We start from the raw sequence: 54107 nt of genomic DNA, 5'->3' as shown, positions 1-54107 counted from the left end.
TGGCTCGTCCACGAACATCTGCGTTTCCATCCAGGCGTAGGCCGCCTCGGCGCCGGGCTGGTTGAACAGCACCATCAGCACCACCCATTTCAGGTCGTCCAGGTCCAGTTCGTCCTGGTCCAGGGCCATTGCCCGGTCCAGCACCAGCTCGCGCTGGCCGGCATCGAGGATGCCGTGCTGTTCCAGGTACAGCAGGAAACCACGGCATTCCACATCAAGCTTGTCCAGCTCCGGGCCGTGATAGATGCGCACCGGGCCATCGACCCGGGCCTGGGCCGCGCTTGGGCGCTGCGCCGCCAGGGCATCGAGCCATTCGAATGCCTTGTTGATCTCAGTGGGGCTGAAACCGGCCTGGATCAGGCCATTCTGCAGTGAGTCGCGGTCACGGATCAGGTCCGCATCTTCGCTGAAATAGTGTTCAAACAGGTACAACAGTACATCCAGGATGCTCTCTTTCATTGCCCCTCGGCCTGCGTCGCGCGACGCTGTGGAGGTGAAGAAACTAGGGACGTCGACAGTAGCGGCCGTGTACGCACACCACGATCCCCGCAAGTTCCATGGCCAGCAGCATGGAGGACACCTCCGACGCCGTCAATCCACAGTGCGTGATCAGTGAATCCATACTGATTGGGTCGTGCCCCAGCGCCTGCCACAAGCGCTGGTAGTCAGCGTCGTTCGCCCAGCAAGCCGGCAGGTCCGCCGGCGCTGCCTGTTCAGTGGGGGTGGCAAGCCGGGTTTGCAAGCCCGGAAGCTGGTGACGCAATGCCGGGGCCAGCAGTTCCAGCACTTCCTCGGGACGTTCGACCAGGGCAACCCCTTCACGGATGAGCCGGTGGCAGCCGGCGGCGCGTGGATTGAGCACCGAACCGGGTATCGCGCAGACCTCGCGGCCGGCTTCGGCTGCCAGCCGGGCGGTGATCAGGGCGCCCGAACGTTGCGCGGCCTCGACCACCACAGTGGCCAGGGTCAGCCCGGCCACCAGCCGGTTGCGCGCGGGGAAGTGGCCCGGCCGTGCGGGCGTGCCTGGCAGGTACTCGCTGAGCACTGCGCCTTCGGTAGCGATTGTTGCCTGCAGGCGGGCATGGCTGGTGGGATAGGCGCGGTCCGGGCCGGTGCCGATCACCGCGAGGGTGCAGCCGCCTGCGTCCAGCGCCGCCTGGTGGGCGGCCGCATCGATGCCCGCCGCCAATCCACTGGTCACCGCCAGCCCGGCCTCGACGAAACAGGTGGCAAACCGGGCGGCGAGGGCGCGACCGGCAGGAGTGGGTGAACGACTGCCGACCAGGGCCACCGCGGGGCGCCAGGCGATGGCTGGATCCCCGGCAACGAACAGGGCCAAGGGCGGGTTGGGTGCATCAAGAAGGAGGGGCGGGAAGGCCGGATCGTTGCAGGCCAGCAGATGATGATCTGGCTGCTGCAGCCAGCGCTGCGCAAGTGCGAGGGCGCGGGTATCGGGACGCTGCAGCGCAGCGCATTGTTCCGGCGTGCAACCGTGGGCTCGCCAGCCTGCAACGCCCAGCGCCAGCGCTGCATCCGCATTGCCGGCGGTCTGCAACAGGGCGCGCCTGGGTGCCAGGCCTCCCCCCGCGATCAACAGGCGCAGCAGCGCCTCATGTACATGTTCAGTCATCCCCCGACTATCGGCTTCACGCAATAAAGGCGCCCTAGGGCGCCTTCGCGTATCGCTGTCAGAGTATCCCGGAGGTTGCCGGCCGATGCGGCCGGCACTCCCTGCCGAGGCCGGGCGGGGCCCGGCGCTGGCTCATTTCGCGTCCGGATGCAGCGCGCTGTAGCCCACACGCACCGGCTTCACACCTTGCATCACCAACGCATAGCTGACGTTGTCGAAGGTGCGGAAGACCATGGCATGCGCGGCGTACTCATCCGGCAGGCTGACCCGGCCGGCGCCAGTGCTGACCGAATCGTCCATGCGCGAGGACCCCGGGAACTTCATCCGGTGCGCCACGTGGCTGCCATGGCGCCACAGCGAGAACACGGTGCCGTTGTCCACGCCCTGGGCGCGGCCAGCCGAAATCGCGATCACATCGCGCGGGCCGCCGGTGCTGAACATGTCGGTGACTGCCAGTACGCGCACATCCACGCCTTCCACGCCGGCTGCGGGCACATGCGGGAAGAACTGCAGGTCGTACGGCGTGGCCTCGACCGGCACCAGACGGTCGCCGGCACGCACTTCACGGCCGCCACTGGCGTTGTCCAGGACCAGGGTCGACGCTTCGGTCTTGCCGCCAGCCACCTTGGTGATGGTGCCGGTGCCGACCTGTGCCAGCTCGTAACCCAGTACGCCACGGCGGTGGTTGGGCGCGCTGAAGGCCTTCCAGAGGTTGCCGCTGCCCGGGGTGACATCGCCATTGGCGGTCAGGTCCTCGGTGGGCTTGGGCTGGGCGTAGCGCACGGTCGGGCGGACCACGGCCCAGCGCTGCCCGGTCTGGGCGTCGGCCAGGCGCACATAGGCGGTCTGCCCACCGGTGGCGCGCAGGCGGTTGTCTTCCAGCGCGACCACGTACGGCAGCTGCTCGATGCTGTCGACCACGCTGAGCTGTTTCAGGAACGGTTCCACCTGTGCCAGCGGCACGCCGGTGACCGGGGCTTCCTGGCGCGGACCGGGCTGGGCCGTTACACGGTCCAGGTAGGCCAGGCTGAGGACGTCACCGGGATAGATCAGGTGTGGATTGGCGACCTGCGGATTGGCCTGCCAGATCTCCGGCCACAGCCATGGTTTCTGCAGGAAACGTCCTGCGATATCCCACAGGGTGTCCCCTTTGCGGACCACATAGGTGTCCGGGTGCCCGCCATTCACTTCCACGGCGGTAGCATAGGCAGCCACGGTCAGCATCGCCGCGGCGACGACCGTACGAAAACGAAGCAACATAGGTGTGAAGCCCTGATTCCCCAACAGGTTCGCGCACTATAGTCCAGAAACCGGGGCGCAAGGCAAGCGTTGGAGCTAGAATCTGCGACGTATGCCGGCGTAACCCGGCCCCAACCCCGGAAACTGCCATGGCTTTACTCCCCATCCTTGAGTTCCCCGATCCGCGCCTGCGTACCAAGGCTGCGTTGATCGATGCCGCCGAAGTGACCACGCCGGCGTTCCAGGAGCTGCTCGACAACATGTTCGAGACCATGTACGACGCCCCGGGCATCGGCCTGGCTGCCAGCCAGGTGGACGTGCACCAGCGCTTCATGGTCATCGACGTAAGCGAAGAAAAGAACGAGCCGCGCGTCTTCATCAACCCGGAAATCGTCGCCAAGGACGGGGGCCAGGTGTACCAGGAAGGCTGCCTGTCGGTGCCTGGCATCTTCGCTGACGTGACCCGTGCCGACACCATCACCGTCAAGTTCCTGGACCGCCAGGGGCAGCCGCAGGAGTTGAGCACCGACGGCCTGCTGGCGGTCTGCGTGCAGCACGAGATGGACCATCTGGACGGCAAGCTGTTCATCGACTACCTGTCGCCGCTGAAGCGCGAGATGGTCCGCAAGAAGCTGGCCAAACAGCGCAAGCACGTGGCGTGATGGCTGTTGTGGGCCGCCCTTCGGGGTGGCCCGCGCCTGCGCGTGACGCGCGGGCTGCATGGCGCCGGCCGACGGCGCCGTTTTTTTTCCTGCACGATTTCATCCTGCAAGTGGGGTTGCCATGAGGATTGTCTTTGCCGGTACGCCGGAATTCGCGGTGTCGTCGCTGCGCGCGGCCGCGCGTCATCACGAGGTGGTGGCTGTCTATACGCAGCCTGATCGCCCGGCCGGTCGCGGCCGTGGGTTGGCGCCTTCGCCGGTCAAGCTGGAAGCGGTCGCCCGCGGCATCCCCGTGTACCAGCCGGAAACGCTGAAGGACGAGGTGGCCCAGCAGCAGCTGCGTGCCCTGCAGCCGGACCTGATGGTGGTGGTGGCCTATGGCTTGATCCTGCCCAAGGCGGTACTGACCATTCCGAGCCATGGTTGCTGGAACGTGCATGGTTCGCTGTTGCCGCGCTGGCGCGGTGCTGCACCGATCCAGCGTGCCATCCAGGCCGGTGACGACAAGACCGGCATCTGCCTGATGCAGATGGAAGCTGGCCTGGATACGGGCCCGGTGCTCCTGCACCAGGAACTACCCATCGCCGCCACCGATACCGGTGGCCAGCTGCACGACAAGCTGGCCGAGCTCGGCGCACAGGTGCTGTCCGACGGACTGGGCCTGCTGCGCGCCGGCATCAAGCCGATCGCGCGGCCGCAGCCGGAGCAGGGTGTGACTTACGCGCACAAGCTGGACAAGGCCGAGGCAAAACTGGACTGGGCGCAGGACGCCGAAGCGCTGGCGCGCACGGTGCGTGCGTTCAATCCCTGGCCGATTGCCGAGGCACTGCTGGCCGGTGAGCGCGTGCGCATCCACGGCGCGGTGGCGCTGGATGTGGCCCATGGCCAAGCGCCGGGCACGGTGCTGGCCGCTGGCCGCGAGGGCATCGATATCGCCTGCGGGCAGGGCGCGCTGCGCCTGCGTGTACTGCAGCGGGAGGGCGGCAAGGCGATTACCGCCGCCGACTACCTCAATGCCCGCCGTGACCTGCGCGTGGGGGTCTGACGGGTGAGCAAGGCAAACGATTTCTCCATCGCCAAGGCGGCGCCGGGCGCGGCCACCCGCATGCTGGCGGCGCGCGTGCTGGCCCAGGTGTTCACCCGCGGTCGTTCGCTCAAGGCCGAGCTGGCCTGGGCGCTGCCCAAGCTGGCCGACACCCGCGACCGCGCACTGCTTGAAGCGTTGTGCTTTGCGGTGCTGCGCCGTCGCAGCACCTATGACGCTGCCCTGCAGGCGTGGATGCAGAAGCCGCTGTCCGCACGCGATGCCGACCTGCGCACGCTGCTGATGGTGGGCTTCGCCCAGCTGGATGTGCTGGAACTGCCCGCCCATGCGGCGCTGTCGGCGACGGTCGATGCTGCCCGCGCACTTGGCCGTGAACGCCAGGCGGGTCTGGTCAATGCGATCCTGCGACGGGCCCAGCGCGAGGGCTTCCCCGAACAACCGGCACGCGACGCATTTCCGGTCTGGCTGGCCGAGGCCATCGAGCGCGACTGGCCGACACAGGCCGAGGCGATCTTCGCTGCCAGCCTGCAGCCGGCGCCGCTTTGGCTGCGTGCCAACCGCCAGCAGGGCGGGCGCGAGAAGATGATGGCGGCCTTGGCCGAGGCGGGCATTGCCGCCGAAGCCAGCCCACTGAGCGCCGATGCGCTGCGGCTGGCCGTGCCGGTTCCGGTGAACCAGCTGCCCGGTTTCGGCGAAGGCCTGCTGTCGGTGCAGGATCTGTCGGCGCAGTGTGCTGCTGACGCGCTGGCGCCGCCGACTGGCAGCCGCGTGCTCGACGCATGTGCCGCCCCGGGCGGCAAGTCGGCGCACCTGCTCGAGCGTGACCCCAGCCTGCAATTGCTGGCGCTGGATATCGATGCGCGTCGTCTGGCGCGCGCCAAGGATACGTTCGCCCGTACCGGTGTGGGCGAAGGCGCGCAGGTGCAGGTGGCCGATGCCAGCGATCCGGGGGCATGGTGGGACGGCGTTCCGTTCGACGCGATCCTGCTGGACGCACCGTGCTCGGCCACCGGCGTCATCCGCCGGCAGCCGGACGTGATGTTCCATCGGCGGGCGGAAGACATTGACGCGCTGGTCGGCATCCAGGCCCGGTTGCTGGAAGCCTGCTGGTCGATGCTGCGCCCAGGTGGCGTGCTGCTTTATGCCACCTGCTCGATCCTGCGCGCGGAGAACGTCGATCAGGTGAAGGGCTTCCTGAAATGGCACGCGGATGCGGAAGCGGTCGCGCTGGATGACGCATTTGGTCTGGACTGTGACGGTATCGCGCGCCAGCGTCTGCCCGGTGAAAACGATGCTGACGGATTTTTCTACGCGCGTCTGCTAAAAAAGGGCTGACCCAACCGCAGTCCGAGCCCCCATGCTGAAAACCCGTGCATCACGCCAGACGTGGCTGTTCGTTGTGATGGCCCTGTTGGTGTTGGGTGCCGGCCTGGGACTACGCGATCCTTGGCCCTCGGACGAACCGCGCTTCGCCCTGGTCGCCAAGCAGATGGTGGACAGCGGCGACTGGCTGTTCCCGCACCGTGGGCTGGAGCTGTACTCGGACAAGCCGCCGATGCTGATGTGGTGGCAGGCCACGCTGTACAGCGTGGTCGGCAACTGGCGGGTGGCGTTCCTGCTGCCCTCGCTGATCGCTGCACTCGGCACGCTGTGGTGCGTGGTCGATCTGGGCCGGCGTCTGTGGACGCGCCAGGTCGGGCTGTATGCGGGCTGGGCGCTGCTGTTCGCCCTGCAGTTCACCTTCCAGTCGAAGAAGGCGCAGATCGACCCGCTGGTGGTGTTGTTCATCACCCTGGCCAATTACGGTCTGCTGCGCCACCTGCTGCTGGGGCCCGCCTGGCGCTGGTGGTGGTTGGGCTGGTTCTTTGCCGGCATCGGGGTGATCACCAAGGGCGTGGGCGTGATCGCGCTGCTGATGATCGTGCCAGCGGTGATCGGTTCGGCGCTGCACTGGCCGCGGGTGCGGCTGCATGCACGCGACCTGCGCTTCTGGTTGGCGCCGTTGGCGTTCGTGCTGGCCGTCGCGCTGTGGCTGGTGCCGATGGTGATGACCGCGTTGGCGACCCGCTCCGGCGAGTACCTGGCGTACATGAACGACATCCTGTTCCGGCAGACCGCCAAGCGCTATGCGCAATCTTGGGACCACCACCAGCCCTGGTGGTACTTCCTGGGCACCATGCCGTCGATGTGGATTCCCGCCTTCCTGGCGGTGCCGTGGGCGATCCCCGCCTGGCGGCGCCGGCTGCAGCGTCGGGACGCGCGCTATCTGTTGCTGCTGGGCTGGTGGGCGCTGATCGTGCTGTTCTTCTCGATCCCCAATGGCAAGCGCGACGTCTACATCCTGCCGGCGCTGCCGATGTTCTGCCTGGCGCTGGCGCCGTTGCTGCCGGGGCTGCTGCGCCGGCGCGATGTGCAATGGCTGCTGGGCGCGTTCACCCTGCTGCTGTCGCTGGGGACGTTGGCCGCCGGATTGTCTGCCCTGCTGGGCAAGCCCGGCTTCGAAGTGCGGCTGATGCAGACGCGGGGCATCGGCAATGGCGAGATGAACGCCCTGGCCTGGGCGGCCATGGCAATGGGCGGCTGGGGTGTGGCCAGCCTGCTGTTGTTCGGGCGTGATCGCCGTCAGCTGGCGCTGGTTTCGACCCTCACTGCCGTGTGGGTGCTGTACAGCCTGATCGGCTATCCGCTGCTGAATGATTCAAGTTCCGCCCGCGGCCTGATGCGGCACACCGGCCAGCGTATCGGCGCCGATGCGGAGCTGGGGCTGGTGGCCTGGAAAGAGCAGAATCTGCTGATGGCAGACCGCCCGGCAGCCACCTTCGGTTTCAACGAGCCCTGGGATGCACAGCTGGCTGCGGCGGTGGAATGGCAACAGCTGGCGCCCCGGCGCCGCTGGTTGCTGGTCCACCAAGACGCGCTGCTGCCCTGCATCGACCGCGACCGTGCCGAGCTGGCCGGGATCGCCAACCGCCGCCGTTGGTGGCTGGTACCGGCCACTGCGGTGCAGGGCCGGTGCGTGGCCAGCGCGGAGGAGCGCGAACGTGAACGGCGATTGCAGCGTGAGGAATAACCACCCTGGCCCGCGCTTGTCCAGACTGCCCAAGCGGCAGCAAAGGCAGTAAAACGTCAGCGTGGGATCGGCCGTATCGGCGATCCCGTTCATTCCGCCGGATTGCAGCGAACTTTTTCGACGTGGCAGCTTCAAAGCACAACCTGGAATCCACGATCGGCGATCCGCTGGGCGTCCCCGCAGGGAGGCGTCCGCGTGCGGCGCACTGGCTGGCGCAGATCGGCCTGTTCTGCATGCCGGCGCTGGTGCTGACGATTCCGATCAATCTGTTGCCCTACGCGCTGCTGCTGCTGGTCAGCACGGCGATGGTGCCCGGCCTGCTGTGGCAGGCCCGGCGTATGGACATGCAGCCGATCAAGGTCCTCAGCTGGCTGATGCTGGCGGTGGTGGTGATGGCCCTCGTGTCGGTCGTGCTGTTCGAACAGGGCCTGCGCGATGTCGACAATCGATCCCGCTTCCTGGTCATCCCGTGGATCGCACTGTGGGTGTGTGCGCTGCGCCCGGACATGCGCTGGCTGTGGCGCGGTGCATTGGCCGGGCTGGTGGGCACCTTCGTGCTTTCGGCGCTGCAGGTGGCCCAGGGCGCGCCACGCGCCGAACTGTTCACCAACGCGATCGTGCTCGCCGACATCGTGATGATGCTGATGGTGTTGCTGGTGTTCTGCCGGCCGTCGCGGCGCTGGTCGCTGGTAATCGTCGGCATGGCCGCCGGGTGCGGAACCATCATCCTGACCGGAAGCCGGGGCGTGTTCGCGGCTCTGCTGGCGCTGCTGGTGGTGCTGGCACTGAGCCTGCGCTGGCGCACCGGCGTGGCGCGTCTTTCAGTGCTTGCCGGCATGCTGGCCATCGGCGCGACCCTGCTGCTGTCGGTGCCCGAACTGCGCCACCAGGTGCGGTTGTCCGAACTGCACAGCGATGTGCAGCGCATGGAGCAGGGTGACAGTGACTCTTCGGCCGGGGCGCGCGTCGAGCGCCTGCAGGTGGCGTGGGAGACCTTCCTCGATCATCCGTTGACCGGGGTAGGCATCGGCCACTTCGACACGGCCATGAAGCGGGTGCCGGTCTGCCGCGAGAACCCGCAGGAAATCCGCTGCCACCTGCGCCATGCGCACAACGATCTGGCCGAGTGGGGAGCTACCCAGGGCCTGCCGGGCGTGTTGCTGCTTCTGGCCGTGTATGGCGTGCCCCTCTGGGTATTCGTACGCCTGCACCGGCGCAGCGGGCACATCACCTTCCGTGGCCCCGCCGCCGCCGGCGTGATGGTGGTGGTGTCCTACATCCTGTGCGGGTTGACCCAGTCGATGTTCGCGCACCAGATGACCGCAAGCTTCTACGTCACCATCGTCGGCCTGCTGACCGGCCTGTCGATCGTGGAAGGTGCCCGGCACAGGGCAAAGATCGCGCCGTAGCGTCCAGCCCTGGCCGACTTCCCGTTCAGGGGTTGGGAGGGTCGGACACGGCCTGACCGTTGCCCAGCATCCACAGCATGATGGTCTTCTGCCGCACATAGTTGGCGCGCACATAGGCATACACCAGGCCATGCCAGCCATCGCGGAAGCCGCCACGGAACAGGAAGCCGCGCCAGAACCGCCAGGCTGGCGCCAGTACCAGCTTGCCGAGGGTGGCCCGCTTGCCGCGCGCGAACTCGTGCTCGGCCATCATCCGTGCGTACTTCTCGGTCTTGGCCAGCTGCTGCTGCAGCGAGCGGTAGGGGAAGTGGATGAGGTCCCCGCGCAGGGTGCCGACGGTGCCATCGACGCTGGCCGCCTCATGGATCTCGCGCTTGCCGCGCCAGCCGCCCTGGCGGCGGTCGAACAGGCGCAGCACCCGGTCCGGATAGGCATTGCCGTGGCGCAGGAACCTGCCGAAGTACTCCGACAGGCGCGCGAAGCGGTAACCCGCATGACCTGCAAAGCCGCCGTCGCGGGCCTGCTCGATGGCCGTGCGCAGTTCCGGGCTGATGCGCTCGTCGGCGTCCAGGCACAGTACCCACTCGTGGGTGGCCTGCTCGACGCAGAACGCCTTCTGGCTGCGAAAGCCATCGAACGGACGCTGCAGCACGCGGGCGCCGGCAGCCTCGGCGATGGCCACCGTGGCGTCGGTGGACAGGGAGTCCACCACCACGATCTCATCGCAGAAGGCCAGCGAGGCCAGGCAGTCGCCGATGCGCCCGGCCTCGTTGAACGCGATAATGCAGGCCGAGATGCGAGGCCGTTCGATGGGAGCGGTCGTGGAGGACATGATGGCCGGGTACCTGTTGTTTGCGACGGAGCGCTATGCGCTGCCTATTCTCGCCCCGTTGGTGCAGGCCTTGCACGCTTCCGGCCAGGAAGTGGCGGCCTGGTTCGAAGATGGCGCGGCCGGCAGCCAGTTGCCCGGCGTGCCCAACATCGGCCTGAAGCAGGCCCTGGCGATGCGGCCGCGGGCGGTGTTCAGCGCGGCCAACTGGGTGCCGACCTTCCTGTCGGGGGCCAAGGTGCAGCTGTTCCATGGCTTCAACGTGGAAAAACGCGACAGTGCGCGTGGCCACTTCCGGGTGCGCGGCATGTTCGACCTGTACTGCACGCAGGGCCCTGCCACCACCGCGCCGTTCCGCGAGATCGCGGCAGTGCAGGGCCATTTCGCCGTAGCGGAAACCGGCTGGCCGAAGCTGGACCCGCTGTTCCGCGACGACGGCGGCGACAGTGCCGCGTTGCGCAATGCAGCCGGTGGACGCCCGGTGATCCTGTTCGGTTCAACCTTCACCGAGCGCTTGAGCGCCGCTCCGCACCTGCATGCGCAGATCGCGGCCGACATCGCCGCCGGGCAGCACTACTGGCTGCTGACCCTGCATCCGAAGTGCCCGCCGGAACTGTTCGAACGCTACCGCGCGCTGGCCGGCGCCAATGCGCGGTTCATCGAACCGGAGCAGGTGATGGCCGCCCAGCGCGCCGCCGACGTGCTGGTATCGGACACCTCATCGATCGTTTCCGAGTTCATCGTCCAGCACAAGCCGGTGGTGACCTTCCGCAACCGCGTGCCGAAGCCGCATATGATCGATTTCGACGATCCGCAGCAGTTGCCGGCAATGCTGGCGCGCGCGCTGCATCCCGATGCTGCGTTGCAGGCGGAGATCGTGCGCTACGCCGATGCCATCCACCCCTACCGCGATGGCCTGTCCAGCGAGCGGGTGATCGCCGCCACCGAGGATTTCCTGTCCGGCGAGATGGGCACGCTGCGTCGCAAGCCGTTTGGCAGTTGGGTCCGGGACCTGCAGATCCGCAAGGACCTAGGCTACTGGGGGCCGTCGCAGCGTTGATGTGGGTAGTGCCGGCCGCTGGCCGGCAACCACCGGAATGCCTGCGTTTGCCGGCCAGCGGCCGGCACTACCGTTGATCCACGCCATGCGTGGGGGGGCAGTAGATCCACGCCATGCGTGGATGGTGCAGTAGATCCACGCCATGCGTGGATGGCGGTTCAACGATCGGCCGCGCTACCAGCGCAGCTTGCGCCGCGCCAGCGCCGTGGCCAGTTCTTCCATCAACGCATGCGCGCGCGCCTGCGGCAGATAGCGCAGTGCCAGTGCCACATCGCCATGCGCACCGGCGGTGTCCAGCTGCAGGCTGGCCGTACCCAGCAGCTTGTCCAGCGGCGAACGCTGCAGGCGCAGGCCCTGCACCTTGTCCAGCTCGGCCCAGCGCCACCAGCGCTTCCACCAGCCACCGCGCACCGCCACGAACTGGCCATCCAGGTGCCAGCCCATCCGTGCCATCTGCCGGTGCGCGATCAACAGGCTGACCGGCAGCCAGGCCAGCAGTGCCAAGGCCGGCAGGCCCCAGCGCCAGTACAGCGCGGCGGTCAGCAACGGCACCACCAGCAAGGTGGACAGCGACAATCGCCACCAACCGCGTTGCGGTATCGGCTGCCACTGCTGTGGTGGCCATTGCAGCTGTGGTAGCAGATGGCGCACCAGGTCGTCGCAGGTGCCCGCGCCAGCCAGAGGAGCAAGTTCGCGCAGCGCGCGGTCGTCGTCGCGCGCGGGGCCACCGGCGGCGCTGTCGATACGCAGCTGGCGCAACCCGAACCAGCGCTGCAGGGTGCTCTCGCCCAGCGTCCATGCCTGGATGCGGCGGCGCGCGACGCTGCTGCGGGTGCGGCTGAGCAGGCCGGTGGAGACGGTCAGGCGCCGCTCGCGCTCACTGAGGGTGAAGCCGTGATAGCGCAGCAGCGTCAACACCACCGACAGCACCCGCAACAACAGCCAGCCCAGCAGCAACGCGGCCGCCAACAGCACCAGCCCACCGGTCACCCCGGCATGCAGATGGCTGGCGTAGCCGAAGGCCTCGCGCCCGCCGCGCTGGATGGCATCGTCCATCGTCTGGCGCGGTACGGTCTGGAACAGGACGCCGAAGGCGGCGATCGCCAGCGCCCAGCCACGGTTGGACAGCAAGCCCATGCGCAGCACATCCCAGCTCGACAGGCGCAGCAGTACCTGCTCGTCGTCGGATGGCACGACACCGGCAGCCGGCGCGTCGCCCGGCGTTGGCTCGGGCACTTGCCCACGCTGGCGCACCAGCTGTTCCAGGGCCAACGCCTGGTCCAGCCGCAGCACGCGCATCTCCGCTTCCGGGCGCACGCCACCGGCCGATTCCAGGCGCAGTTCGGCAACCCCGAACAACCGGTGCAACGGGTTCTGCCGCACTTCCACGTTGTGGATGCGGGCGAAGGGAATCTCGCGCCGGTTGCGCGCCAGCAGGCCGCTGCGCACGGTGATCGCATCGTTGCCGATGCGATAGCGGTAGCTGAGGTACTGCAGCACCGACACCAGCACCAGCGCGGCGATGGCGGTCAACGGGATCAACTGTGCCCACATCGGATCGCGGTCGCCGCGTTGGCCGAACACCAGCAACGCGACCAGTGGCAGGAAATAGTGGCGCAGCTGCATAAGCAGTACGAACAGCCACGACCACGGGTGCAGTCGATGCTCTTCGCCACCGCTGGGCAGCGACGGCGGCAGGGGCGGCGGCAGGCTCACAGGGCGTCGGCGTCCTGGTCGAGCTGATGGGCCAGGGTGTCACGCAGGCGCTCGGCATCGGCTTCGTCCAGGCCGCTGACGGTGACCGCACTCAGGCGGGTGCCGGCGGTGTGCACGATCAACGTGGCCAAGCCTGCACGCCGCTCCAGGGGCCCGCGACGCAGGTCCAGGTGCTGCACGCGCGAAATGGGGATGCGGGTCTCCAGCTGCCACATCAGGTCGCGGCGCAGGCCCAGACCCTGCGCGTCCAGCCGCCAGCGGGTGCGGGTCATACGGCGATGACCGATCCAGCCACCGAAGGCGAGGCCGACCAGCAGGCCCAGCATCGCCGCCCACAGACCACCCGGAAGATCGAAGAACCACCAGAGGGCGACCAGCGGTGCGCCGGGGATGAACAGACCGCCGAAGGCGCCCTCCAGTGCCGCCAACCGCGCAGCGCGCCGCGGCAGGGGGTGCCAGTGGTCGAGGGGCATTTCGGTGGCAGCAACAGGCAAAGGAAGTTCGGTCACACGGGCGTCCGTCGGGCAGCAGGGCGGGCAGGCGCGGTGATGGCCGCACCGCGCAGACGTTAGCAGGTCGCCCGCGTTACTGGGCGGCCTGGATCAGCGCGTCGACATCCAGCAGATGGCCGGCGCGGTCGGCCTTGGTGCGCAGGTAGTGCTCGTTCTCGGCGGTGATCTCGCCGGTGACCGGAATGCAGTCCAGCACTTCGATGCCGGCATTGCGCAGGCGCTGTGCCTTGGTCGGGTTGTTGCTGAGCAGGGCAACACGGGATACACCCAGCCCGCGCAGCATCGCCACCGCGCTGCCATAGCGGCGCTCGTCGGCGCCGAAGCCCAGCTGCGCATCGGCGTCGATGGTATCCAGGCCGTCATGCTGGTAACCGTAGGCGCGCATCTTCGCGGCGATGCCGGTACCGCGGCCTTCCTGGTCCAGGTACAGCAGCACGCCGCCGCCCAGTTCTTTCAGTTTGCGCAGGCCGCGCCGCAGCTGGTCGCCGCAATCGCACTTGAGCGAACCGAACAGGTCGCCGGTGAGGCAGGACGAATGCACGCGCACCGGCACCACCGCGGACAGGTCCGGTTCGCCGACGATGATCGCCACCTGGTCGCGCTGGGCGACGCCACCGCGGAACACCGCGAAGGTGGTCATGCCGACGTCGCGCAGCGGCACCGGCGAACGTGCCACCAGTTCGTAATCATGTGCGGCGTGCGCAGCGCCTTCGGCCAGATCGCACAGGGCAACCTCGGCCGCGCCATCGAACGTGGCGTCGTCTGCATCCAGGCGCACGGCCACCATCGCCGGCAACAGCAGGCCCAGCCGGGCCAGTTCCACCGCGCCGGCATCGAACGCATCGCCTGCACTCCAGGCTGCGGGCATCGGTCCGGGTTCGCGCAGGTAGCCCAGCGAGGGCAAGGCATCGAACGCAACGCCAGCCAGTGGCAGGCGCGCGCCCTCGGGCGCCTCCACGCCGAGCACGCGGGCGCGGGTGGCGGTCAGATACAGGTAATGGCGCTCGCGCGCGGCGCTGGCGAAGGCGGCAAAGCTGCTGGCAGTGGCACTGTCCAGCGCGATCACCGCCAGGCGCTGGCCCTGGCCATCGTGGAGCAGGACCGGGCGACCGGCGCGCAGTTCGGCGACCGCGCGCTCGCAGCGGATCGCTGCCGGATCACCGAACAGGGAGGAAGCAGACATGGCAGGACCGGGGGAGGCGGACATCGGTGTCTCTATGGGGGCGCCAGCGTCGTATTCAACGTGCTGCGGCGGTGTGTCGCAGGCCGGTGCAGCGGCTCTCAGTGCGGATGTTCGTCGGTCGCGTACGGGTCTTCCTCGCCGCTGCCCGGTGGCCGCAGCGTATAGCGCTTGTAGGTCCACTGGTACTGCGCCGGGTCGCGGCGGGCGATGCGTTCGATGCCCGCGTTGAGCGCGGTGGCCGCCACGTGCGGGTCCGGATCGGCCACGGCCGGGTCGGTCGGCTCGATGTGCAGGGCAAATTCCATGTCCGGGCCGATGCGCTCGCACCAGCCATACAGCACGGTCGCGCCGGTGCGCTCGGCCAGGCGGTTGACAAGGGTCATGGTCAACGCCTGCACGCCGAAGAACGGCACGAACACCCCGTCGCCGGCCTTGGGCTGCTGGTCGGGCAGGATGCCGGTGGCACCGCCGTCCTTGAGCACCTTGAACAGCTGGCGCACGGCCGGGCCTTCGGCACGCACCTGCTGCACGTTATCGCCGCCGCGCACGATCTGCAGGAAGGCATCGCTGGCCTCGTCCTCCGGCGGCTTGTAGACGATGGCGATCTGGCCGCGCGAGGCCAGCCACTGGTTCAGCAGCTCCCAGTTGCCGTAGTGCGGGGCCGCCACGATCACGCCCTTGCCGCTGGCCAGGGCCGCGTCGTACAGGGCCTGGCCGTGGCGCTCCTTCAGGTGCAGGCGCAGGTTGTCGGCGGGCTTCCGGCTCCACAGGCGCAGGGTCTCGATGGCCTGCAGGGCAGTGGAGCGCAGCAGTTCACGCTGCAGGCGGTCGCGCGCCGGCGCGTCCAGCTCGGGGTAGGCCAGTTCCAGGTTGCGGCGGGTGACGCGGCTCTCGCGGGCATCAAGGCGCACCCACGTCCAGGCCAGGGCGCGCGCGAACCCGCGCAGCAGTGGCCAGGGCAGGCGGGCGAACAGGGTGGTGGCGCGGTAGACCAGCCGGGCTTTGCGGTGTGGATTCATCGGCCCCAGTTTAGCCAAGGGCGCTGCTATCGTGGCCGGCCCTTGCCTGGAAGCCCGCCGATGCTCGTTCTGATTCAACGTGTCAGCCAGGCTGCCGTGCATGTGGAAGGTGAAGCGGTAGGGCAGATCGGCCCCGGCCTGCTGGCCCTGGTCGGCATGGAGCCGGGCGATACCGAGGCCCGGCTGCAACGGATGGCCGAACGCGTGCTCGGCTACCGTGTGTTTGCAGATGAGGCCGGCAAAATGAACCGCTCGCTGCGTGACACCGGCGGCGGCCTGCTGCTGGTCAGCCAGTTCACCCTGGCCGCGGATACCCGTTCCGGCATGCGGCCGAGCTTCACCAGCGCGGCACCGCCGCAGGAGGCTGAACGCGGGTTCAATCGATTTGTCGACATCTGTCGTGAAAATCACGCGCCGGGGGTGGAAACGGGCCGCTTCGGTGCCCATATGGTCGTCAGCCTGGTCAACGACGGTCCCGTGACCTTCCTCCTCAGGCCCTAGGCCGCCGGGACCACCGCCCGGCAGGCCGGGCCCCGGGCTGGTATAATGCTACGTTCCCTATTTCCCCCTAGCCGGTGGCGCGAGCACTACATGGCCAACGAACGTCCTGCCCAATCCGAAATCAAGCAACTGATCAGCAAGGGCCTGGAACAGGGCTACCTGACCTATGCCGAAGTCAATGACCATCTGCCGGACGACATGGTCGACCCGGAACAGATCGAAGACATCATCGGCATGATCAACGGCATGGGCATTGATGTCCATGAAGTTGCTCCGGATGTGGAAACCCTGCTTCTCAACGACGGCAACACGGGCAACCGTGAGGTCGACGACACCGCAGCCGAAGAAGCTGCCGCCGCGCTGAGCGCGCTCGACACCGAAGGTGGCCGTACCACCGACCCGGTGCGCATGTACATGCGCGAAATGGGTACCGTCGAGCTGCTGACCCGCGAAGGCGAAATCGCCATTGCCAAGCGCATCGAAGAAGGCCTGTCCCAGGTCCAGGCCGCTCTCGGCCAGTTCCCGGTGTCGGTCGAGTCGCTGCTGACCGATTACGAAGCGCACAAGGAAGGCCGCAAGCGCCTTGCCGAAGTGATCGTCGGCTTCAATGACCTGTCCGAGGAAGTGCCGGCCCCGGCTGCTGCCGTGGCCGATGACGCGGACGACGCCGATGCCGACGCCGACGAGGAAGAGGACGATGTCGACGGCGGCGATGAAGAAGCCGCGCCGACCGGTCCGGATCCGGAGGAAGTCGCCGCGCGCATGCAGGCGCTGGGCGATGCCCTCAACGCCTTCAAGAAGGCCGTTGCCAAGGGCGACAAGAAGAACCTGCTGAAGCTCCGCGAGGAGATGTCGGCGGTGTTCGTCACCCTGAAGCTGCCGCTTCCGCTGACGGACGTGCTGACCAAGCAGCTGCGCGACACCATGGGCAGCGTCAAGGCCCACGAGCGCCGCGTGCTGAACCTGGCCACCGTCACTGCCCGCATGCCGCGCAAGGACTTCATCCGTTCCTGGGAAGGCAACCAGACCAACCTGGAATGGGTGGAAGACGCACTGAAGCGCAAGCAGAAGTGGTCTTCGGCGCTGCGTGAAGTGAAGGACCAGATCGTGTCCGAGCAGCAGGCCACCATCGACATCGAGAAGGTCACCCTGCTGGACCTGGACGAGCTGAAGGAACTCAGCCGTGCCATGGCCTATGGCGAAGCCAAGGCGCGCAAGGCCAAGAAGGAAATGGTCGAGGCCAACCTGCGCCTGGTGATCTCCATCGCCAAGAAGTACACCAACCGCGGCCTGCAGTTCCTCGACCTGATCCAGGAAGGCAACATCGGCCTGATGAAGGCCGTGGACAAGTTCGAGTACCGCCGCGGCTACAAGTTCTCCACGTATGCGACCTGGTGGATCCGCCAGGCCATCACCCGTTCGATCGCCGACCAGGCGCGCACCATCCGTATTCCGGTGCACATGATCGAAACGATCAACAAGTTGAACCGCATTTCCCGCCAGATGCTCCAGCAGTACGGCCGCGAGGCTACGCCGGAGGAGCTGGCCAAGGAAATGGACATGCCGGAAGACAAGATCCGCAAGGTGATGAAGATCGCCAAGGAGCCGATCTCGATGGAAACCCCGATCGGCGACGACGAGGATTCCCATCTGGGCGACTTCATCGAGGACACCAACGTGGAGTCCCCGATCGAGAACACCACCAACATCAACCTGTCTGAAACCGTGCGCGACGTGCTGGCCGGCCTCACCCCGAGGGAAGCCAAGGTGCTGCGCATGCGCTTCGGCATCGACATGAACACCGACCACACCCTCGAGGAAGTCGGCAAGCAGTTCGACGTCACCCGCGAGCGCATCCGCCAGATCGAAGCGAAGGCCCTGCGCAAGCTGCGTCACCCGAGCCGTTCGGAGCAGCTGCGCAGCTTCCTGGATATCGATTGATCTCCAGCGAATGCTGACGTGTTGAGAGAAACCCCGCTTCGGCGGGGTTTTTCTTTGGGGGATCCGGTGTGGAGTTGCGGCCATGCTCGGCTCCCGTTGGCGTTGACGCATCCGCCCTTTGACGTTCCGGGGCGACAAACGCACTCTGGCGTCGCAGGTGCTCAACACACCTCGTGGGCGGGCCGGATCACCGGCACCGAGGCGGACGCGCTGCGGGGACACGTGCAATGCGTGTATCTGCGGCATCAACCCTGTTGAGCATCTGGAGCTTGGCCATGAAGGCTGTTGAACACGATGTGCCTGTTGTTGCTGCCCTGGATTTCCCGCCGTTGATGACGTGGGAGGACGTCATGCAGGACGAGCTGGAGGATCGGCTGGGCTTCGCCCGACGGGCCACGCTGGCGCTGCTGACGCAATCGGGAAAACAGTTGGTTGCGGGGTTTGCCAGTGGCAACCCGAAGGGACTGGAGGGCGCAATGAAGGCGGTGGCGCTGTTCCAGGCGCATCTGCAGGAGATGGAGCGGTTGGCGGGGATGGCGGAGAGACGGTTGCAGCGTGTTGGCGAGGCGCTTGCTGCTGCCGACTGAGTAGCCGACTCCGGCCGTGCTCCACTACACTGTGACGCTGCGCAGGGCCTATAGCTCAACGGTTAGAGCAGGGGACTCATAATCCCTTGGTTCCAGGTTCGAATCCTGGTGGGCCCACCACATTGATCGCGCAATGACCCTCCGTTGCGTCACACCCTAGGCCAGCGCCAGGCCAGTACGCAGATCGCCAGCGAAACCACGATTTCAATAGCCCCCAGCGTGATGTAGAACCACCAGGCGCCGGGCATGGTCAGCACCATGATCGCGGTGTAGAACAGCCCAAACAGGATGTTCAACCATCGGGTCAGTCGGGCGGGCGCAAGCAGGGATACCGCCACCATCAGGCCGGGGATGGCCAGCATCAATGCCGTGGCAACCAGCGTGCCCTCATTGACCGGACCGACCGGGCCCGCGCCGTTGATCATGCCCTGCAATTTGCCTGGCACGTAAAGGCCGAAATAGTCGCCGTAGATGTAGCAGAACATCAGAGCCGCCCACAGCGCGGACAGCCTGAAACGGACATGGATGCGGATGTCGTGCAGTGCGCCGGATGCCATCGAGAAATCCTCGGATAGGAGCGTCAGATTGTCGCGCGCACGCGTGCACGCACACCGACCACAAGCAGCCACAGACAGATGCCGATCTCGCCCAGCGATGCGGGCGCGGTCGCGTAGTTGGAGAAGGCCATTACGGCATAGCCGGGTACCAGTAGTTCGCCGAACACGTTGGCCGCATACCCCAGGCAGCCCAGCATCAACAGCACGCCAAAGACCTTCGGCAGCACGCCGGATTTGAAGACCAGCCAGCCGAACGGCAGCAGCCACAGTCCCCAGAACAATGAAGCGATGTGGACGCCGTTGCTCCAGGACTGCAGTGACTGCAGGGCCATCGCATTGCGCACCTCAGGGGCAACCAGTGCGCTGAAGCGCGTATCGGTCAGCACCGCCAGTGCATCCAGCCGATGGCTTGCAGCAACAAGCGCGATGGGCACCGCAGTGACGGCAAGCGCAACCATCGCCACCGCTGTGGCGCGATGCACGTGCTGCAGCAGACGGAACAGGATCAGGGGCAGCAGCAGGAAGGCGACCTGCTCGATCAGGAAGGCGGCAACGCCCCACTGGAACAGCTGCTGGTGGGCCACCAGGTTGCCCAACATCGCCTGCGGGTCTCCCGCCACGCGCAGCTGCCCTGGTACATAGCCCAGACTGAAGATGCCGGTGACCACCACCAGCAGGTACACCGCACCCGCGCCGCGGCTGATTGCACGTTCCGTTGCCATGTCCGGTACCCGCACAGGCCCAGAAGGTGGGCAGCCCGCACGCTACGAGAAGCATCGGCCGGCGGTGACTGCCAGAAGTCAGGGGGACAGCTGGCATCGCAGGTGCCGCGCCCCCGCCCGTGATCCCGGCTTCACGCCCCGCACGCTATCCACGGCGGTCATGGACCTCATACGACTGCTGCGATCGCTGGAAGAATTCCTCTACGAGCTGGTCGGCTGGCTGGTGTTCTATCCGCGGATGTTCTGGCGGGTACTGATTCACCCCGGCGAGGTCGCCCTCTACACCCGCCGCGAGCTCGGCAAGGATCTGGAGCACAGGTTTTCCGATGCGATCAGCCCGGTGCTGATGCTGATCCTGTCGGTGGCCATCGCCCATGCGCTGGAGATGGCGCTGCGCATGTCCTCGCCCCGACTCAGTACGCCGATGGGGCAGCTGCTTTTCAGCAGCGAGCAGGGGCTGCTGCTCACCCGCTCTGCGGTGTTCTGCGTGTACGCGCTCGGCGCGGCCCTGGGCACGCTTCGGCGCCAGCGGCTGCCCGTGAACCGCGAGACGCTGCGCGAGCCCTTCTCCATCCAGGCGTTCATCGCATGCCCCTTCGTGGTGGCACTCGCGCTGGCGCAGGCGGCAGCCGCGTCCCCGGCGCAGGCCGGTCCGTTCACCGCGCCAGCCATCGGCGCGCTGGCGGTGGCGTGGTACCTGTGGGCGCGCATGCGGGCCTTCGTGGCCTTGAATGGAGGGTCGGCGCTGCGTGCGCTCGGCTCGGTAATGGTCTCGTTCCTGCTGACGACGATCGGGGTTGTCGGCCTGTTTGCTGCCGTCATCCTCTGATCTTCAACCGGGCGGCGATCACTCGAGAGCGTGATCGGACTTGCGCGGTGGCACTGCCGTGGCCTCACCGCGCTGCAGGAGGTCGAAGAAATCCACTGCCTCCGCCGCCAGCGCATCGTGGGCGTCGAAATCCCAGTTCTGCTTGTACTCTCGGGCAAGCAGATCACAGACGGCCTTGGCCTGCTGGTAGGTCTGCGACTTCTCCCCGCGATCGGCCAACTGGTCGCGGTGGATCTGGCACAGCATGAGCTGGTGGGCATCTTCGGCCCGCTCGCGCTCCCAGCCGATGTCGGGCAGGGCGGACAGTGCTGAGGCAAGCGCGATGGCAATCAAGGGCATGATCCGGTTCCGGGCGGGGGCGGAACCTGAGCGTAGGTGATGGTGCAGTGCGCGTGACGGCACGCGCGATGGCCGTTTTACGGGGTGTTCACCATTCGCAGCAGCATGGTGGCTGCGCTGAAGTTGGTCATGCCGATGGCGCGCCTGCCGCTGGTTTCTGCTCCTGCCACAGCAGCAGCGCGTCCAGTGCCGGGCACACTGCCTGTCCCCACGCACTCAGTCGATACTCCACTTTCGGTGGCACCTGCGGATACACCGTGCGCAGCACGATGCCGTCGGCTTCCAGCGCGCGCAGCTGCTGCGCCAGCATCTTCTGCGAGATGCCGGGGATGAGCCGCTCCAGGTCGGAATAGCGCTGCACCTTGCTGTCGAACAGGTGGAAAAGGATCAACAGCTTCCAGCGGCCTTCCAGCAGTGCGAGTGCACTGGCCACGTCCGCGGCGGCGGTCTCAGGGGTGTAGGCCTTTCTCATGGGGTGGGTCACTTACCTTCAGGTGCGTTCTTGTGGCGGCCAGGGTGCGGTTCGAGAATAGCGCCTGTCCCGCCTGGAGTGCCTGCGATGTCTATTGATCTTCCCGCGCCGTTGTCCCGCTATTTCCTGCTGGCCAATGGCGAGCCCGGAACGCACGTGGAGCAGTGCTTTGCCGCAGACGCGACGGTGCGCGATGAGCGCCAGCAGCACCAGGGACACACGGCGATTGCCGCCTGGGTGGCGCAGACGCGTGCGGCCTACCAGCATCACGTGGTGCCCCTGCAGCTGCATGTGCAGGACGGTCGCCACATCGTATCTGCACAGGTCAGCGGCGCGTTCCCGGGCAGCCCGGTGGTGCTGAAACACGCGTTCACCCTGCAAGGGGATGGCATCGTCGCGCTGGACATCCACTGATCCAGTGGCGGTTGCTTCCGGAGATCGGGTGGCACGCGGATGGCTGCCGATTGACGCGTAGCAATACCAATGGATGGCGATCTCCACGCATGGCGTGGAGCTACTGAGCGCGGGGTGAAGCTACGGGTTCTGGAACACCGCCAGCTGCGCGGCGAAGGCGCGCTGGTAGGCCGGCCGCGCGGTCGCGCGGTCAACGTAGGCAGCAAGGGTTGGATACTCGCCAACGATGCCGCTGCTCTGCAGCCGCAGCAGCACCGACACCATCAGCAGATCGCCGGCGCTGAAGTCTCCGTCCAGCCACGGTGCATCGCCCAGCCGGGCGGACAGCTGGCTCAGCCGCCTGCGCACGCGCTCGTCCAGCATCACCAGCCGTTGCGCGTACCAGGGCTGTTCGCGTTCCAGCACCCACGCCATGGAGCGTTCGACGATCGGCGGCTCCACAGTGTTCAGCGCGGCGAACATCCAGGTGATCGCGCGCATGCGCGCACCCGCGTCGGCGGGCAGCAACCCGGGGTGCTGTTCGGCCAGGTGCAGCAGGATCGCGCCTGATTCAAACAGCACTACGTTGCCACCCTCATAGGTGGGAATCTGACCGAACGGATGCCGCTCCAGGTGTGCGGGTTGCTTCATCTCCTCGAAGGAGAGCAGATGAACGTCGTAGGCAAGGCCCAGCTCTTCCAGCGCCCAGCGCACGCGCATGTCGCGGGCCAGCCCCTGGCCACGGTCCGGGGAATGCTTGAATGCGGTCAGGATCGGCGTCATCAGGATGTCCATCGGCGTTGGCTGCCACGTTGGCCGGCCTTTCTTCTCTCGACGCCCGGACAGCTCGGGAATCGACACGCCTCCGCTGACCGAGGGCCCGGCATCGCCGGCCCGGATGAACCGTTCACGTCGGACGGTTCGCACGGGGGGCGTGGTGACGCGATACTGCCCATCTGCACACCCTTGGGGAAGTACGTGAGCACGTCCAGACTGCCGCGGATCGTTGGGTTCGACGTGCCGCGGCTTCACCAGCAGGTCGATGCGGCTGCCGATGAAGCGATCACTGCGCTGCTCGATCAGGCACCCGATGAACAGTGGACCGGCCGCTTCCTGCAGCACTGCGCGACGTTGGCGTCGCAGCTTTCATTGGCGGAAGTGAGGGTGGAGGGCACCCGCATTGCCTTCCATGGCTCCATCGCCGATGCGCGTGCGTTGGCCGATGCGGTCATCGCGCTGGTGAACCGGTTGAATGATCAGCTGATGCAGGAAGGCAACCAGCTCGCGGGCGAGGAGTGACCTGCCCGCAGCCGGTGTCAGCCCGCCTGCGGGGCCAATGCCGGCCCGGACAGGCGCGCCCAGCAGCCCATCGCCATTTCCGCCGACCCCGGGTGGCCACGCAGGCTGGTGCGCAGCGCAAGCCGTGACTGCAGATCGGTGAGCCACGCCGTGCGCGTGCCATGTGGGTTGCGGACATAGATGTCGCACGCCAGGCGGATGACCGGTGCGACCTCGTGGCGGAAGTTGATGGCGGGCAGATCGCCCGTCTGGAACGCGGCCTGCCAATGCTGCAGCTCGCGCTCGACGTCAACGAAGTCCTTGTTGGTGATGCGTTCCATGAGACTTCTCCTGTTGGAACGCCAACGTACACCTGTGCATGTCAGGAGCCTGTGTGCGCGCAGCGCCGTTCATGGTGCCCGTTCATTAATCTCCGGCTTTCATGCAGTTGCGTAACCGGCCCACGCCCACAGTGGCGCTGCAGCAGATCGCTGCGGTGGAGCACGACATGAACAACAATACGCCGCAAGGCCAGACCGACCGCACCAACGCACCGACCGGAATCAAGCAGGCCGCCCAGCACGGCCAGGCTGATGACAACGCAATGGGCGGCGACCGCAAGCAGGACGGCAAGCAGCGCCAGCAGGAGCAGCAGGTCCAGCAGGATGCAAAGCCGGTCGGCCCGCAGAAGTCCGGGCAGGAACAGAAGAGCGAGCCGGGCCGTGACAGCCGTCGCTGAGCAGTAAGCGAAGAAGAGGCCGCGCGTTGCGCGGCTTTCGTCTGTCCAACGTTCGGGAAGAGCGCTGATGCCATCCCATGCCCGTGCGGTAAGCCTGATGACGAAGATCATGTACCAGTGCCGTCCGGCAGGAACGACGACGATGGCGCGCTGCCGCGCCTGCCAGGCCCCCAGTCCGGGTGGCATGGAGTGCGCGCGTTGCCTTACCGAAGAACTCGGGGGCGTGATCGGCAACCGCGGTGCTGCGGCACGCTGGCTGGATTCGTTCCTGAAGGTGCAACAGGACGAGGCGTTCGTTTTCGTGTGCGCCAAGCGGGTCGAGGAAACCGCGTCGGCGGGTCGCAGTCTGGAGTGACATCGCGCAGGCGTATGCTCGAACTCCAATGGGAGCGAGCGTCATGTCTTTTCAGATCAACCTCTATGACAGGGATGGACGCGGGCTTCGCCTTCCCGATGGATGGTGGATCGACCTGCACACCGATCCCCCCGCGCTGGTCAACGGCGCTGTCCGCATCGATCTGCCGGCGTCCGCGCGCAACGAGCATCCTGATCTGCAACCTGACGTCCTGAACCATCTCCGCCGCCGTATTGAAGGTGCGCAATGGCTAGCCTGACCTACCATCCCCCGCTGGGCGTGCGCTGGCTGACGTTCCGCCTGCGCAACGGTCAATCCATCGGCCCGGAGAAGCTGCGGGCCGTGTGGTCCGATGCCGCAGAAACCAACAACTGTTCGGTCCGCCGCGAGCACGTGGAAGGCGCCGGCTTCGTCTATGCGCTGTACGCACCGAGCGGGCTGTGCGTTCCGCGCCGGGCGGAACTGCGCATGCGGCTGTTGCTGGAAGAAGCGGGCTACGCGTTCTCGATGGGCGTGCTTACCGGCAGCCATCCTGCCTACGGTTGAGCGCAGGGTGATCTGACCGGCCCGGAGATTGCTAGACTGCGCGCCCCGCGCGTTGCCGCAATCACGGAAGATTCCCCATGCAGAAGCTTTCTGCTCTTGCTGTTTTCCTGACGCTCGCTGTCTGCGCGCCAACCGCACAGGCCGAGGAACAGGACAGCGCCTCGACCATCGCGTTCAAGTCGATCAGCCCGGTGCTGAATGCCCTGATCAATGCCGACGATGCGCAGGACCTGATGGAGCGGGCCGAGGAAGACGACGCCACGCTGCTGCAGTCGCTGGCGCTCTATCTGGCCGCAACCCGCGAAGACCCCACGTTGGCGCAGGCGCCGTACCACGCAGCGGCATTGTTCGCACGCCGCGGTGACGATGCGCTGGCCGAGCGCTATCTGCGCCAAGCCGATGAGCGTGGCATGTGGTTCGCGCCCGCGCTGGCCGACAACGATGACTTCGAGCACCTGCGCGGAACGCCGTTCTTCAAGCAGGTGCTGGCCAATACGCAGGCACGCTACGCGAAGGTATCGGTCGGCAAGGTGGGCGCCATCTCGGTGCTGGCCCCTTCGAAGGGTGTTGCGATGCCGGCCTGTGCGCCAGTGCTGGTGTGGCTGCACGGCTACGGCATCAACGGCCACCTGGATAGCAGCGAGCAGCCGCTGGCCGATGCTGGTGTGGTGTTGCTGGGCATCAACGGTACGGAGATGCGCGAGTCGTTCGACAGCTTCAGCTGGACCGGCCCGTATGAGGGCACGCACAAGGTGGTGCAGGCGGGGCTGGAGCAACTGGCCGCGCGCCAGTGCATCGACCGCAAGCAGGTGTACCTGATGGGCTTCTCGCAGGGCTCGCAGCATGCCGGCGCGCTGCTGGCGCAGCATCCGGATGACTATGCCGGCGCATTGCTGGTGTCGCCGGGCGGCTGGCGCCAGCCGGTGCCCACACAGAGCAGCGCGCACGGCAAGCGGGTGTTCGTCATCAACGGCGAGCAGGAAGGGCCGGCGAACCAGAAGATGAGCGCGGATTTCCGCGCCCTTTTCAGCGATGGCAACGAGCTCCGGTCGCGTACCCATGAGGGTGGCCATTTCTATCCGGACGACTGGAAGACCTCGTTCCCACAGGCCATCCGCTGGCTGATGGGCAAGGGCGGCTGAGCGAAGCTCACCGGGTGGCAGGCGGTGGGCGGGAACCACGTCGCCCACTGCTTCCCAAAAGGCAACGCCGCGAGCCCGCCTGCGGGTCTACTGCGCACTGCCTGCGTTGCCTACGCTGATCCCACACGGCCCTTGCCGTGCTCCGGGGCCACGACAGCTCGTGGATCCCGTCTTCAATCGAACCAGCGGCGCTGTGCTGCAGGGCATTGCTGCCCGGCAACGCCATGCCCTGCGCCGTGCGAAGGCGTACCCCGGAACCGTCCGCCGGCCCTGCTTCACTGCCTGCCAGCCAACCTTCGTGGAGATCGCCTCATGTTCAGCCTGGAAAACACCATTGCTCCTGCCGCGCCCGCGCTCGACGAGCTTGTTCCCTCGCGTTACGCCCTGAAAGTCGGTGATATCGATGTGCTGGTGGTCAGCGACGGCGTGCTGCCGCTGCCGACGCAGATGCTCGGCCACAACGTGCAGGCGTCCGAGCGCGCCGAATGGTTCGACGAGATGTACCTGCCACAGGATGCGTTCGACTGGGCGTTGAACGTGATGGTGGTGCACAGCGGTGAGCGCACCATCCTGATCGACGCCGGCCTGGGCATGGACCCGGACCTGCAGCTGCCGCGCGCCGGCCAGCTGATCCGTCGCCTCGGCGCTGCCGGTATCGACCTGCGCGAGATCACCGATGTGGTGATCACCCACATGCACATGGACCACATCGGTGGCCTGCTGGTGGACGGAGTGAAAGCACAGCTGCGGCCGGATCTGAAGATCCATGTCGCGGCGTCGGAAGTGGCGTTCTGGAAGTCGCCCGACTTCACCCGCACCAACATGCCACAGGGGTTCCCGGACGCGCTTCGCGCAACGGCCACGCATTTCTGGGCCGAGTACGGCAGTTTCGTGCACACCTTCGAGGATGAGCATGAGATCGCACCGGGCGTAGTCGCGCGCCGCACCGGCGGCCACACGCCGGGCCACTGCGTGGTGCGCGTTGCCTCGGGGGGCCAGGCGCTGACGTTTGCTGGCGATGCCGTGTTCGCCGTCGGTTTCGATCAACCGAACTGGCATAACGGCTTCGAGCACGACCCGGAGGAAGCGGCGCGGGTGCGCATCGAACTGCTCAATGCGCTGGCCGGCACCGGCGAGATGCTGGTGGCCACGCACCTGCCGTTCCCGTCGGTGGGCCGCGTGTCCCGCGACGGCGAGGCGTTCCGCTGGGTGCCGGTGTTCTGGGATTTCTGATCAAGTTTTCTGGACTTCACGTCACCAATGGTCCCGGGCAGGGGCGCAAAGTAGCCCCTGTCGAAACCCACCCATCCGCTGGAGGTCCACCATGAACACCGTTACCCGCACCCTCGCTGCAACTGCCCTGGCCCTGTCGATGCAGGCGGGCCTGTCCGCCCAGGCCGCCGAGCCTGCACACCCGTCCGCGCCCAGCGCTGTCACGCGCACCGCCAGCACCATCACCACCGCCGATGGCGTGCAGCTGTACTACAAGGACTGGGGCCCGAAGAACGGGCCGGTGGTGACCTTCAGCCATGGCTGGCCACTGGATTCGGACAGCTGGGAATCGCAGATGATGTTCCTGGCGGACCACGGTTACCGGGTGGTCGCACACGACCGCCGTGGCCACGGTCGTTCCAGCCAGCCCTGGGACGGCAACGACATGGATCACTATGCCGATGATCTGGCCACGGTGATCAATACGCTGGATCTGAAGGACGTCACGCTGGTGGGTTTCTCCACAGGCGGCGGCGAAGTGGCGCGGTACATCGGCCGCCATGGCACGGGACGGGTGAAGAAGGCCGTGCTGATCAGTTCGGTGCCGCCGTTCATGCTGAAAACCGCAGACAACCCCGGTGGCGTTCCGATCGAAGTTTTCGACGGCATCCGCAAGGCGCAGCTGGAGAACCGCTCGCAGCTGTACAAGGACATTCCGTCCGGGCCGTTCTATGGATTCAACCGACCGGGCGCGAAGGTCAACCAGGCGATGGTCGATGCATGGTGGGCGCAGGGCATGCTGGGTGGGCAGAAGAACACCTACGACTCGATCGCCGCGTTCTCGGCGACCGACTTCCGCGCTGACCTGCAGAAGTTCGATGTGCCGACCCTGGTGATCCACGGCGACGACGATCAGATCGTGCCGATCGACGTGGCGGGACGGATGTCGGCCAAGCTGATCAAGGGCGCCAGGCTGATCGTCTACCCGGGCGCGCCGCATGGTCTGACCGAGACCCACAAGGACAAGGTCAACCAGGATTTGCTGGCCTTCCTGCAGCAGAAGTAACCGCAAGGGCAGCCGTCAGGCAGCACGGAGAACCAGTAGAGCCACGCCATGCGTGGCTTTGCTGTGTATGAAGCCAGCCGCATCCACGCATGGCGTGGATCTACTGGATTGACGCAGGGTGGAAAGCCCGCCGGTAGAGCCACGCCATGCGTGGCTCTGCTGTGCATGAAGGCAACCGCATCCACGCATGGCGTGGATCTACTGGATTGACGCAGGGTGGACAGTCCGCCAGTAGAGCCACGCCATGCGTGGCTTTGCTGTGTATGAAGCCAGCCGCATCCACGCATGGCGTGGATCTACTGGATCAAGGTTGGCTGGTTCAGGCCCTGCAGCTTGTGCGGGTTGCGCTGCACCAGGATCTGCACGATCTGCTCGCCGTTGGTATCGAAGGCCATTGCCGATTCCAGCACGTCATCGAAGTAGCGCAGCAGCCCCAGTCGTCCATTGATCATGCTCGGCACCATCCGCAGCTGGTCCTTGCGCCGCAGGTGCGGGGCGTACAGCAGCTGTGCGATGCGTGCGCCGCCGACCATCGGTTTCGGGAAGCTGGTGACGATGCCGCCGCCATCGCCGATCAGCACGGCCGATTCGGCCATCAGGGTTTTCATCGTCCCGAAGTCGCCATTGGCGATGGCCTCTGCGAAACGCCGCATCAGTTTCTGGTGCACGTCCTGCGGCACGTTGTAGCGCGGTCGCTCCTGCCGCAGCTGCAGGCGTGCGCGGTGCACGATCTGCCGGCAGGCGGCTTCGGTCTTGTCCAGCGTGCGTGCCACCACGTCGTAATCCTGGTCGAACACATCGTGCAGCAGGAACGCGGCACGCGCGTCCGGTGCCAGCCGCTCCAGCACGTTGAGGAAGGCCACCGACAGATCACTGGCCGTTTCCAGCATGTACTCGGGTGTGCCGGTGTCTTCAGTGAGCAGCGGCTCGGGCAGCCACATGCCGACATAGTGCTCGCGCGTGCGCCGGGCCAGGCGCAGGCCATCGATGGCGCGGCGGGTGGTGGTGGCCACCAGCCAGGCTTCGGCGTTCTCGATGTCCTGCTGGTTGGCGCCATGCCAGCGCAGCCAGACATCCTGCACCACGTCCTCGGCCTCGTGCGAGGAGCCGAGCATGCGGTAGGCCACGCCGAACAGGCGCGGGCGTAGTCGGGTGAACAGTGCGGTGGGGTCGTCCATGCCAGCAGAGACGGGACAGGTCCGCCGATTGTGACACCGGCGGACCTGTGGGAGTGGCGGGCACTGCCCCGACCGGTGGCGGTCAGCGTGGTGGCAGTACCGCCGGCTTGCCGATGTCCTTGATCAGGAACACGACGAATGTCGCCGGCTCGGTCTGGCTGGCATTGCGGCCGACGGTGTGCAGATCGTCCGGGCCTTCATGGAAGGCCTCCCCCGGGCCGAGGGTGACCTCGCGGCCGCCGGCCACGCCCATCACGATGCGGCCCTGCAGCACATAGACGAAGCCGTGGGCGTCGTGCCGGTGCACGGGATCGGCGCCGCCGGGTGGGTACTGCACCGTCAGGATCAGTGCTTCCTTGCCCGGCTGTTCCGGCAACGGACGGGTCATGACCTCGCGCACGATGGGCTCGGGTGCGGTGGGCGGCGGTGTTGCGGCGATGCTGGTCAACGGCAGCAGGGCCAGCAGCGCCAGGGAACAGAGAGAACGCATGGCAGGTCTCCAAGCGGAAAGGGGCAGTCGACGCTCAGGCCAGACCGGCCTTGTCCAGGCCAAAGGCCTGGTCCAGCGAGCCGGGTTGCGTACGGAAGGCGACGTTGGCGCGGTTCCAGGCGTTGATCGCCATCACCGCGTAGGTCAGATCGACGATTTCCTGTTCGGACAGCTGACTACGCACGCGCTCATACACGTCGTCCGCAACCCCCTGCGCAGGCAGGTGGGTAAGTGCGTCGGTCCACGCCAGGCAGGCGCGTTCGCGCGCACTGAACAGGTTCGATTCGCGCCACGCCGCGACATGGTGCAGGCGCAGTGCGCGCTCGCCACGGATCGTCGCTTCCTTCACGTGCATGTCCAGGCAGAACCCGCAGCCGTTGAGCTGCGAGGCGCGGATGTTGACCAGGTCGATGATGGCCGCTTCGATCGAACTGTTGTGCACGGCATGGGAGAAGGTGCCGAGCTTCCTGAAGAGTTCGGGCGACTGTGCGGCGTAGTCCAGGCGTTGGCTCATGACGGTGTTCCGATGGGAGTTGAGGGACGCAGCGAGGCTAGGCCCGCTGCACGCGGGGCGGTAGGCGAGGGCAGGGCTGCACGGTGTTGAGCGAAAAACACCAATGGCCTGTCACAGCGGCGGATGCTCGCCCGTCTGCCGGGCATGGACACCTCATCCGCCCCGAACCGCGCAGCAGCCTGCCCCGCCAGTGAGCGGGTCTGGCAGGCCTTCCTTGCCGCATTGCACGAACTGCCACCGGACATGCGGGCCGTGCTGTTGCTGCATGACGTGCTGGGCGCGGGCTTTGAAGACATAGCGCCGCTGCTGGGGCTGGAGCTGCCGGCATGCCGCCAGCGACTGGTCCATGCACGCGCCCACCTGCTTGCCCGACGCGACTTCCAGGAGCCCGGAACACCATGAATGTCATGCCGCAGTCCTGCCTGGCCAGCGACGGCCGCGATTCCCTCACGGCATCCTTTTCCGCCAGCTATGCCGGGGTCCTGGCATTCATCGCGGTAGCCGCCGAGGGCAGCTTCGCCCGCGCCGGTGATCGCCTCGGCATCGGTCGTTCGGCCGTCAGCCGCAGCGTGCAGAAGCTGGAGGGACAACTGGGCGTGCGCCTGTTCCTGCGCACCACGCGCTCGACAACACTCACCCGCGAAGGCGAGCTGTTCCTGGAGGGCTGCAGCCCGGGCGTTGCCAGCATCCTGCAGGCGCTGGACGAAATGCGCGACCTGCGCGAGGGACCGCCGCGCGGGCATCTGCGGATCAGTGCGACCCATGGCTTCGGACGCCGGGTGATCGCGCCGCTGCTGTCTGCGTTCCGCGCGGAGTATCCAGAGGTCTCTGTGGAGTTGCTGCTGGACGAGCAGGCACCGGACCTGGCCGCCGATCGCATCGATGTGGCGTTCCGCGATGGCGTGCTGGAAGACAGCCAGGTGATCGCCAAGCAGCTGGTGCCGATGCAGCTGGTGGTCTGTGCATCGCCTGCGTATGTGCAGGCGCATGGCCTGGCAGACACCATCGAAGTGTTGTCCAGCCATGCCTGCATCGGTCGACGTCTTCCCGGTGGGCGCCTGCAGCGCTGGGACTTCCGTGTGGACGGCCAGGATGTGAATCTGCAGCCGCCGGCGGAGGTGGTGTTCAATGATGCCGATCTTGTCCTGCAGGCAGTGACCGACGGGCTTGGGATCGCCCAGCTGCCCAGCTACCAGGTAAGTGATGCGTTGCGCGCAGGCGCTGTAGTGACCTGCCTGGACCGCTACGCGCCGCACGATCGTGGCCACTACCTGTGCTATCTCAGCCGACGCCAGCTGCCCAAGCGGATCCGCGCGTTCATCGATTTCAGCACCCAGCGCATACGCGCGCTGGATCTGGATGTGTTCTCGCACTGGGAAGCGCGGCAGCAGGCGGCAGCGCAGCGCGATGCGGCCCCGGCATGGGCATGACCACATTGGTGCCGATGCGGCAACAGTGCGTGGCCCGCTGCGGATCTACTGCGCCGGCCAATGCGTTCCTAGCATGCAGCCACATCCGAACTTTCCACGTTCCAGGAGACCTGTCATGAAGATCCTCGTCATCGGTGGCACCGGCCGCATCGGCAGCAAGGTGGTCGATCGCCTGCATGCGGCCGGCCATGAGGTCGTCGTCGCTGCACCCTCCACCGGTATCGATGTGCTGAGTGGTGAGGGCCTTGCCGCTGCGATGGCAGGCACCGAGGTAGTGGTCGACCTGGCCAACTCGCCCTCGTTCGAAGATGCGGCGGTGCTGTCGTTCTTCGTGACTGCCGGCCACAACATCCTGGCGGCCGCGGCGCAGGCAGGCGTACGCCATCATGTCGCGCTGTCGGTGGTGGGTACCGACAAGCTGGCGGCCAGCGGCTATTTCCGCGGCAAGATCGCCCAAGAGCGCTTGATCCGCGATTCGGACCTGGCGTACACGATCATCCACTCGACGCAGTTCTTCGAGTTCCTGCCGGGCATCCTCCAGTCAGCCGGTGACGGCCAGACCCTGCAGCTGCCGACCGCCGCAGTGCAGCCGATCGCCGCCGAGGATGTAGCCGATGCGGTTGCGCGCATCGCGCTGCAGGCACCAGCCAATGACGTGGTGGAGATCGCCGGCCCGGAACGCGAATCGATGGCGGTGCTGGCGCAGCGCTTCCTGCAGGCAACCGGTGACGCGCGGGAAGTGGTTGGCGATGCCCAGGCGCGCTACTTCGGTGCGCAGCTGCAGCAGGACACGCTGGTGCCGGTGGGCCAGGCATGGCTCGGCACGATCGGCTTCGAGCGCTGGTTGCAGCAGTCCGGGCTGGCACAGGGCCAGCCGGCCTGATCGGCGGTGGACGCTGACAGCAGGAACCTGCGATGACCGGGCTGAAACCGCCTCCGCACAGTGTGCTCGACAAGTACCACGGTGATGAGGTGCGCCCGCTGTATACCGGACGGGTGCGGGTCAGTGGTGGCGTGGCACAGCATGGCCGCGCGTCGGGCGTGGTGCGGTCCGATGATGGTGCGCTGTCAGTGGACCTGCGGTTGCCTGCTGAGCTGGGTGGACCCGGTGGCGGTACCAATCCCGAGCAGTTGCTGGCGGCGGGCTACGCCGGCTGCTTCCACGGTGCGATGGTGCTGGTGGCTGCGCGTGCGGGAATGGAACTGGTCGAGCCGAGCATCGACGTAGCGGTGACGTTCGCGCGCGATCCCGTGGACGGCCTGTACCTGCTGTCTGCCGAGATCGTGGTGTGCCTGCCTGGCATGGACCCGATACGTGCAGCCGAACTGGTGCGCAACACCGAGCGGGTCTGTCCGTACGCGAAGATGTTCCATCGGGGCATCAGCCATGTGGTGCGGGTAGCGGTGGACTAGACATGCGGTGCGGATGACCGTGCAGGTCATTGCCAGGATTCAGATGCGGTGAAGACGTCGCGTCGCCCGCGTGAGTGGGTGGGGCGCCGTTGGGCAGCATGATCACCGCATCAATCGATGCTCACCCGCGAACCACACCCGGTCGGCCAGTCTGGGCTCGCAGGCAACGGATTCCACTGTTGCCCTTTTTCCCCCAGAGGAGACTACACATGAGCACCCAGTCCACCATCGAGCATCGCCTCAACGACCTGATCGAGATCGCACGTGATGGCAAGTCCTTCTACGAGGAAGCCGCAACCAAGGTGAAGGATGCCGAGCTGTCGGCATTGTTCGTCCGCATCGCCGGCGTGAAGGGCCGCATCGTGTCCTCGCTGAGCAGCTCGGTGGCCGCTACCGGCGGCAAGCCGGCCGAGCACGGCACCATGGTCGGTTCCATGCAGCAGTTCTACGGCAAGGTGCGCGCGGCCTTCGGTGACACCAACTACGGTTACGTGGCCGAACTTGAAGAGTCCGAGGATCGCCTGCTGGGCGCGTTCAAGGATGTGCTGAAGGACAACGACCTGCCGCCGGCGGTGCGCCAGGAAGTGACCCAGTGGCTGCCGGAAGTGCAGGAATGCCACTCGGTGATGCGCGCCCGCAAGCATGCGATGAAGGCTGCCTGATCGCATCTGGCGATCGTCCCCCACATCGCCGCGACCAGGGCAGCCCAGTGCTGCCCTGGTCGTTTCTGCGTCTGCCATCTGCGATCAGGCGCGTGGCCTGAGCAGGGCAACGGCCAGGCTCGCCAGCGTCGCTGCTGCGGCGGCAGTCCACAGGGACGCGGCAAAGCCCTGGCTGTAGATCGCCCGCGCCAGATCAACCTGGGCTCCTTGGGGCAGTGCACCGGTGGCGATGGTGTCGGCCAGACGCATGACTTCATCTGCAGGTACGCGTGTTGAGAGTCCGGCGCGGATGCCGACGGTCAGGGCGCTGGAGAGGACCGTGAAGCCGAGCAGGATGCCGACGAAGCGCGTCGTCGCACTGATGCCCGAGGCCATGCCTGCGCGGTCGCGGGGGGCCGAGCCGATGATCGCCTTGGATGTTTCGCCGTTGAGGATTCCACCGCCTGCGCCGATGATGACCATCGCCAGCAGCGCCACCGTCGGCTGGTTGTGCCATGCACCGATACCGGCCAGCGCATTGCCGGCGGCAGTGGTGGACAGGCCGATGGCCAGCACCATCCCACTCGACAATCGTCTGCCCAGGCGCCTGCCCACGCTGGGGAACAGCAGCATCGCCGCAGCGAACGGCAGCATGCCGGCGCCCGTGGCCAGTGCACTCAGGCCGACGCCGTTCTGCAGGTACTGCGGCAGCATCGAGGCCATCACCTGCGCGCTGACCGCGTAGCCGATCATGGCGATGAGTGCACCGACGAAGCGCGGGCTGGCAAGCAGCCGCAGGTCGACCATCGGATGCCGACGCTTGAGTTCGATGCAGGCAAACAACGCACCCATCGCGATGCCCAGGCCCAGACCAGCCAGCGCCACCACTGATGTCCATCCCTGCGCGAGCCCTTCCACGAGGAAGAACACGATGCCGAAGATCGCCATGCTGAAGGTGATGATGCCGGGCGGATCGAGCGGTCGTACCACCGTGTCGGCGGAGTCGGGAACCCAGCGGATCGCACCGTAGGCCAGGAAGGCGAGGAAGGGCAGGATCGCGATGAACACTGATCGCCATCCCCATAGCGAGGACAACAGCCCGCCGATAAGTGGCGAGAGCACCATCATCATGCCCATCGCCGTGCCCCAGAAGGCCCAGGCATCGTCGCGTTCCTTACCTTCGTGGAACTCGTGGCCGATCACCGACAGCGAGGGTGCCAGCAGGAAGGCTGCACCCACGCCCTGGAACGCGCGGGCCAGATACAGGGCACTGGCCGTGGGTGCCAACGCGCAGGTCAGCGATGAGATGGCGAACAGCGCGATGCCGATCAGCAGCACCCACCTGCGACCATGGCGATCGGCGATGGCACCGGCGGGGAGAAGCAGTGAGGTGAAGGACAGGATGTAGCAGCTGATCACCCATTCGATGTCGGCGAAGTCCGCCTGCAGATCCCGCGCGATGGTCGGTAGCGCGACGGCCACGGCGTTGGTTTCCAGCACTGTCATCGTGCATCCGAGCGAGGCGATGATCAGGATCCAGTTGGGCGGCCTGCGGCGGGGAGGGGAGAGGAGCACCAGGTACTCGGGTGGGAGAAGAATGCCCATTCAAGCAGCTTCGACCGTTTGTTTCATTGCCCGTGTTCTTGAAGTACGTTAGGTCAAAGCTAACGATCAGGCGCGCATGGACCGTCGACATCTGCAGTACTACGTCGCACTGGCCGAGGAGCTGCATTTCGGACGCGCCGCGCTGCGCCTGGGTATCGCTACGCCGACGCTGAGCGTGCAGATCCAGGAGATCGAGCGTCGTTTGGGTACGCCCTTGTTCGATCGCAGTCGACGCGAGGTCATGCTGACCTCGGCCGGCGCGATCTTCCTGGCCGAAGCGCGCAACGTGCTGCGCCAGTTCGAGCAGGCAGAGGCCGTGGGCCGCCGTGCCGGTCGCGGCGAGATCGGCAGGATCGAGATCGGTTACGTGGGTTCAGCGGTCCATGCGGGCGCGCTGCAGGAGCAGTTGCAGCGGTTCCGCAGCGCCTCGCCCGATGTGGTTCTGCAGGTCGGCGAATGGCCGATGGCCGACCTGCCGGACCTGCTGCTGGACGGTCGCATCGATGTGGTGTTCTGCAGGCTTCCTATGGAAATTCCCAATGCGCTCGGTTCGCACATCCTGATCGAAGACCAGTTCTGCGTAGCGTTGCCGGCATCGCACCCGCTGGCCCGCGCGGCGTTGCCGGTGCAGCCGGCGCTGCTGGCGAAGGAGGCGTTCATCATGCCGGAGCAGCCCGCAGGCACGCTGGAAGTCGCCCGCCGTGGCGGATTCGTGCCGGACATCCGCTCCCGCCCCGGCCATCTTGCCGTCGTACTCGCGCAGGTCTCGGTGGGCGATGGGGCGGTGGCGATCGTACCTTCGGTACTGCAGCGGACACTGTTGCTGCCGGGCGTGGTGTATCTGCCGATCGCGGGGCCGGTCATCGCCTCGACCATCGCTGCGCTATACCGTGAACAGGAAACGTCGCCGGTGGTCCGCCGGCTGATCGAACAGGTGCGGTGCACGCCCTCCCGGCGCATCGATATGCTGCCCGTGCCCTGACGCCGTGCGGGACGCCGTTGCCGGTACCCCGCTATGGGCCTTGATACACTCCCCGCATTCGATCTTCCACCGGATCATCAGATGAACAACGGGAACGGTCCGCAGACAGTCCGCTGAGCCGCAACAACGATACGCACGTTGTTGCGGTGGTCTTTACCTGCGATTTCCACGCACTGGGTTGATCACCGCCGGATTCCCTCCTGAGCGGATGTTTCCTCATGTCTGATCGAAAAGCCCTTCGCTGGGCCCATTCCCTGCCGGCCGCCATCGCGTTGATGGCTCCCTTCGACCTCCTGGCCTCGCTGGCCATGGATATCTATCTGCCTGTTGTATCGGCCATGCCGGATGCACTCGGCACATCGCCTGCCGTCATCCAGTTGACGCTGAGTCTGTACATGCTCGTACTCGGGCTGGGCCAGTTGATCTTCGGCCCGCTGTCGGACCGGATCGGGCGACGGCCTGTGCTGCTGATGGGCGCGTCGCTGTTCACGCTGGCGTCGTTTGCGCTTGCCGCGTGCAGTGGTGGCGCGGCGTTCCTGGCTTGGCGCGGGGTGCAGGCGATCGGTGCGTCGGCCGCACTGGTCGCCACCTTCGCGACGGTGCGCGACGTGTATGCCGATACGGCCGAGGGTGCCACGCTCTATGGTCTGTTCGCCTCGATGCTGGCGTTCGTACCGGCACTCGGTCCGATCCTCGGCGCGTTGATCGCCTACGCGCTGGGCTGGCGGGCCATCTTCATCGCGCTCGGCGTGCTGGCACTGCTGGCGGGTGTGCGTGCATGCCGGGGCTGGCAGGAAACGCGGCCACCACAGCACGGCCGCGCATCGCCAGCCTTCGCACGCATCCTCGGCAATGCCGGGTTCTGGGTCCATGCATTGGGATTCAGTGCGGCGATGGGCACGTTCTTCGTGTTTTTCTCGATCGCCCCGCGGGTGCTGATGGGGAGGGCCGGCTATTCGGCGATGGGCTTCAGCCTGGCCTTCGCGACGGTGGCGCTGGTGATGATCGTCACCTCGCGCTTCGCTGCTCGATTCATCGGGCGATGGGGCATTGGCGGCAGTTTCCTGCGTGGGCTGATGGTGATGATCGGCGGCGCGCTGGTCATGGCGATGACGGCGATGCTGCCGCCATCCTTTGCCAGTGTCGTGTTGCCGATGTGGCTGGTGGCCATCGGCATCGTGATGGTGGCTGCGGTGGCGGCCAACGGTGCGCTGCGCGATTTTGCCGATGCCTCCGGCACGGCAGTGGCGCTGTACTACGCCGTGCAGAGCGTGATCGTGGCAACGCTTGGCACGCTGGCGACGCTGCTGCTGCCGGGCGATACGGTCTGGCCGCTGGTGGCCTTTGGGCTGCTGCTGCCGTCGTTGAGCCTGGGTGGCCTGGTGATGCTGAGGCGGTGAACTGTGCAATCAGCATCAGAAAGACAAACTGCTGGCGTGATACGTTCCCGCGTCGGGCAATTGAACAGTGGCTGCCCGGATCGGTTCCGTCTCCATGCTGTCCTTCCGTTCGGTCACCCAGGTCGCTTCATGACACCAACCTCCCGCAAGTCCTTCCGCAAGCCCCAGATCGCCATCCTGGGGAGTGCCGATCCTGGCTCACCGGCGTTCGACCTCGCTGCACAGGCGGGCAGGTTCCTCGCCGAAAATGGAATCACCCTGGTCAGCGGCTGTGGCAGCCCAGCCACGCGGGTGGCAGCCGAGCATGCAGTCGCAGCTGGCGGCACGGTGCTGAGCGTGATTCCGGAAGGCAGCATGCCCGCAGCAGACTGGCCGGCAACGGTGGTGGTGCCATGCGGCATGGGCGATGCCCGCAACCTGATCATGGCCTTGGCCGGCGATGCCTGCATCGTCATCGGCGGGCGCGCGGGCACGATTTCCGAAGTGTGCCTGGCCTGGCTGCACAAGCGGCCTTTGCTACCGCTGGTGGGCGCGGGTGGCTGGTCGGAGGGGCTCCCGGGCAACCCTCCCGATGAGCGCGGGAACTCGCCGATATTGCCGTGGCATGACATCGCGGAGTTGCGCGCGCAGCTGCGTGATCTGCAATTGCTGGCAGGCTGAACCGGCGCCTTCACGTCCTATCCCGCACGCACGGCTACGGTGATGCAGCCTGGAGTCACCAGGCATATCAGGGAGTGATATCGATGCGAGCCATCAGGAAAGCGATCGTTGCTGCAGTGTTTGCACTCGCGTGTACCGGTTCGGTGGCGGTGGCCGGTCCGGTCCAGCCGTGCGACTTCCCGTGCTGGAAGGCCTACCAGGCCTGCGTGGCCGGCGGTGGTGATGCCATGGAGTGCCAGTTCGAATACGATCGCTGTGTCATGGACAGGTGCGGCGCCGTCTGAGGCCTGCATATCGTTCGCATTGGGGGGCCCGATCCATGGGCCCCTTTCCATCTGGCCGCAGCACGTGGTGCGCGGTCGTGATCGTCTGGAGCCGCCACATGGCTGTAAAGCGCGTCGTCGCCAACATCGCCAGTGCTGATCCTGCGCAGGCGGCCACGTTCTACGGCGACATCCTCGGCATGGACATCGTGATGGACCACGGCTGGATCGTCACCTATGGCGGGCACGGCACTGCGCTGGCACAGCTCAGCGTTGCCAGCGAAGGCGGATCGGGTACGCCGGTGCCGGATCTTTCGATCGAGGTGGACGACCTGGATGATGTACTCGAACGCCTGCGACGGGCGAACATCGCGCTTGAATATGGCCCAGCCGAAGAGCCATGGGGTGTGCGCCGCTTCTACGTGCGTGACCCGTTCGGGCGCCTGCTGAACATCCTCGCCCACCGTTGACCGGCAGAAGACGGCCTGATCGCGCTGCAATGCGGCCGATGCGCAGGCGACTGTAATCACTCAACCCTGCTGGCTGCCATCGGGTTTGCCGGGCATGTCCTGGGCCTGTTGCTGTTGCTGTTGCTGGCGGGCACTGGCATGCCGTGCATGGCCACCTTCACGCCCGATCGCGGCCATGTGCTGACGATCCTGGCTGATCGCTTCACCGCCCTTGCGGCCCGCCACGCGGGCCTCATCCGGGCTGAACTGGTGCGCATTGCCGGATGCGTGTGCGGCGCGTCCGCCTTTCGACGCGATCGCGCGCTGTTTGTCCTCGTCCATCGAGGCGAAGCCACGGTTTCTGCTGCCAGTATGTGAGTTGGCCATTGCCAGTCTCCGGATGTGGAATGGGATGCCGCCATCAGCGACGGCTTCATGCTCCACATCGTGGGCTAACGGCACGTGGACGTGGGCCATATTGGACTCACATGTCCTGCGCATGCGTTTGACAACGGGTTACCGCGCAGGGAGCGCCGAAATCAGCAGCCGGTCACCGCGGCAGACATCGGTGTTGCTGTACAGGATCCGGCGGCCATCGTTGAAGGTGATGCGCAGATCGACGCGGCAACCGGTTCCGCGCAGTGCCACGGTGGCCTGGCCGCCACCTCCCGCGATGGGCTCGGCCAATGCCAAGGCGTGGAATGCGTCGGATTCACTCGCCGCGACTTCCACCGACATGGCAGGTGCATGGGCGCGGTTGATCAGGGTCAGGTAGTGCAGCGGCGCAGCAGGTGCGCTGGCGGCAATGCAGAACAGGCTGGCAGCGAGCAGGGCGCGGGACAGGTGCATGGGCGATCTCCGTTGGGGACATCGCTATCTGGCGGTGGAGGCCACGCGCCTGCAATCGATCCGGGACGAATCGTCGCGACAGCGGGACCAATCGCAATCGGCCATCGCCGCCCTTCATTGCCGGCCACGCTGTGCCTAAGATGGCGCTGGCCCGCTTCGGGCACAGGGACGCATGCGATGAAGATCCGCCTTGGCCATACCCAGATCGACGTGCTGCGTTACCTGCTGCTGTGGCTGGCGGTGGCGTTCGCCTTCACCCTGCAGAGGGTGTTGAGCCACAGCCTGCAGGGCCAGTCATTCCCGTTCGAGGTCTACCTGCGCTGGTCGATGATCCAGTGGTTCACCTGGGCGGCGCTGGCGCCGCTGGTGTTCACTTTGGGCGAACGCTATCCGCTGCAGCCGGAGCGAAGGCTGGCCGGGCTGGGCGTGCAGCTGATGGCCAGCGTGGGGGTGACCGCGCTGGCGATGGTGGTGGGCGCCCTGGTGTCCACCTGGTTCGAGCCCAGCAGCTTTGGCGAGCAGTTGTGGTATTTCATCGCCCAGCATTTCGCGATGGGTCTGCTGACCTACTGGGCCCTGTTCGCGATCCAGCAGGCGCTGTATTTCCAGCAGGAAAAAGTGCGCCGCGAGGTCGAGGCAAGCAGGATGGCGACCGAGCTGGCGCAGTCGCGGTTGCTGGCATTGAAGTCGCAGCTGCAGCCGCATTTCCTGTTCAATACGCTGCACGCAATCATCACCCTGCTGGATGAAGACAAGGCCAGTGCCGAAGACATGCTGCTGCGTCTGAGCGAGCTGCTGCGTGCCTTCCTGGAAGACTACGATGGCCAGGAAATCAGCCTGCGCCAGGAACTGGAGTTGATCGAGCTGTATCTGGGCATCCAGCGCACGCGCTTCAAGGATCGCCTGCACAGCCGCATCTACGTTGCACCGGAACTGCTTGATGGCGCGGTTCCAAGCCTGATCCTGCAACCGCTGGTGGAAAACGCGCTGCGCCATGGCATCGGCCGCAACCTTGGCGAAGACACCATCGAGATCGAGGGCCGCCGCGACGGTGACATGCTGTGCATCGAGGTGCGCAACCAGAACAGCACGCTGCAGCAGCCCGGGGCGCCAGGTGGCCATGGTATCGGCCTGTCCAATACGCGGCTGCGCCTGCGCGAGCTGTATGGCGATGCGGCCGAGGTACGCCTGGACCTGCTCTGGCCGCAGGGTGTGGCCTGCCGGGTGCGGTTGCCACTGCGGATGCTGGACGATGCCGATGACGCTCCCGAGTTTGTCGTGCACGGTAGTGCCACATGAGCCTGAGTGTGCTTGTGGTGGACGACGAGCCGATCGCCCGGCGCGCGGTGACGCGTCTGCTGCACGGCGATGCAGACATCGGCAGTGTGGCCGAGTGCGGTGACGGCGTGTCTGCCGTGGCGGCCATCCGCGCACAGTCACCGGACCTGGTGTTCCTGGATGTGCAGATGCCTGGCATCACCGGTCTGGACGTGCTGGCCACTATCGGTGCCGCGCGGATGCCGGCCACGGTATTCGTCACCGCCTACGAGCAGTACGCGGTACGCGCATTCGAAGCCAACGCCCTGGATTACCTCGTCAAGCCCTTCAGTCGCGAGCGTTTCGCGGCCGCCTTGCTGCGCGCGAAATCCCGGCTGGCCCAGGCCGCCAATGCAGCCGACAACACGCGCCTGCTGCAGGCGCTGGATGTGCTGCGCAGGCGCGAGGATTATCTGCAGCGTATCGCCGTACGTGATGGCGAGGCAGTGCTGCTGCTGGCGGTGCAGGACATCCTCTGGATCCGCGCCAATCGCAATACGGTGCAGCTGCATCTGGCTGATCGCGTACATGAGCTTCGCGAAACGATGAACAGCCTGGCTGAACGGCTCGATCCCAGGCATTTCGCCCGGGTGCATCGCTCGGCCATCGTCAACATCGCACGGGTCAGGACGATCCACCCCTGGTTCAATGGTCATCACGTACTCACCCTGGAGAACGGCCAGCAGCTGCGCATGAGCCGTTACCAGAACGAAGCCTTCCTGCGGCTGGTGTCGGCCCGCTCGGAGGCGTGAGTTCCTGTTGCCCGGTCAAGCGCCGCCGACCTGACGGGGGTGGCATGCAGAATGTCATCGATTCCTATCGCCGATGCCATCGGGCTTGCCTAGAATCAAGGCATCCCGGTAGGTCCCGGGCGCTGTCGAGTGAATGGATTCAATGAAGATTCTGTTGACCGGAAGTTCCGGGCGGATAGGGCGCGCGATCTTCGGTGCGCTGGCGGGTGCCAATGAGGTGGTAGGGCTGGATCGCAGTCCCTTCGCAACCACGCGCGTGATTGCCGATATCACCGATCGCCGGGCGCTGGAGCGTGCCGTGCAGGGGGTCGATGCCGTGATCCACACCGCGGCACTGCACGCACCCCACGTGGGCCTGGTACCCGACGCGGTGTTCCAGCAGATCAACGTGGACGCCACTGCAAACCTGCTGCAGCTGGCGCGCGAGGCTGGCGTGCAGCGCTTTGTCCTGACCAGTACCACGGCGTTGTACGGCCATGCCGTGGTGTCTGGCGGCTGCCGTTGGATCGACGAGGACACCGAGCCGCTGCCCCGCACGATCTACCACCGCACCAAGCTGCAGGCCGAGGCGGCTGCCGAAGCGGCGGCCAGCACATCGTTCACCGTGCGCGTGCTGCGGATGGCGCGCTGCTTCCCCGAGCCGCCTGACCGTATGGCGATGTTCCGCCTGCACCGTGGTATCGACGCACGCGACGTGGCCAGCGCGCATGCCGCGCTGCTCCACGATGAAGGCGCGCCCTTCCAGCGCTACCTCGCGTGCGCGCCAACACCCTTCCGGCGCGAGGACTGCCTGCAGCTGGCCGCCGATCCGCGCCAGGTGCTGGCGCGCCGCGCACCGCAGCTGCTGGCCGAGTTCGAGCGCCGTGGCTGGCCGCTGCCGATCAGCATCGACCGGGTCTATGACAGCAGCCGGATGCGTGCAGCGCTGGGCTGGCAGCCGCGTTTCGGTCCGGAGGACGTTCTGCAGCAGTACGCCGCAGGCAGCATCGAGGTCCTGCCCCGTGCGGAGTGGATACGCGACCGCGTGGCCGAGTAGCACAGGCCGCTGTCGACGGCCGCAGCTGAGCAGGTTCAGGTTTGTGCGTGCGCTGAGCCTCAACCTCGCCCGGCCATGGCCGCTAACCCGGTGCGCGCTTTCCTGCGCCGGGTTCCGATCCGGCAGGGCAGGCGGCCCGCGCGATGGATCGCGCATCTGCGCGGTGCCCTGGTGGCACCGGTCGACCTGAACTGCCTGCGGATCCTCCCATGTCTTCTTCCCGTTCCGTCGCTGCCCGTCGCCCCGGCAGCATCGCCCACAAGCTGATGCTGGGCACCGCGGTGATCGCGTTGCTGTGCTTCGGCGCGACCGCGTTCCTGATCTATCACCAGGCCAGTTCGGCGCTGGTGTCGTCCTCGCGACAGACCATGGCCAGCGAAGCCCGTGCCGAGGCGCGCCAGGTGGCTGCCGACCTGGGCACGGCCTTCGCCAGCAACGATGCGATGGTGGAAACCGTGCTTGCCCAGCGTGCGCGCGGTGATGCGCCTGATCGCGCAAGCCTGGCCAACGTCATCGGCGAGCAGCTGCACGCGCACCCGGAATGGCTGGGCAAGAGCACCATGTGGGAGGCCAATGCCTTCGACGGCAAGGATGCCGAGTTCATCAACAGCGAGGCGCACGACGCCACCGGCCGCTACATGAGCTACTGGGCCTGGCAGGACGGCAAGCCGCAGCAGTCGACGATGACCGACTACACCGAGACGCCCAGCGGCTCGGGCAACTGGTACATGGTGCCCAGCCGCGACAAGCTGCCGCTGGTCAGCGAGCCCTATGCCTACGACATCGGCGGCAAGCAGGTGCTGATGAGCACCCTGAGCACCCCGATCGTCGAGAACGGCACCTTCCTTGGTGTCTTCACCGTCGACTTCTCGCTGGACGCGCTGCAGAAGCACCTGGCCACGCTGACGCCGATGGGCGCCGGCCGTGTCGAGCTGCTCTCGCCGAAGGGCGTGGTGCTGGCCTCGGCCGACGCTGCCGAGATCGGCAAGCCGCGCACCGATGCCGCCACCCTCGGCATGCTGGCGCAGATCGCCGCCGACAAGACGTATGAAGCATTCGAGCCCGACGCTGCCGGCAACGTCCGCCTGTACGTGCCGCTGCAGGTGGGTGACGCGCCGCAGCGTTTCGCGCTGGGCGTGGTGGTGCCGCATGCGGTGATCATCGCGCAGGCCCGCGAGTTGCTGTGGATCATCCTGCTGGTGGGTGTGGTGGCCGCGCTGGTGCTCAGCGGTGGTGTCTACCTGCTGCTGCAGCGGCTGGCTGTGCGCCCGCTGGCACAGGCGGTGCGTATTGCAGGCGACGTGGCTGCGGGCAAGCTGGACACCGCCATGCCGGCGCTGGGCAACGATGAAGTGGGCCGGTTGCTGGACGCGATGCAGGGCATGCGCGGCCAGCTGCAGGCGGTGATGGCCGCACAGGCGGAGATGGCGCGCCGCCATGATGCCGGTGAAATCAGCTACCGCATGGATGCCTCGGTGTTCCCGGGCGAGTACGGCCGCATGGTGGCCGACAGCAACCAGCTGGTGGCCGACAGCAATGCGGTCACCCAACGCCTGGTCGAGGTGATGCAGCGCTACGCGGTGGGTGACCTGAGCGTGGACATGGAGGCACTGCCGGGCGAAAAGGCGGTTTTCACCGCTGCCATGGCAACCACCAAGACCAACCTGGCGGCGATCAACGAACAGATCCAGCAGCTGGCCGCTGCGGCGGCGGCAGGCGATTTCGCGGTGCGTGGCGATGCCCAGCGCTTCGAGCATGACTTCCGCCGCATGGTGGAAACGCTCAACACCATGATGCAGGTCAGCGACCAGAACCTGGCTGCGCTGTCGACGTTGCTGCGCGCCATCGCCGCCGGTGACCTGAGTACACGGATGGAGGGTGACTTCCACGGCGTGTTCGCGGTGATGCGCGACGATGCCAACAGCACCGTGCAGCAGTTGACCCAGATCGTCGGCCAGATCCAGCAGTCCGCTGCCAGCATCCGCCTGGCCGCAGGCGAGATCGCGTCGGGCAACAGCGACCTGTCACGCCGTACCGAGCAGCAGGCGGCCAACCTTGAAGAGACCGCCGCGTCGATGGAGGAACTGACCTCCACCGTGCGCCAGAACGCCGATCATGCCCTGCAGGCCAACAAGCTGGCGGCCTCGGCCGCAGGCGTTGCCAGCGAAGGCGGGCAGGTGGTCAGCCAGGTGGTGCAGACCATGGAGCAGATCGAGACCTCTTCGCAGCGCATCGCCGAGATCATCTCGGTGATCGACGGCATCGCTTTCCAGACCAACATCCTGGCATTGAACGCGGCGGTGGAAGCGGCGCGCGCCGGTGAACAGGGCCGTGGCTTTGCGGTGGTCGCCAGCGAAGTGCGCGCGCTGGCACAGCGCTCGGCGGGCGCGGCCAAGGAGATCAAGGAGCTGATCGACGCTTCGGTCGGCCATGTCGGCGCCGGCGCGCAGCTGGTGCACGGTGCGGGCCGCACGATGCAGGAGATCGTCGGCCAGGTCGGCCGGGTCAACGAGATCATGGCCGAAATTTCGGCCGCCTCGCGCGAGCAGTCGGCCGGTATCGAGCAGGTCAACCAGACCGTGGTGCAGATGGACGAGACCACCCAGCAGAATGCTGCGTTGGTGGAAGAAGCCACCGCTGCGGCGCGGGCGATGGAAGAACAGGCCGAGCAGCTGGCGGTGGCGGTGTCACGCTTCCGCCTGCAGGCCGACACCCGACCGGCTGCCGCGTTGCGCGCCGCCTGAGCCGGGGCATGAACGACGACGCCCGGCCAAGGCCGGGCGTCGATGTGCCGCTGCGTGTGTGGTGCGCTGGGCTTAGAACATGCCTTCGAAGGGGTTCCAGCTGGTGTTGCCCTTCACCTGTTCCAGGTAGTAGCTGTAGTTGGTGCTCGAGGCGACCAGGAAGTTCATTGCGATGAACAGTGCGCGGGCCACGATGTCCGGCAGCACCAGGCTGACCGCGATCAGCACGATGTTGATGCCGATCACCACCAGCGCCTTGCGCCACATGCCGAGGATGAACAGATAGATCGCGCCGAAGAAGAAGGCGAAGAAGTTCAGGTTGATCTTCAGGCGGTCGCCGAAGGACAGCGCCTTCCAGGCCTGCTTGAAGCCGGGCTCCTTGGGAGCGCCGCGCTGCTGGAAGAAGTTGAAGCGGAACTGCCACTTCGGGCTGAAGCGGGTCAGGTCAATGGTGTTCATTTATAGGGACTTCCCTGTTAGGAAAACGTTTTCATGATAAGTGAGTCACATTCAGCAAACCAGCTTGGAGCGTCAAAAATGTGACGTTCCTACGGCAAGGGGCTTGCGTCCCGGTGCCGCACCGTCACCCATCCGCCTTGTTTTTAGGATAGGGTGCGCAGTTCCGCTGCCACCCCGGTTGTTCACGGGTAGCAGCGGTATGTCCATGGAGGTTGCATGACCACACCAGCTACACCGGAAAACGCACCCGGACCGGTGCTCCTGCCGACACCCGAAGTGGTGCAGGCACAACAACTGCTCGCCCGCCAGCAACTGGCGGTGGCGATGGACCGTGCACGCATCGCGGCCAGCCGCGACGCTGCAACGGCTGTACTGGAAAACGACTGAGCCTGGAAAAAGCCGCCACGATCGCGCTGGCCTGCTGCCAGCGCGATCGCAGTGCGCATCAGAAGCGCGCGGTCATGCTGAGGAAGTAGCTGCGGCCGGCGACGAAGTAGTCGGTGGCGCCGTCGGCGTACAGCTTCTTGTCGGCCAGGTTGCTGACGCCGCCACGCAGGGTCAGCACCTCGTTGACGTTCCAGGCAGCGGTCAGGTCATACAGCGTGTAGGCCTTCAGGAAGGTATTGACCACGCCGGTCTGCTTGCCGGTGTACTGCGCCGACAGGCTGCTGGAGAACGTGGTGTTCGGGGTCCAGTCCAGAGACGAATAGCCTGAGAACTCCGGGGTGTCGATCAGGTTGCGGCCGGTGGTCAGGTTCTTGGCTTCCTTCATCCAGGTCGCCGACGTGCGCCAGCGCCAGTGATCGCCGAAGCGGAAGTTGAGGTTGCCTTCCATGCCGCTGGTGCGCGCGCGCTGCACGTTGCTCATGCGCGTCCACCAGTAGCCGTTGAAGAAGCCCAGCGCTTCATACTCGATCTTGTTCCTGAAGTCGGTATGGAAGTAGGTCAGGCCGGCGTCGACCAGATCGTTGTCGAAGCTGACGCCGATCTCGCGGTTGGTGCTGGTTTCCGGGTCCAGGTCCGGATTACCGGCCATGTAGCAGCCGCCACGCACGTAGCCCAGCGGGTACAGCGAGGTGCAGCCGCGGCCGCCGGACTGGGTCGCCGCGCTGGGCGAATTCTCGGTCAGGCTCGGCGCGCGGAAGCCCTTGGACACGCCGCCACGGATCGTCCACTGCTCGCTCGGGTGCCAGACCAGGTAAGCACGCGGACTTACATGGCTGCCGAACTGTTCATGGTGGTCCAGGCGCGCGCCCAGGGTCAGTGCCAGGGTGCGGTGCAGCTTCAGCTCGTCTTCGACGAACAGCGCCCAGGTGTCCACTTCCAGGCTGGAGCCGACCACCGGATTGCCGGCGTAGTCGATCGGAGCCTGGCCGATGGTGTCGGTGTTGGTCAGCTCCTGCCGCTTCCATTGGCCGCCCACCGCGAACTGGTGGTCCACGCCCAGGGTGAAGGGCGTGCTCAGGCTGCCTTCGATGATCGTATCGGTTGCCTCGGAGCGACCGGTGGCGCCGATGTCGTTCTTGTACTCGGTCCAGTACGCGCTGAGCTTGGAGGTGCCGAACTCCCACTTGCCGTCGTGGTTCAGCGCCAGCGAACTGCGCTTGAGCTCACTGGCACCCCATGCGCCCTCGTCCTGCTTTTCCAGCGTCTGGGCGATGAAGGCCTGCTGCACACCGTGGCCAGCTTCCAGCGACACCTCCTGTGCCTCGCTCAGCTTCCACTGCAGCAGCGCGTCGACATTGCGGTCCTTCTCACCGGCGTAGGCGTTGCCGTACACGCCGCCGTTGGAGCGGTCCGAGTCGCGGCGCATGCTGTTGGCACCGATGCGCAGGCCGAAGCGCTCGCCCAGCGGGCCGGAGAAGGTCGCGCCGATCTGCTGGGTATCGCCACGGTCGCCATCCTGCGGCCGGGTGTAGCTGTGGGTCGCGCTGCCGTTCCAGCTGTCACCGATGCGCTTGGTGATGATGTTGATCACCCCGCCCATCGCGTCCGAGCCATACAGCGAGGACATCGGGCCGCGCACTACTTCGATGCGTTCGATCTGGTCGGGGGAAATCCAGTTCAGGTCCTGGCGGCCCAGGTCGGGGCGATAGTTGGTCGAGGCCGAGCTGCCCATGCGCTTGCCGTCCACCAGTACCAGCGTGTAGTTGGACGGCATGCCGCGCAGCTTGATCTTGGACTGCTCGCCAATGGCGCTGAGCCCACCGGTCACGCCCGGAATACGGCTGAGCAGGGTGGCCAGGTCGTGCACCGGCTGGCGTTCGATGTCTTCGCGGCTGATCACGCTGATGCTGGCCGGGGCATCCTTGATCCACTGCTGGTTGCCCGAGGCGGTGACCACCACGGTATCCAGGTCCTTGGTCGAGGCATCGGCGCTGGCTTCAGCGGCGGCAAGGGCAGGCAGGGTCAGCAGGCAGGCGACGGCCAGGGCGCTGGCCAAGCGGGTGCGCGACGGGCGCGCGGAACGAAGAGGGGACATGACGGCTTCCAAGGGAGAGGAGAGACCCGGTGGAAGCAGCAGGCGCACGCAGACAGCAGGCAGCCACCCCTTCCCTGGGTCGTCGGGCGCGCGGAAGGTCCGGCGCAGCTGGGTGGGTCCGGTGCGCGGAGCGCGGCGACCTGCCTGGTTAACGGAATGATAACCGTTCTCGTTTGTTACGATCCAGTACTTTCCGGGATGGATCGACACCCGCGGGGGGCACGGCGTGGTTCGCCTGCTGATTGCTGAATGGGGAGATTTCCCGGCGTAGACCTTCGCACCCGGCTTACATTCGGGGCCATAGACTGGGCCGCATTTTTCGATTCCGCCCCGTTGGAGATCGTGTGGGTTCTGGTAGTGACAGACAGCGACTGCGCGGCATGACGCCGTGGCAGACAGGACAAGTGCGGACGCCGGGAATGCGTGCCAGGAACCTTGGTGCATGCAGCCTGGCCGGGACGGCCGGTCCTGCGGCCTGCAGGGAGTAGGCGGCCATGGGGAGTGAAACCATCGAGGCGGAACCGGTCACGGCCGGTCCTGACGCGGGCTGGGCCCTGCTGCCGGCCGAAGCACCGCTGGTGATGCCTGAACAGACGCTGCGGCAAGGCGCGCTGAAGGTCCGGCGCCATCGCACCTCGCCGCGCATGATCGGCCTGCGTCGCCTGTACATCCTTGGCGGCACGGTGGCGATGACCGCCGTGGCCACCCGGATGATGTGGCGGGTGCTGTCCGGCAACGGCATCAGCGTTCTAGAGGCCTGCCTGCTGGTGCTGTTCGTCGGCCTGTTCGCCTGGATCGCGCTGTCCTTTGCCAGTGCGGTGGCCGGCTTCCTGACGGCCGTGTTCGACCGGGGCTACCGCCTGGGCATCGATCCGGACAAGCCGCTGCCGACCGTGCACAGCCGCACCGCGCTGCTGATGCCCACTTACAACGAAGACCCGCGCCGGTTGCTGGCCGGCCTGCGCGCGATCTACGAATCGGTGGCGGCCACTGGCCAGTTGCAGCGTTTCGATTTCTTCGTGCTCAGCGATACCCGCCGCGAGGACATCGCGCGTGCCGAAGAACAGGTGTTCGCCGAACTGCGCGAACTGGTGCCCGATGGGCAGGCGCGACTGTTCTATCGCCGCCGCGGTGACAACAGCGCGCGCAAGGCCGGCAACATCGCCGACTGGGTACGTCGCTTCGGCGGTGCCTACCCGCAGATGCTGATCCTGGACGCCGACAGCCTGATGACCGGTGACAGCATCGTGCGCCTGGTGGCCGGCATGGAGCACAACGCCGACGTCGGCCTGATCCAGACGCTGCCATCGGTCATCGGCGGCCGCACCCTGTTCTCGCGCATGCAGCAGTTCGGCGGGCGCGTGTACGGGCCGGTGATCGCCCGTGGCGTGGCTTGGTGGCACGGTGCCGAAAGCAATTACTGGGGGCACAACGCGATCATCCGCACCCGTGCCTTCGCCGACCACGCCGGCCTGCCGGAGCTGCCGGGTCGCAAGCCGTTCGGCGGCCACGTGCTCAGCCATGATTTCGTGGAAGCAGCGCTGATGCGCCGTGGTGGCTGGGCCGCGCACATGGTGCCCTACCTGGGCGGCAGCTACGAGGAAGGCCCGCCGACGCTGACGGACCTGCTGGTGCGCGATCGCCGCTGGTGCCAGGGCAACCTGCAGCACGGCAAGGTGGTGGGCAGCCGTGGCCTGCACTGGATCAGCCGCGTACACATGCTGATCGGCATCGGCCACTACTTCACCGCACCGATGTGGGCGATGCTGATGCTGATCGGCATCGCCATCCCGCTGTTCCAGGAAGGCATCGATTTCAACGCCCTGCTGCACCTGTCGCCCAGCGTGTACTGGCGTGCGCAGGATGAAGAACAGGTGGTGCGCCTGTTCGCCGCCACCATGGCAGTGCTGCTGATGCCCAAGGTGCTGGGTTACCTGGCGATGCTGCTCGATCCGGTTGAACGCCGTGGCTGCGGAGGCGCGATCCGGGCGTTCCTGTCGATGCTGGTGGAAACCGTGCTGGCCGCGCTGATGGCGCCGGTGGTGATGTACGTGCAGTCGCGTGGTGTGGCCGAAGTGCTGTCTGGGCGTGACTCGGGCTGGGATGCACAGCAGCGTGACGACGGTGGCATCTCGTGGATTTCGCTGGTGCGCGGCTACGGCGGCCTGGGCGTGTTTGGCGCCTTCATGGGCGTGCTGGCGTGGGCGGTGTCGCCGTCGCTGGCCGCCTGGATGGCGCCGGTGGTGATCGGCATGGTGCTGGCGGTGCCGGTGGTGGCATTGACCTCGCTGCGCGGGCCGGGTGCCTTCCTGCATCGCCTGGGCCTGCTCGACATCCCCGAAGAGAACATCCCGCCGCCGGTGCTGGTGCGCGCCGCACAGCTGCGCCGGGAAGCGGCCGAGCAACCGCCGCTGTACTGATCGCACCGTGCCAGCGGCATAATGCGGCTTGAACGTACAGGAGCCGCAACATGCTGCAAACGGTGGAACAGGAAACCGGCGCCTCGCCGCAGTGGTCGGTGATCTGGCTGCACGGCCTCGGTGCCGACGGCCATGATTTCGCGCCGATCGTGCCCGAGCTGGTGCGCCCGCACTGGCCGGCGCTGCGCTTCGTGTTCCCGCACGCACCGGTGCGGCCGATCACGATCAACAACGGCGTGCCGATGCGTGGCTGGTACGACATCGTTGGCATGGACTTCCGCTCGCGCGCCGACATGACCGGCGTGCAGGAGTCGGTGGTGCAGCTGGATGCCCTGATCGCCCGCGAGATCGAACGAGGTGTCGCCGCCGATCACATCTTCCTGGCCGGCTTTTCGCAGGGCGGGGCGGTGATCCTCAGTGCCGCGCTGGCACGCACTGCACCCTTGGCCGGCCTGATCGCACTGTCGACCTACCTGCCGGAGGCCGAAAGCGCGTCGCGCGTCGATGGCGCGGTGGACGTGCCGGTGTTCATGGCCCACGGCAGCAGCGACCCGGTGATCCCGCAGGCAGTGGCCGCGCACAGCGCCGAGACGTTGCGCACGCTCGGGCTCGACGTGCAGTGGCACAGCTACCCGATGGCCCACCAGGTCTGCGCCGAGGAAATCGACGCGTTGGGCGACTGGCTGCAGGCACGCCTGGGCGTCGCCTGACCCATGGCCGCAAGCGCTGCCACCCCGTGGATGCCGGAACTGTGCCGCTTGCCGCGGTTGGCAGCGATGCTCGGCCTGGCCGAACTGGTGGTGGTGGTGCTGGCGCTGGCGCCCGATGGCAGCCGCCACTGGACGATGGGGGAACTGGCCTCGGCCAGTGGTTTCGCGCTGTGGCTGGCGCTGGCGGTCACCGCCAGCCTGTGCCTGCTGCGGCAGGCGCTGTCGAAGCTGCCGGAAACGCTGGGCGCCGTTGCCGCCGTCGGCCTGGCCGCGCTGATCGCCATCCTGTGCGCGGGCATCATCCACGCCCTGTATGCCGTGCTGGGCGACAACTTCGCGCGCGGCATCGGCTTCTGGCGCTTCACCCTGGGCAGCGCGGCCACCACGGCGCTGATCACCGCGTTGGCGCTGCGCTACTTCTATGTCAGCGACCGCTGGGCGGCGCAGGTACAGGCCAATGCCCGTGCGCAGGCTGACGCTCTGCAGGCGCGCATCCGCCCGCACTTCCTGTTCAACAGCATGAACCTGATCGCCAGCCTGCTGCATCGCGACCCGGCGGTGGCCGAGCGCGCCGTGCTCGACCTGTCCGATCTGTTCCGCGCCGCACTGGGTGCAGGCGAGGGCGATTCGACCCTGCGCGATGAGTGCGAACTGGCCGAACGCTATCTGTCGATTGAATCACTGCGTCTGGGCGACCGCCTGCGGGTGAACTGGCAGCGCGATGAACCACTGCCCTGGGACCTGCCGATGCCGCGGCTGGTGCTGCAGCCCCTGGTGGAAAACGCGGTGCTGCACGGCATCTCGCGCCTGCCCGAAGGTGGCACCATCGAACTGCATCTGGCCTGTGTGGGCAGCGAGCTGCAGATCCGCGTACGCAATCCTGCACCGGATCCGCAGGTGCCCGGGCTGGCCCTGGCGCAGGGAGCAGGCCACGCCCAGCACAGCATCGGCCATCGCCTGAGCTGGCGCTTTGGCCGCGCCGCGCGGATGACGGCTGGCTGGAGCGAGGGCTACTATGCCTGTCAGGTGACGGTGCCGATCCAGTGAGGGGACGATCGTGAGGGTAGTCATCGCCGATGACGAACCGCTGGCGCGCGAGCGCCTGCGCAGCCTGTTGGCCGCGCAGGAAGGGGTGGACGTAGTGGCCGAGGCCGGCAACGGCGAGCAGGCCCTGCACGCGTGCGCCGAACTGCAGCCGGACCTGGTGCTGCTGGATATCGCCATGCCCGGCCTGGACGGCCTGGAAGCGGCCCGCCACCTGGCCAGTTTCGAGCCGAGGCCGGCGGTGGTGTTCTGCACCGCCTACGATGCGCACGCGCTGTCGGCGTTCGAGGCAGCGGCCATCGATTACCTGATGAAGCCGGTGCGCGCCGAGCGGCTGGCGGCGGCGATCGCGCGCGCCCGCACCTTCCTGGCCGGCCGTGACGGGCAACCCCAGCACACCGGCGGCCAGGCCCGCAGCATGCTGTGTGCCCGCCTGCGCGGCAGCCTGCGGTTGATTCCGCTGGACGATATCCACTATCTGCAGGCCGAAGAAAAGTACGTGGTGGTGCATCACGCGCGTGGCGAGGACCTGATCGAGGAATCGTTGAAGTCGCTGGAGGAAGAGTTCGCCAGCCGCTTCGTGCGCATCCATCGCAACTGCCTGGTGGCGCGCCACGAACTGGTGGAACTGCGGCGTGGCAGTGGTGGCCAGGTGCAGGCGGTGCTGCGGCATGGCAAGCAGCCGCTGGAAGTGAGCCGGCGCTGCGTGGCGACGCTGAAGCAGGAATTGCGGCATTTGTAGGTTTTCCGCGCGGCCTGCGGCCGCGACTGCTTCGAAATCAACAGCAACAGCAACAGCAACAGCGGGTCATGGCTCGGTGTTGCTACGTGCTGGGTTGGGCSGGGGTGGGGTGGCGGGACACGCCGTAAACCCATCCCTGGGGGCTCGATGGCGCCATCCTTGGCGCCAACGGTCCCGCCACCCCATCCCGGCCCAACCCTCTCGTTGTCCACTGCGTCGGACGGCAAGAGCATTGTTGTTATCGGGCGGGAAAGAGGGGTCAGATCCCTTTTCCTGCGGAAAAGGGATCTGACCCCGGAAGCCGTCGGCTGTTGCTTCTGCTTCTGCTTCTGCTTCTGCTTCTGCTCTTTCTTTTTTCTTTTGATCTTCCGTGGCTGACGCACACGGGAACTGTCAGAGGCCGGGCGGGGTGGGTGCGCGGGGGTGTCCGCGGCATGGATGCCGCGGCCAAGCCCCCAGGGATGGGTTTACGGC

General features: G+C 66.5%; 60 protein-coding genes and 1 tRNA gene (1 of these 61 running past the window's edge). 39 read left to right on the top strand and 22 right to left on the bottom strand.

The window, feature by feature from the left end; translation table 11 throughout:
* The 3 genes from AC1DKR_RS13775 to AC1DKR_RS13765 form a co-directional block, all read right to left on the bottom strand.
* Window positions 1-459 carry the 5' portion of a DUF494 family protein gene (locus AC1DKR_RS13775; protein WP_025879062.1) on the bottom strand. Its footprint begins 15 nt before the window's first position, so the window shows 459 of its 474 coding nt (coding positions 1-459); the start codon lies at window positions 457-459; its stop codon lies off the left edge, out of view.
* Between the two features lie 43 nt (window positions 460-502).
* Entirely contained in the window at window positions 503-1630 is a 1128-nt protein-coding gene (dprA, locus tag AC1DKR_RS13770) for a DNA-processing protein DprA (RefSeq protein WP_223496794.1), read from the bottom strand.
* Window positions 1631-1762: 132 nt separating this feature from the next.
* The gene (locus AC1DKR_RS13765) at window positions 1763-2890 is read right to left on the bottom strand and encodes a LysM peptidoglycan-binding domain-containing protein (protein ID WP_223496792.1); all 1128 of its coding nucleotides are present in this window, start codon (window positions 2888-2890) and stop codon (window positions 1763-1765) included.
* A 128-nt stretch (window positions 2891-3018) separates the two neighbouring features.
* Here AC1DKR_RS13765 and def point away from each other — a divergent pair, with 128 nt between their 5' ends.
* The 5 genes from def (at window position 3019) to AC1DKR_RS13740 (ending at window position 9055) form a co-directional block, all read left to right on the top strand.
* Complete coding sequence (gene def, locus AC1DKR_RS13760) at window positions 3019-3531, top strand: peptide deformylase (RefSeq protein WP_154881125.1); 513 nt, start codon at window positions 3019-3021, stop codon at window positions 3529-3531.
* 121 nt (window positions 3532-3652) lie between these two features.
* The gene (fmt, locus tag AC1DKR_RS13755; protein ID WP_478033267.1) at window positions 3653-4576 is read left to right on the top strand and encodes a methionyl-tRNA formyltransferase; all 924 of its coding nucleotides are present in this window, start codon (window positions 3653-3655) and stop codon (window positions 4574-4576) included.
* 3 nt (window positions 4577-4579) lie between these two features.
* Window positions 4580-5911: a 16S rRNA (cytosine(967)-C(5))-methyltransferase RsmB gene (rsmB, locus tag AC1DKR_RS13750; protein ID WP_478033266.1), complete on the top strand. Its 1332-nt coding sequence runs from the start codon at window positions 4580-4582 to the stop codon at window positions 5909-5911.
* Window positions 5912-5933: 22 nt separating this feature from the next.
* A complete protein-coding gene (locus AC1DKR_RS13745) occupies window positions 5934-7646 on the top strand; it encodes a glycosyltransferase family 39 protein (RefSeq protein ID WP_442244507.1) in 1713 nt (570 codons plus the stop codon).
* Between the two features lie 233 nt (window positions 7647-7879).
* A complete protein-coding gene (locus AC1DKR_RS13740; RefSeq protein ID WP_312787160.1) occupies window positions 7880-9055 on the top strand; it encodes an O-antigen ligase family protein in 1176 nt (391 codons plus the stop codon).
* Window positions 9056-9080: 25 nt separating this feature from the next.
* On the opposite strand, the gene AC1DKR_RS13735 is transcribed toward AC1DKR_RS13740, so the two are convergent.
* Window positions 9081-9887, bottom strand: a complete 807-nt coding sequence (locus AC1DKR_RS13735; protein ID WP_312110434.1) for a glycosyltransferase family 2 protein — start codon at window positions 9885-9887, stop codon at window positions 9081-9083.
* On the opposite strand from AC1DKR_RS13735, the gene AC1DKR_RS13730 reads away from it, so the two are divergent.
* Window positions 9886-10944, top strand: a complete 1059-nt coding sequence (locus AC1DKR_RS13730) for a CDP-glycerol glycerophosphotransferase family protein (protein WP_478033322.1) — start codon at window positions 9886-9888, stop codon at window positions 10942-10944. The genes AC1DKR_RS13735 and AC1DKR_RS13730 overlap by 2 nt on opposite strands.
* A gap of 174 nt (window positions 10945-11118) precedes the next feature.
* Here the strand turns inward: AC1DKR_RS13730 and AC1DKR_RS13725 are convergent, their stop codons facing one another.
* The 4 genes from AC1DKR_RS13725 to AC1DKR_RS13710 form a co-directional block, all read right to left on the bottom strand.
* Entirely contained in the window at window positions 11119-12660 is a 1542-nt protein-coding gene (locus AC1DKR_RS13725) for a PH domain-containing protein (RefSeq protein ID WP_363734062.1), read from the bottom strand.
* Window positions 12657-13133, bottom strand: coding sequence for a PH domain-containing protein (locus AC1DKR_RS13720; protein ID WP_394123373.1), 477 nt, complete (start codon window positions 13131-13133; stop codon window positions 12657-12659). The genes AC1DKR_RS13725 and AC1DKR_RS13720 overlap by 4 nt, the downstream gene beginning before the upstream one ends.
* A 112-nt stretch (window positions 13134-13245) precedes the next feature.
* Complete coding sequence (gene ribA, locus AC1DKR_RS13715) at window positions 13246-14379, bottom strand: GTP cyclohydrolase II RibA (RefSeq protein WP_105164716.1); 1134 nt, start codon at window positions 14377-14379, stop codon at window positions 13246-13248.
* A gap of 74 nt (window positions 14380-14453) precedes the next feature.
* Window positions 14454-15374, bottom strand: a complete 921-nt coding sequence (locus AC1DKR_RS13710; protein WP_025879049.1) for a lauroyl acyltransferase — start codon at window positions 15372-15374, stop codon at window positions 14454-14456.
* Between the two features lie 60 nt (window positions 15375-15434).
* Here AC1DKR_RS13710 and dtd point away from each other — a divergent pair, with 60 nt between their 5' ends.
* The 4 genes from dtd to AC1DKR_RS13690 all read left to right on the top strand — a co-directional run bounded on the left by dtd (window position 15435) and on the right by AC1DKR_RS13690 (window position 18523).
* Window positions 15435-15875: a D-aminoacyl-tRNA deacylase gene (dtd, locus tag AC1DKR_RS13705; RefSeq protein ID WP_478033265.1), complete on the top strand. Its 441-nt coding sequence runs from the start codon at window positions 15435-15437 to the stop codon at window positions 15873-15875.
* Between the two features lie 90 nt (window positions 15876-15965).
* Complete coding sequence (rpoD, locus tag AC1DKR_RS13700; RefSeq protein ID WP_312111186.1) at window positions 15966-17816, top strand: RNA polymerase sigma factor RpoD; 1851 nt, start codon at window positions 15966-15968, stop codon at window positions 17814-17816.
* A gap of 275 nt (window positions 17817-18091) precedes the next feature.
* On the top strand, window positions 18092-18403 hold the full coding sequence (locus AC1DKR_RS13695; RefSeq protein ID WP_478033264.1) for a hypothetical protein: 312 nt from the start codon (window positions 18092-18094) through the stop codon (window positions 18401-18403).
* Window positions 18404-18447: 44 nt separating this feature from the next.
* Window positions 18448-18523, top strand: a tRNA-Ile gene (locus tag AC1DKR_RS13690).
* Window positions 18524-18552: 29 nt separating this feature from the next.
* On the opposite strand, the gene AC1DKR_RS13685 is transcribed toward AC1DKR_RS13690, so the two are convergent.
* Both AC1DKR_RS13685 and AC1DKR_RS13680 read right to left on the bottom strand, forming a co-directional pair.
* Window positions 18553-18960 (bottom strand): DUF6326 family protein, encoded by a 408-nt coding sequence (locus AC1DKR_RS13685; RefSeq protein WP_312787328.1) that lies wholly within the window; start codon window positions 18958-18960, stop codon window positions 18553-18555.
* A 23-nt stretch (window positions 18961-18983) separates the two neighbouring features.
* Window positions 18984-19682 carry a DUF4386 domain-containing protein gene (locus tag AC1DKR_RS13680; protein ID WP_363731402.1) on the bottom strand — a complete coding sequence of 233 codons (699 nt, stop codon included), beginning with the start codon at window positions 19680-19682 and terminating at the stop codon, window positions 18984-18986.
* Between AC1DKR_RS13680 and AC1DKR_RS13675 the strand changes: the two genes are divergently transcribed.
* Window positions 19681-20511, top strand: coding sequence for a hypothetical protein (locus AC1DKR_RS13675; protein WP_363731405.1), 831 nt, complete (start codon window positions 19681-19683; stop codon window positions 20509-20511). The two genes, AC1DKR_RS13680 and AC1DKR_RS13675, sit on opposite strands and share 2 nt — an antisense overlap.
* An 18-nt stretch (window positions 20512-20529) precedes the next feature.
* Here the strand turns inward: AC1DKR_RS13675 and AC1DKR_RS13670 are convergent, their stop codons facing one another.
* Window positions 20530-20850, bottom strand: coding sequence for a hypothetical protein (locus AC1DKR_RS13670; RefSeq protein WP_025879041.1), 321 nt, complete (start codon window positions 20848-20850; stop codon window positions 20530-20532).
* 127 nt (window positions 20851-20977) lie between these two features.
* Window positions 20978-21322 carry a winged helix-turn-helix transcriptional regulator gene (locus AC1DKR_RS13665; RefSeq protein WP_478033263.1) on the bottom strand — a complete coding sequence of 115 codons (345 nt, stop codon included), beginning with the start codon at window positions 21320-21322 and terminating at the stop codon, window positions 20978-20980.
* Between the two features lie 87 nt (window positions 21323-21409).
* Here AC1DKR_RS13665 and AC1DKR_RS13660 point away from each other — a divergent pair, with 87 nt between their 5' ends.
* Window positions 21410-21736, top strand: coding sequence for a nuclear transport factor 2 family protein (locus tag AC1DKR_RS13660; protein ID WP_478033262.1), 327 nt, complete (start codon window positions 21410-21412; stop codon window positions 21734-21736).
* 120 nt (window positions 21737-21856) lie between these two features.
* Here the strand turns inward: AC1DKR_RS13660 and AC1DKR_RS13655 are convergent, their stop codons facing one another.
* Window positions 21857-22498 carry a glutathione S-transferase family protein gene (locus AC1DKR_RS13655; protein WP_478033261.1) on the bottom strand — a complete coding sequence of 214 codons (642 nt, stop codon included), beginning with the start codon at window positions 22496-22498 and terminating at the stop codon, window positions 21857-21859.
* Between the two features lie 195 nt (window positions 22499-22693).
* Between AC1DKR_RS13655 and AC1DKR_RS13650 the strand changes: the two genes are divergently transcribed.
* A complete protein-coding gene (locus AC1DKR_RS13650) occupies window positions 22694-23014 on the top strand; it encodes a hypothetical protein (protein WP_223496726.1) in 321 nt (106 codons plus the stop codon).
* A gap of 17 nt (window positions 23015-23031) precedes the next feature.
* On the opposite strand, the gene AC1DKR_RS13645 is transcribed toward AC1DKR_RS13650, so the two are convergent.
* Complete coding sequence (locus tag AC1DKR_RS13645; protein ID WP_025879036.1) at window positions 23032-23334, bottom strand: hypothetical protein; 303 nt, start codon at window positions 23332-23334, stop codon at window positions 23032-23034.
* Between the two features lie 167 nt (window positions 23335-23501).
* Between AC1DKR_RS13645 and AC1DKR_RS13640 the strand changes: the two genes are divergently transcribed.
* The 7 genes from AC1DKR_RS13640 to AC1DKR_RS13610 all read left to right on the top strand — a co-directional run bounded on the left by AC1DKR_RS13640 (window position 23502) and on the right by AC1DKR_RS13610 (window position 28053).
* Entirely contained in the window at window positions 23502-23732 is a 231-nt protein-coding gene (locus tag AC1DKR_RS13640) for a hypothetical protein (protein ID WP_195762974.1), read from the top strand.
* A gap of 97 nt (window positions 23733-23829) precedes the next feature.
* Entirely contained in the window at window positions 23830-24087 is a 258-nt protein-coding gene (locus AC1DKR_RS13635) for a hypothetical protein (RefSeq protein WP_243747091.1), read from the top strand.
* 43 nt (window positions 24088-24130) lie between these two features.
* Window positions 24131-24346, top strand: a complete 216-nt coding sequence (locus AC1DKR_RS13630) for a hypothetical protein (protein ID WP_154881111.1) — start codon at window positions 24131-24133, stop codon at window positions 24344-24346.
* Window positions 24334-24633, top strand: coding sequence for a hypothetical protein (locus tag AC1DKR_RS13625; RefSeq protein WP_108265967.1), 300 nt, complete (start codon window positions 24334-24336; stop codon window positions 24631-24633). Before AC1DKR_RS13630 ends, AC1DKR_RS13625 begins: the two co-directional genes overlap by 13 nt.
* 77 nt (window positions 24634-24710) lie before the next feature.
* Entirely contained in the window at window positions 24711-25775 is a 1065-nt protein-coding gene (locus AC1DKR_RS13620) for a prolyl oligopeptidase family serine peptidase (protein WP_312786118.1), read from the top strand.
* Window positions 25776-26087: 312 nt separating this feature from the next.
* Entirely contained in the window at window positions 26088-27008 is a 921-nt protein-coding gene (locus tag AC1DKR_RS13615) for an MBL fold metallo-hydrolase (RefSeq protein WP_353098722.1), read from the top strand.
* Between the two features lie 91 nt (window positions 27009-27099).
* Window positions 27100-28053 (top strand): alpha/beta fold hydrolase, encoded by a 954-nt coding sequence (locus AC1DKR_RS13610; RefSeq protein WP_312786117.1) that lies wholly within the window; start codon window positions 27100-27102, stop codon window positions 28051-28053.
* A gap of 296 nt (window positions 28054-28349) precedes the next feature.
* Here AC1DKR_RS13610 and AC1DKR_RS13605 read toward each other — a convergent pair whose 3' ends face one another.
* The 3 genes from AC1DKR_RS13605 to AC1DKR_RS13595 form a co-directional block, all read right to left on the bottom strand.
* Window positions 28350-29231 carry an RNA polymerase sigma-70 factor gene (locus tag AC1DKR_RS13605; protein WP_154881108.1) on the bottom strand — a complete coding sequence of 294 codons (882 nt, stop codon included), beginning with the start codon at window positions 29229-29231 and terminating at the stop codon, window positions 28350-28352.
* A gap of 82 nt (window positions 29232-29313) precedes the next feature.
* Complete coding sequence (locus AC1DKR_RS13600) at window positions 29314-29721, bottom strand: cupin domain-containing protein (RefSeq protein ID WP_049466772.1); 408 nt, start codon at window positions 29719-29721, stop codon at window positions 29314-29316.
* A gap of 34 nt (window positions 29722-29755) precedes the next feature.
* A complete protein-coding gene (locus AC1DKR_RS13595; RefSeq protein ID WP_099843770.1) occupies window positions 29756-30235 on the bottom strand; it encodes a carboxymuconolactone decarboxylase family protein in 480 nt (159 codons plus the stop codon).
* A gap of 144 nt (window positions 30236-30379) precedes the next feature.
* Between AC1DKR_RS13595 and AC1DKR_RS13590 the strand changes: the two genes are divergently transcribed.
* The 5 genes from AC1DKR_RS13590 to AC1DKR_RS13570 all read left to right on the top strand — a co-directional run bounded on the left by AC1DKR_RS13590 (window position 30380) and on the right by AC1DKR_RS13570 (window position 33740).
* Window positions 30380-30637, top strand: coding sequence for a sigma factor-like helix-turn-helix DNA-binding protein (locus AC1DKR_RS13590; protein WP_478033260.1), 258 nt, complete (start codon window positions 30380-30382; stop codon window positions 30635-30637).
* Window positions 30634-31665 (top strand): LysR family transcriptional regulator, encoded by a 1032-nt coding sequence (locus AC1DKR_RS13585; protein WP_478033259.1) that lies wholly within the window; start codon window positions 30634-30636, stop codon window positions 31663-31665. Before AC1DKR_RS13590 ends, AC1DKR_RS13585 begins: the two co-directional genes overlap by 4 nt.
* Before the next feature lie 115 nt (window positions 31666-31780).
* Window positions 31781-32548, top strand: a complete 768-nt coding sequence (locus AC1DKR_RS13580; RefSeq protein WP_478033258.1) for an SDR family oxidoreductase — start codon at window positions 31781-31783, stop codon at window positions 32546-32548.
* Between the two features lie 32 nt (window positions 32549-32580).
* Complete coding sequence (locus tag AC1DKR_RS13575) at window positions 32581-33078, top strand: Ohr family peroxiredoxin (protein WP_154881105.1); 498 nt, start codon at window positions 32581-32583, stop codon at window positions 33076-33078.
* 209 nt (window positions 33079-33287) lie between these two features.
* Window positions 33288-33740, top strand: a complete 453-nt coding sequence (locus AC1DKR_RS13570) for a PA2169 family four-helix-bundle protein (protein ID WP_049466788.1) — start codon at window positions 33288-33290, stop codon at window positions 33738-33740.
* A gap of 84 nt (window positions 33741-33824) precedes the next feature.
* Here the strand turns inward: AC1DKR_RS13570 and AC1DKR_RS13565 are convergent, their stop codons facing one another.
* A complete protein-coding gene (locus tag AC1DKR_RS13565) occupies window positions 33825-35324 on the bottom strand; it encodes an MFS transporter (RefSeq protein ID WP_478033257.1) in 1500 nt (499 codons plus the stop codon).
* 76 nt (window positions 35325-35400) lie between these two features.
* Here AC1DKR_RS13565 and AC1DKR_RS13560 point away from each other — a divergent pair, with 76 nt between their 5' ends.
* From AC1DKR_RS13560 to AC1DKR_RS13540, 5 genes are all read left to right on the top strand, one after another.
* Entirely contained in the window at window positions 35401-36306 is a 906-nt protein-coding gene (locus AC1DKR_RS13560) for a LysR substrate-binding domain-containing protein (RefSeq protein ID WP_478033256.1), read from the top strand.
* Between the two features lie 218 nt (window positions 36307-36524).
* Entirely contained in the window at window positions 36525-37706 is a 1182-nt protein-coding gene (gene cml / locus AC1DKR_RS13555) for a CmlA/FloR family chloramphenicol efflux MFS transporter (protein ID WP_478033255.1), read from the top strand.
* A gap of 129 nt (window positions 37707-37835) precedes the next feature.
* Window positions 37836-38366: an SLOG cluster 4 domain-containing protein gene (locus tag AC1DKR_RS13550; protein ID WP_132826432.1), complete on the top strand. Its 531-nt coding sequence runs from the start codon at window positions 37836-37838 to the stop codon at window positions 38364-38366.
* 83 nt (window positions 38367-38449) lie between these two features.
* Window positions 38450-38650: a hypothetical protein gene (locus tag AC1DKR_RS13545; protein ID WP_312106902.1), complete on the top strand. Its 201-nt coding sequence runs from the start codon at window positions 38450-38452 to the stop codon at window positions 38648-38650.
* A 98-nt stretch (window positions 38651-38748) separates the two neighbouring features.
* On the top strand, window positions 38749-39099 hold the full coding sequence (locus tag AC1DKR_RS13540; protein ID WP_363731443.1) for a VOC family protein: 351 nt from the start codon (window positions 38749-38751) through the stop codon (window positions 39097-39099).
* A gap of 60 nt (window positions 39100-39159) precedes the next feature.
* On the opposite strand, the gene AC1DKR_RS13535 is transcribed toward AC1DKR_RS13540, so the two are convergent.
* Window positions 39160-39465 carry a KGG domain-containing protein gene (locus AC1DKR_RS13535; RefSeq protein ID WP_363732878.1) on the bottom strand — a complete coding sequence of 102 codons (306 nt, stop codon included), beginning with the start codon at window positions 39463-39465 and terminating at the stop codon, window positions 39160-39162.
* Window positions 39466-39594: 129 nt separating this feature from the next.
* The gene (locus AC1DKR_RS13530) at window positions 39595-39927 is read right to left on the bottom strand and encodes a hypothetical protein (protein ID WP_312106896.1); all 333 of its coding nucleotides are present in this window, start codon (window positions 39925-39927) and stop codon (window positions 39595-39597) included.
* A gap of 177 nt (window positions 39928-40104) precedes the next feature.
* Between AC1DKR_RS13530 and AC1DKR_RS13525 the strand changes: the two genes are divergently transcribed.
* The 4 genes from AC1DKR_RS13525 (at window position 40105) to AC1DKR_RS13510 (ending at window position 45776) form a co-directional block, all read left to right on the top strand.
* Window positions 40105-41226 carry a sensor histidine kinase gene (locus AC1DKR_RS13525; protein ID WP_478033254.1) on the top strand — a complete coding sequence of 374 codons (1122 nt, stop codon included), beginning with the start codon at window positions 40105-40107 and terminating at the stop codon, window positions 41224-41226.
* Complete coding sequence (locus tag AC1DKR_RS13520; RefSeq protein ID WP_363731448.1) at window positions 41223-41996, top strand: LytR/AlgR family response regulator transcription factor; 774 nt, start codon at window positions 41223-41225, stop codon at window positions 41994-41996. The genes AC1DKR_RS13525 and AC1DKR_RS13520 overlap by 4 nt, the downstream gene beginning before the upstream one ends.
* A gap of 142 nt (window positions 41997-42138) precedes the next feature.
* Window positions 42139-43032 (top strand): NAD-dependent epimerase/dehydratase family protein, encoded by an 894-nt coding sequence (locus AC1DKR_RS13515; RefSeq protein ID WP_478033253.1) that lies wholly within the window; start codon window positions 42139-42141, stop codon window positions 43030-43032.
* Between the two features lie 209 nt (window positions 43033-43241).
* Entirely contained in the window at window positions 43242-45776 is a 2535-nt protein-coding gene (locus tag AC1DKR_RS13510; RefSeq protein WP_478033252.1) for a methyl-accepting chemotaxis protein, read from the top strand.
* Window positions 45777-45848: 72 nt separating this feature from the next.
* Here AC1DKR_RS13510 and AC1DKR_RS13505 read toward each other — a convergent pair whose 3' ends face one another.
* Window positions 45849-46235 (bottom strand): DUF2628 domain-containing protein, encoded by a 387-nt coding sequence (locus AC1DKR_RS13505; RefSeq protein WP_478033251.1) that lies wholly within the window; start codon window positions 46233-46235, stop codon window positions 45849-45851.
* 216 nt (window positions 46236-46451) lie between these two features.
* Between AC1DKR_RS13505 and AC1DKR_RS13500 the strand changes: the two genes are divergently transcribed.
* Window positions 46452-46622, top strand: coding sequence for a hypothetical protein (locus tag AC1DKR_RS13500; RefSeq protein WP_165933884.1), 171 nt, complete (start codon window positions 46452-46454; stop codon window positions 46620-46622).
* Between the two features lie 58 nt (window positions 46623-46680).
* Here the strand turns inward: AC1DKR_RS13500 and AC1DKR_RS13495 are convergent, their stop codons facing one another.
* Complete coding sequence (locus tag AC1DKR_RS13495) at window positions 46681-48717, bottom strand: TonB-dependent receptor domain-containing protein (RefSeq protein WP_478033250.1); 2037 nt, start codon at window positions 48715-48717, stop codon at window positions 46681-46683.
* Window positions 48718-49211: 494 nt separating this feature from the next.
* On the opposite strand from AC1DKR_RS13495, the gene mdoH reads away from it, so the two are divergent.
* The 4 genes from mdoH to AC1DKR_RS13475 are packed head-to-tail and all read left to right on the top strand — an operon-like array spanning window position 49212 to window position 53633.
* Entirely contained in the window at window positions 49212-51137 is a 1926-nt protein-coding gene (mdoH, locus tag AC1DKR_RS13490) for a glucans biosynthesis glucosyltransferase MdoH (protein WP_428703904.1), read from the top strand.
* A 50-nt stretch (window positions 51138-51187) separates the two neighbouring features.
* Entirely contained in the window at window positions 51188-51847 is a 660-nt protein-coding gene (locus AC1DKR_RS13485) for an alpha/beta hydrolase (RefSeq protein ID WP_280884825.1), read from the top strand.
* A 30-nt stretch (window positions 51848-51877) separates the two neighbouring features.
* Window positions 51878-52894, top strand: a complete 1017-nt coding sequence (locus AC1DKR_RS13480) for a sensor histidine kinase (protein WP_394197994.1) — start codon at window positions 51878-51880, stop codon at window positions 52892-52894.
* A gap of 10 nt (window positions 52895-52904) precedes the next feature.
* Window positions 52905-53633, top strand: a complete 729-nt coding sequence (locus AC1DKR_RS13475) for a LytR/AlgR family response regulator transcription factor (RefSeq protein WP_025879008.1) — start codon at window positions 52905-52907, stop codon at window positions 53631-53633.
* Window positions 53634-54107: the final 474 nt, after the last annotated feature.

This window comes from Stenotrophomonas sp. 01N47, from assembly GCF_056399165.1.
Note: the sequence above shows the minus strand (reverse complement) of the source record. Positions and strands in the feature narration are given on the sequence as shown.

Coding starts and splice junctions, on each gene's coding strand:
- dprA (WP_223496794.1), bottom strand. CDS start 1,630: ATGACTGAACATGTACATGAGGCGCTGCTGCGCCTGTTGATCGCGGGG.
- AC1DKR_RS13765 (WP_223496792.1), bottom strand. CDS start 2,890: ATGTTGCTTCGTTTTCGTACGGTCGTCGCCGCGGCGATGCTGACCGTG.
- def (WP_154881125.1), top strand. CDS start 3,019: ATGGCTTTACTCCCCATCCTTGAGTTCCCCGATCCGCGCCTGCGTACC.
- fmt (WP_478033267.1), top strand. CDS start 3,653: ATGAGGATTGTCTTTGCCGGTACGCCGGAATTCGCGGTGTCGTCGCTG.
- AC1DKR_RS13745 (WP_442244507.1), top strand. CDS start 5,934: ATGCTGAAAACCCGTGCATCACGCCAGACGTGGCTGTTCGTTGTGATG.
- AC1DKR_RS13740 (WP_312787160.1), top strand. CDS start 7,880: ATGCCGGCGCTGGTGCTGACGATTCCGATCAATCTGTTGCCCTACGCG.
- AC1DKR_RS13730 (WP_478033322.1), top strand. CDS start 9,886: ATGATGGCCGGGTACCTGTTGTTTGCGACGGAGCGCTATGCGCTGCCT.
- AC1DKR_RS13735 (WP_312110434.1), bottom strand. CDS start 9,887: ATGTCCTCCACGACCGCTCCCATCGAACGGCCTCGCATCTCGGCCTGC.
- AC1DKR_RS13720 (WP_394123373.1), bottom strand. CDS start 13,133: ATGCCCCTCGACCACTGGCACCCCCTGCCGCGGCGCGCTGCGCGGTTG.
- ribA (WP_105164716.1), bottom strand. CDS start 14,379: ATGTCCGCCTCCCCCGGTCCTGCCATGTCTGCTTCCTCCCTGTTCGGT.
- AC1DKR_RS13710 (WP_025879049.1), bottom strand. CDS start 15,374: ATGAATCCACACCGCAAAGCCCGGCTGGTCTACCGCGCCACCACCCTG.
- dtd (WP_478033265.1), top strand. CDS start 15,435: ATGCTCGTTCTGATTCAACGTGTCAGCCAGGCTGCCGTGCATGTGGAA.
- rpoD (WP_312111186.1), top strand. CDS start 15,966: ATGGCCAACGAACGTCCTGCCCAATCCGAAATCAAGCAACTGATCAGC.
- AC1DKR_RS13695 (WP_478033264.1), top strand. CDS start 18,092: ATGAAGGCTGTTGAACACGATGTGCCTGTTGTTGCTGCCCTGGATTTC.
- AC1DKR_RS13685 (WP_312787328.1), bottom strand. CDS start 18,960: ATGGCATCCGGCGCACTGCACGACATCCGCATCCATGTCCGTTTCAGG.
- AC1DKR_RS13675 (WP_363731405.1), top strand. CDS start 19,681: ATGTCCGGTACCCGCACAGGCCCAGAAGGTGGGCAGCCCGCACGCTAC.
- AC1DKR_RS13680 (WP_363731402.1), bottom strand. CDS start 19,682: ATGGCAACGGAACGTGCAATCAGCCGCGGCGCGGGTGCGGTGTACCTG.
- AC1DKR_RS13670 (WP_025879041.1), bottom strand. CDS start 20,850: ATGCCCTTGATTGCCATCGCGCTTGCCTCAGCACTGTCCGCCCTGCCC.
- AC1DKR_RS13665 (WP_478033263.1), bottom strand. CDS start 21,322: ATGAGAAAGGCCTACACCCCTGAGACCGCCGCCGCGGACGTGGCCAGT.
- AC1DKR_RS13660 (WP_478033262.1), top strand. CDS start 21,410: ATGTCTATTGATCTTCCCGCGCCGTTGTCCCGCTATTTCCTGCTGGCC.
- AC1DKR_RS13655 (WP_478033261.1), bottom strand. CDS start 22,498: ATGACGCCGATCCTGACCGCATTCAAGCATTCCCCGGACCGTGGCCAG.
- AC1DKR_RS13645 (WP_025879036.1), bottom strand. CDS start 23,334: ATGGAACGCATCACCAACAAGGACTTCGTTGACGTCGAGCGCGAGCTG.
- AC1DKR_RS13640 (WP_195762974.1), top strand. CDS start 23,502: ATGAACAACAATACGCCGCAAGGCCAGACCGACCGCACCAACGCACCG.
- AC1DKR_RS13635 (WP_243747091.1), top strand. CDS start 23,830: ATGACGAAGATCATGTACCAGTGCCGTCCGGCAGGAACGACGACGATG.
- AC1DKR_RS13630 (WP_154881111.1), top strand. CDS start 24,131: ATGTCTTTTCAGATCAACCTCTATGACAGGGATGGACGCGGGCTTCGC.
- AC1DKR_RS13625 (WP_108265967.1), top strand. CDS start 24,334: ATGGCTAGCCTGACCTACCATCCCCCGCTGGGCGTGCGCTGGCTGACG.
- AC1DKR_RS13620 (WP_312786118.1), top strand. CDS start 24,711: ATGCAGAAGCTTTCTGCTCTTGCTGTTTTCCTGACGCTCGCTGTCTGC.
- AC1DKR_RS13615 (WP_353098722.1), top strand. CDS start 26,088: ATGTTCAGCCTGGAAAACACCATTGCTCCTGCCGCGCCCGCGCTCGAC.
- AC1DKR_RS13610 (WP_312786117.1), top strand. CDS start 27,100: ATGAACACCGTTACCCGCACCCTCGCTGCAACTGCCCTGGCCCTGTCG.
- AC1DKR_RS13605 (WP_154881108.1), bottom strand. CDS start 29,231: ATGGACGACCCCACCGCACTGTTCACCCGACTACGCCCGCGCCTGTTC.
- AC1DKR_RS13600 (WP_049466772.1), bottom strand. CDS start 29,721: ATGCGTTCTCTCTGTTCCCTGGCGCTGCTGGCCCTGCTGCCGTTGACC.
- AC1DKR_RS13595 (WP_099843770.1), bottom strand. CDS start 30,235: ATGAGCCAACGCCTGGACTACGCCGCACAGTCGCCCGAACTCTTCAGG.
- AC1DKR_RS13590 (WP_478033260.1), top strand. CDS start 30,380: ATGGACACCTCATCCGCCCCGAACCGCGCAGCAGCCTGCCCCGCCAGT.
- AC1DKR_RS13585 (WP_478033259.1), top strand. CDS start 30,634: ATGAATGTCATGCCGCAGTCCTGCCTGGCCAGCGACGGCCGCGATTCC.
- AC1DKR_RS13580 (WP_478033258.1), top strand. CDS start 31,781: ATGAAGATCCTCGTCATCGGTGGCACCGGCCGCATCGGCAGCAAGGTG.
- AC1DKR_RS13575 (WP_154881105.1), top strand. CDS start 32,581: ATGACCGGGCTGAAACCGCCTCCGCACAGTGTGCTCGACAAGTACCAC.
- AC1DKR_RS13570 (WP_049466788.1), top strand. CDS start 33,288: ATGAGCACCCAGTCCACCATCGAGCATCGCCTCAACGACCTGATCGAG.
- AC1DKR_RS13565 (WP_478033257.1), bottom strand. CDS start 35,324: ATGGGCATTCTTCTCCCACCCGAGTACCTGGTGCTCCTCTCCCCTCCC.
- AC1DKR_RS13560 (WP_478033256.1), top strand. CDS start 35,401: ATGGACCGTCGACATCTGCAGTACTACGTCGCACTGGCCGAGGAGCTG.
- cml (WP_478033255.1), top strand. CDS start 36,525: ATGTCTGATCGAAAAGCCCTTCGCTGGGCCCATTCCCTGCCGGCCGCC.
- AC1DKR_RS13550 (WP_132826432.1), top strand. CDS start 37,836: ATGACACCAACCTCCCGCAAGTCCTTCCGCAAGCCCCAGATCGCCATC.
- AC1DKR_RS13545 (WP_312106902.1), top strand. CDS start 38,450: ATGCGAGCCATCAGGAAAGCGATCGTTGCTGCAGTGTTTGCACTCGCG.
- AC1DKR_RS13540 (WP_363731443.1), top strand. CDS start 38,749: ATGGCTGTAAAGCGCGTCGTCGCCAACATCGCCAGTGCTGATCCTGCG.
- AC1DKR_RS13535 (WP_363732878.1), bottom strand. CDS start 39,465: ATGGCCAACTCACATACTGGCAGCAGAAACCGTGGCTTCGCCTCGATG.
- AC1DKR_RS13530 (WP_312106896.1), bottom strand. CDS start 39,927: ATGCACCTGTCCCGCGCCCTGCTCGCTGCCAGCCTGTTCTGCATTGCC.
- AC1DKR_RS13525 (WP_478033254.1), top strand. CDS start 40,105: ATGAAGATCCGCCTTGGCCATACCCAGATCGACGTGCTGCGTTACCTG.
- AC1DKR_RS13520 (WP_363731448.1), top strand. CDS start 41,223: ATGAGCCTGAGTGTGCTTGTGGTGGACGACGAGCCGATCGCCCGGCGC.
- AC1DKR_RS13515 (WP_478033253.1), top strand. CDS start 42,139: ATGAAGATTCTGTTGACCGGAAGTTCCGGGCGGATAGGGCGCGCGATC.
- AC1DKR_RS13510 (WP_478033252.1), top strand. CDS start 43,242: ATGTCTTCTTCCCGTTCCGTCGCTGCCCGTCGCCCCGGCAGCATCGCC.
- AC1DKR_RS13505 (WP_478033251.1), bottom strand. CDS start 46,235: ATGAACACCATTGACCTGACCCGCTTCAGCCCGAAGTGGCAGTTCCGC.
- AC1DKR_RS13500 (WP_165933884.1), top strand. CDS start 46,452: ATGACCACACCAGCTACACCGGAAAACGCACCCGGACCGGTGCTCCTG.
- AC1DKR_RS13495 (WP_478033250.1), bottom strand. CDS start 48,717: ATGTCCCCTCTTCGTTCCGCGCGCCCGTCGCGCACCCGCTTGGCCAGC.
- mdoH (WP_428703904.1), top strand. CDS start 49,212: ATGGGGAGTGAAACCATCGAGGCGGAACCGGTCACGGCCGGTCCTGAC.
- AC1DKR_RS13485 (WP_280884825.1), top strand. CDS start 51,188: ATGCTGCAAACGGTGGAACAGGAAACCGGCGCCTCGCCGCAGTGGTCG.
- AC1DKR_RS13480 (WP_394197994.1), top strand. CDS start 51,878: ATGCCGGAACTGTGCCGCTTGCCGCGGTTGGCAGCGATGCTCGGCCTG.